General features: G+C 45.1%; 53 protein-coding genes (1 of these 53 running past the window's edge). 32 read left to right on the plus strand and 21 right to left on the minus strand.

What is annotated here, in order from left to right; translation table 11 throughout:
• The first annotated feature begins 1,632 nt into the window (after nt 1-1,632).
• The 5 genes from EGI32_RS18785 (at nt 1,633) to EGI32_RS18805 (ending at nt 6,736) form a co-directional block, all read left to right on the plus strand.
• Nucleotides 1,633-2,463, plus strand: a complete 831-nt coding sequence (locus EGI32_RS18785) for a helical backbone metal receptor (RefSeq protein ID WP_255157130.1) — start codon at nt 1,633-1,635, stop codon at nt 2,461-2,463.
• Between the two features lie 176 nt (nt 2,464-2,639).
• Entirely contained in the window at nt 2,640-3,707 is a 1,068-nt protein-coding gene (gene fbaA, locus EGI32_RS18790; protein WP_255157132.1) for a class II fructose-bisphosphate aldolase, read from the plus strand.
• A 146-nt stretch (nt 3,708-3,853) separates the two neighbouring features.
• Nucleotides 3,854-4,765, plus strand: a complete 912-nt coding sequence (accD, locus tag EGI32_RS18795) for an acetyl-CoA carboxylase, carboxyltransferase subunit beta (RefSeq protein ID WP_255157134.1) — start codon at nt 3,854-3,856, stop codon at nt 4,763-4,765.
• Nucleotides 4,766-4,919: 154 nt separating this feature from the next.
• Nucleotides 4,920-6,095: an acyltransferase gene (locus EGI32_RS18800; RefSeq protein ID WP_255157136.1), complete on the plus strand. Its 1,176-nt coding sequence runs from the start codon at nt 4,920-4,922 to the stop codon at nt 6,093-6,095.
• Nucleotides 6,092-6,736, plus strand: coding sequence for a matrixin family metalloprotease (locus tag EGI32_RS18805; RefSeq protein WP_255157138.1), 645 nt, complete (start codon nt 6,092-6,094; stop codon nt 6,734-6,736). Before EGI32_RS18800 ends, EGI32_RS18805 begins: the two co-directional genes overlap by 4 nt.
• On the opposite strand, the gene EGI32_RS18810 is transcribed toward EGI32_RS18805, so the two are convergent.
• The gene (locus EGI32_RS18810) at nt 6,737-7,666 is read right to left on the minus strand and encodes an AraC family transcriptional regulator (protein ID WP_255157140.1); all 930 of its coding nucleotides are present in this window, start codon (nt 7,664-7,666) and stop codon (nt 6,737-6,739) included.
• 153 nt (nt 7,667-7,819) lie between these two features.
• On the opposite strand from EGI32_RS18810, the gene EGI32_RS18815 reads away from it, so the two are divergent.
• Both EGI32_RS18815 and EGI32_RS18820 read left to right on the plus strand, forming a co-directional pair.
• Nucleotides 7,820-9,352 carry an aldehyde dehydrogenase family protein gene (locus tag EGI32_RS18815; RefSeq protein WP_255157142.1) on the plus strand — a complete coding sequence of 511 codons (1,533 nt, stop codon included), beginning with the start codon at nt 7,820-7,822 and terminating at the stop codon, nt 9,350-9,352.
• A 124-nt stretch (nt 9,353-9,476) separates the two neighbouring features.
• Complete coding sequence (locus EGI32_RS18820) at nt 9,477-9,854, plus strand: DUF779 domain-containing protein (RefSeq protein ID WP_255157144.1); 378 nt, start codon at nt 9,477-9,479, stop codon at nt 9,852-9,854.
• Nucleotides 9,855-10,055: 201 nt separating this feature from the next.
• Here the strand turns inward: EGI32_RS18820 and EGI32_RS18825 are convergent, their stop codons facing one another.
• Nucleotides 10,056-10,271 carry an HTH domain-containing protein gene (locus EGI32_RS18825; protein ID WP_255157146.1) on the minus strand — a complete coding sequence of 72 codons (216 nt, stop codon included), beginning with the start codon at nt 10,269-10,271 and terminating at the stop codon, nt 10,056-10,058.
• A gap of 179 nt (nt 10,272-10,450) precedes the next feature.
• On the opposite strand from EGI32_RS18825, the gene EGI32_RS18830 reads away from it, so the two are divergent.
• The 5 genes from EGI32_RS18830 (at nt 10,451) to EGI32_RS18850 (ending at nt 14,629) form a co-directional block, all read left to right on the plus strand.
• A complete protein-coding gene (locus EGI32_RS18830; RefSeq protein WP_255157148.1) occupies nt 10,451-11,410 on the plus strand; it encodes a YafY family protein in 960 nt (319 codons plus the stop codon).
• Between the two features lie 201 nt (nt 11,411-11,611).
• Nucleotides 11,612-12,109, plus strand: coding sequence for a DinB family protein (locus tag EGI32_RS18835; RefSeq protein ID WP_255157149.1), 498 nt, complete (start codon nt 11,612-11,614; stop codon nt 12,107-12,109).
• A 166-nt stretch (nt 12,110-12,275) separates the two neighbouring features.
• Nucleotides 12,276-13,586: a sensor histidine kinase gene (locus EGI32_RS18840; RefSeq protein ID WP_255157151.1), complete on the plus strand. Its 1,311-nt coding sequence runs from the start codon at nt 12,276-12,278 to the stop codon at nt 13,584-13,586.
• Nucleotides 13,587-13,674: 88 nt separating this feature from the next.
• Entirely contained in the window at nt 13,675-14,112 is a 438-nt protein-coding gene (smpB, locus tag EGI32_RS18845) for an SsrA-binding protein SmpB (RefSeq protein WP_255157154.1), read from the plus strand.
• Nucleotides 14,113-14,260: 148 nt separating this feature from the next.
• Nucleotides 14,261-14,629: a four helix bundle protein gene (locus tag EGI32_RS18850; RefSeq protein ID WP_255157156.1), complete on the plus strand. Its 369-nt coding sequence runs from the start codon at nt 14,261-14,263 to the stop codon at nt 14,627-14,629.
• Nucleotides 14,630-14,655: 26 nt separating this feature from the next.
• On the opposite strand, the gene EGI32_RS18855 is transcribed toward EGI32_RS18850, so the two are convergent.
• The 3 genes from EGI32_RS18855 to EGI32_RS18865 form a co-directional block, all read right to left on the minus strand.
• Nucleotides 14,656-16,083 (minus strand): L-serine ammonia-lyase, encoded by a 1,428-nt coding sequence (locus EGI32_RS18855; RefSeq protein ID WP_255157158.1) that lies wholly within the window; start codon nt 16,081-16,083, stop codon nt 14,656-14,658.
• 69 nt (nt 16,084-16,152) lie between these two features.
• The gene (locus EGI32_RS18860) at nt 16,153-16,653 is read right to left on the minus strand and encodes an FKBP-type peptidyl-prolyl cis-trans isomerase (protein ID WP_255157160.1); all 501 of its coding nucleotides are present in this window, start codon (nt 16,651-16,653) and stop codon (nt 16,153-16,155) included.
• A 33-nt stretch (nt 16,654-16,686) separates the two neighbouring features.
• A complete protein-coding gene (locus EGI32_RS18865; protein WP_255157161.1) occupies nt 16,687-17,028 on the minus strand; it encodes a hypothetical protein in 342 nt (113 codons plus the stop codon).
• Between the two features lie 153 nt (nt 17,029-17,181).
• Between EGI32_RS18865 and EGI32_RS18870 the strand changes: the two genes are divergently transcribed.
• The 9 genes from EGI32_RS18870 (at nt 17,182) to EGI32_RS18910 (ending at nt 27,497) form a co-directional block, all read left to right on the plus strand.
• The gene (locus tag EGI32_RS18870) at nt 17,182-18,102 is read left to right on the plus strand and encodes a hypothetical protein (protein ID WP_255157163.1); all 921 of its coding nucleotides are present in this window, start codon (nt 17,182-17,184) and stop codon (nt 18,100-18,102) included.
• 11 nt (nt 18,103-18,113) lie between these two features.
• Nucleotides 18,114-18,788, plus strand: coding sequence for a lysoplasmalogenase (locus tag EGI32_RS18875; RefSeq protein WP_255157165.1), 675 nt, complete (start codon nt 18,114-18,116; stop codon nt 18,786-18,788).
• Nucleotides 18,789-18,993: 205 nt separating this feature from the next.
• Entirely contained in the window at nt 18,994-19,620 is a 627-nt protein-coding gene (locus EGI32_RS18880) for a TetR/AcrR family transcriptional regulator (RefSeq protein ID WP_255157167.1), read from the plus strand.
• A gap of 19 nt (nt 19,621-19,639) precedes the next feature.
• Complete coding sequence (locus EGI32_RS18885) at nt 19,640-20,929, plus strand: TolC family protein (protein ID WP_255157170.1); 1,290 nt, start codon at nt 19,640-19,642, stop codon at nt 20,927-20,929.
• Between the two features lie 26 nt (nt 20,930-20,955).
• Entirely contained in the window at nt 20,956-22,059 is a 1,104-nt protein-coding gene (locus EGI32_RS18890; RefSeq protein ID WP_255157172.1) for an HlyD family secretion protein, read from the plus strand.
• A 72-nt stretch (nt 22,060-22,131) separates the two neighbouring features.
• A complete protein-coding gene (locus EGI32_RS18895; protein WP_255157174.1) occupies nt 22,132-23,721 on the plus strand; it encodes a DHA2 family efflux MFS transporter permease subunit in 1,590 nt (529 codons plus the stop codon).
• Between the two features lie 105 nt (nt 23,722-23,826).
• Nucleotides 23,827-24,300, plus strand: coding sequence for a hypothetical protein (locus EGI32_RS18900; protein ID WP_255157176.1), 474 nt, complete (start codon nt 23,827-23,829; stop codon nt 24,298-24,300).
• 128 nt (nt 24,301-24,428) lie between these two features.
• Nucleotides 24,429-25,622 carry a hypothetical protein gene (locus EGI32_RS18905; protein ID WP_255157178.1) on the plus strand — a complete coding sequence of 398 codons (1,194 nt, stop codon included), beginning with the start codon at nt 24,429-24,431 and terminating at the stop codon, nt 25,620-25,622.
• A 78-nt stretch (nt 25,623-25,700) separates the two neighbouring features.
• Nucleotides 25,701-27,497, plus strand: a complete 1,797-nt coding sequence (locus tag EGI32_RS18910; RefSeq protein ID WP_255157179.1) for an ABC transporter ATP-binding protein — start codon at nt 25,701-25,703, stop codon at nt 27,495-27,497.
• Nucleotides 27,498-27,634: 137 nt separating this feature from the next.
• Here the strand turns inward: EGI32_RS18910 and EGI32_RS18915 are convergent, their stop codons facing one another.
• The 8 genes from EGI32_RS18915 to groES form a co-directional block, all read right to left on the minus strand.
• Complete coding sequence (locus EGI32_RS18915) at nt 27,635-28,228, minus strand: M23 family metallopeptidase (protein ID WP_255157181.1); 594 nt, start codon at nt 28,226-28,228, stop codon at nt 27,635-27,637.
• A gap of 15 nt (nt 28,229-28,243) precedes the next feature.
• Nucleotides 28,244-29,041, minus strand: a complete 798-nt coding sequence (locus EGI32_RS18920; protein WP_255157183.1) for a bifunctional 2-polyprenyl-6-hydroxyphenol methylase/3-demethylubiquinol 3-O-methyltransferase UbiG — start codon at nt 29,039-29,041, stop codon at nt 28,244-28,246.
• Between the two features lie 175 nt (nt 29,042-29,216).
• The gene (locus EGI32_RS18925) at nt 29,217-29,546 is read right to left on the minus strand and encodes a multidrug efflux SMR transporter (protein WP_255157193.1); all 330 of its coding nucleotides are present in this window, start codon (nt 29,544-29,546) and stop codon (nt 29,217-29,219) included.
• Nucleotides 29,547-29,613: 67 nt separating this feature from the next.
• The gene (locus EGI32_RS18930; protein WP_255157195.1) at nt 29,614-31,812 is read right to left on the minus strand and encodes a TonB-dependent receptor; all 2,199 of its coding nucleotides are present in this window, start codon (nt 31,810-31,812) and stop codon (nt 29,614-29,616) included.
• A gap of 110 nt (nt 31,813-31,922) precedes the next feature.
• Nucleotides 31,923-32,246, minus strand: coding sequence for a DUF6660 family protein (locus EGI32_RS18935; RefSeq protein WP_255157197.1), 324 nt, complete (start codon nt 32,244-32,246; stop codon nt 31,923-31,925).
• A gap of 109 nt (nt 32,247-32,355) precedes the next feature.
• Nucleotides 32,356-32,727, minus strand: a complete 372-nt coding sequence (locus EGI32_RS18940; RefSeq protein WP_255157199.1) for a DUF5684 domain-containing protein — start codon at nt 32,725-32,727, stop codon at nt 32,356-32,358.
• A gap of 237 nt (nt 32,728-32,964) precedes the next feature.
• Nucleotides 32,965-34,599: a chaperonin GroEL gene (gene groL / locus EGI32_RS18945; protein WP_255157201.1), complete on the minus strand. Its 1,635-nt coding sequence runs from the start codon at nt 34,597-34,599 to the stop codon at nt 32,965-32,967.
• 152 nt (nt 34,600-34,751) lie between these two features.
• A complete protein-coding gene (groES, locus tag EGI32_RS18950; protein ID WP_255157203.1) occupies nt 34,752-35,036 on the minus strand; it encodes a co-chaperone GroES in 285 nt (94 codons plus the stop codon).
• A 222-nt stretch (nt 35,037-35,258) separates the two neighbouring features.
• On the opposite strand from groES, the gene nusB reads away from it, so the two are divergent.
• The 4 genes from nusB to coaE all read left to right on the plus strand — a co-directional run bounded on the left by nusB (nt 35,259) and on the right by coaE (nt 37,832).
• Nucleotides 35,259-36,191 carry a transcription antitermination factor NusB gene (nusB, locus tag EGI32_RS18955; protein WP_255157205.1) on the plus strand — a complete coding sequence of 311 codons (933 nt, stop codon included), beginning with the start codon at nt 35,259-35,261 and terminating at the stop codon, nt 36,189-36,191.
• A 17-nt stretch (nt 36,192-36,208) separates the two neighbouring features.
• Entirely contained in the window at nt 36,209-36,661 is a 453-nt protein-coding gene (locus tag EGI32_RS18960; protein ID WP_255157207.1) for a DUF1573 domain-containing protein, read from the plus strand.
• Nucleotides 36,662-36,788: 127 nt separating this feature from the next.
• Entirely contained in the window at nt 36,789-37,118 is a 330-nt protein-coding gene (yajC, locus tag EGI32_RS18965; RefSeq protein WP_255157209.1) for a preprotein translocase subunit YajC, read from the plus strand.
• Between the two features lie 99 nt (nt 37,119-37,217).
• Nucleotides 37,218-37,832 carry a dephospho-CoA kinase gene (coaE, locus tag EGI32_RS18970; RefSeq protein WP_255157211.1) on the plus strand — a complete coding sequence of 205 codons (615 nt, stop codon included), beginning with the start codon at nt 37,218-37,220 and terminating at the stop codon, nt 37,830-37,832.
• A 138-nt stretch (nt 37,833-37,970) separates the two neighbouring features.
• Here coaE and EGI32_RS18975 read toward each other — a convergent pair whose 3' ends face one another.
• Both EGI32_RS18975 and EGI32_RS18980 read right to left on the minus strand, forming a co-directional pair.
• A complete protein-coding gene (locus tag EGI32_RS18975) occupies nt 37,971-39,164 on the minus strand; it encodes a pyridoxal phosphate-dependent aminotransferase (protein WP_255157213.1) in 1,194 nt (397 codons plus the stop codon).
• 213 nt (nt 39,165-39,377) lie between these two features.
• Entirely contained in the window at nt 39,378-40,706 is a 1,329-nt protein-coding gene (locus tag EGI32_RS18980) for a serine hydrolase (RefSeq protein WP_255157215.1), read from the minus strand.
• Between the two features lie 126 nt (nt 40,707-40,832).
• On the opposite strand from EGI32_RS18980, the gene secDF reads away from it, so the two are divergent.
• Nucleotides 40,833-43,805, plus strand: coding sequence for a protein translocase subunit SecDF (secDF, locus tag EGI32_RS18985; protein ID WP_255157217.1), 2,973 nt, complete (start codon nt 40,833-40,835; stop codon nt 43,803-43,805).
• A gap of 190 nt (nt 43,806-43,995) precedes the next feature.
• On the opposite strand, the gene EGI32_RS18990 is transcribed toward secDF, so the two are convergent.
• Nucleotides 43,996-44,376: an iron-sulfur cluster assembly accessory protein gene (locus EGI32_RS18990; protein WP_255157219.1), complete on the minus strand. Its 381-nt coding sequence runs from the start codon at nt 44,374-44,376 to the stop codon at nt 43,996-43,998.
• A gap of 79 nt (nt 44,377-44,455) precedes the next feature.
• Between EGI32_RS18990 and EGI32_RS18995 the strand changes: the two genes are divergently transcribed.
• The 3 genes from EGI32_RS18995 (at nt 44,456) to EGI32_RS19005 (ending at nt 47,951) form a co-directional block, all read left to right on the plus strand.
• Complete coding sequence (locus EGI32_RS18995) at nt 44,456-44,977, plus strand: hypothetical protein (protein WP_255157221.1); 522 nt, start codon at nt 44,456-44,458, stop codon at nt 44,975-44,977.
• Between the two features lie 153 nt (nt 44,978-45,130).
• A complete protein-coding gene (locus EGI32_RS19000) occupies nt 45,131-46,687 on the plus strand; it encodes a methylmalonyl-CoA mutase (protein ID WP_255157222.1) in 1,557 nt (518 codons plus the stop codon).
• A 118-nt stretch (nt 46,688-46,805) separates the two neighbouring features.
• The gene (locus EGI32_RS19005; protein ID WP_255157223.1) at nt 46,806-47,951 is read left to right on the plus strand and encodes a GAF domain-containing sensor histidine kinase; all 1,146 of its coding nucleotides are present in this window, start codon (nt 46,806-46,808) and stop codon (nt 47,949-47,951) included.
• A gap of 60 nt (nt 47,952-48,011) precedes the next feature.
• Here EGI32_RS19005 and EGI32_RS19010 read toward each other — a convergent pair whose 3' ends face one another.
• Together EGI32_RS19010 and EGI32_RS19015 are read right to left on the minus strand one after the other, a co-directional pair.
• Nucleotides 48,012-49,313, minus strand: a complete 1,302-nt coding sequence (locus tag EGI32_RS19010; RefSeq protein ID WP_255157224.1) for a radical SAM protein — start codon at nt 49,311-49,313, stop codon at nt 48,012-48,014.
• A 445-nt stretch (nt 49,314-49,758) separates the two neighbouring features.
• Nucleotides 49,759-50,310 (minus strand): hypothetical protein, encoded by a 552-nt coding sequence (locus tag EGI32_RS19015; RefSeq protein ID WP_255157225.1) that lies wholly within the window; start codon nt 50,308-50,310, stop codon nt 49,759-49,761.
• A gap of 1,239 nt (nt 50,311-51,549) precedes the next feature.
• Here EGI32_RS19015 and EGI32_RS19020 point away from each other — a divergent pair.
• Nucleotides 51,550-51,960 (plus strand): VOC family protein, encoded by a 411-nt coding sequence (locus EGI32_RS19020; protein WP_255157226.1) that lies wholly within the window; start codon nt 51,550-51,552, stop codon nt 51,958-51,960.
• 161 nt (nt 51,961-52,121) lie between these two features.
• Here EGI32_RS19020 and EGI32_RS19025 read toward each other — a convergent pair whose 3' ends face one another.
• From EGI32_RS19025 to EGI32_RS19035, 3 genes are read right to left on the minus strand one after another with little or no spacing between them, the layout of a single operon-like run.
• Complete coding sequence (locus EGI32_RS19025) at nt 52,122-52,886, minus strand: methyltransferase domain-containing protein (RefSeq protein ID WP_255157227.1); 765 nt, start codon at nt 52,884-52,886, stop codon at nt 52,122-52,124.
• Between the two features lie 53 nt (nt 52,887-52,939).
• Complete coding sequence (locus EGI32_RS19030; RefSeq protein ID WP_255157228.1) at nt 52,940-53,509, minus strand: hypothetical protein; 570 nt, start codon at nt 53,507-53,509, stop codon at nt 52,940-52,942.
• Nucleotides 53,502-54,557 (minus strand): agmatinase family protein, encoded by a 1,056-nt coding sequence (locus EGI32_RS19035; RefSeq protein WP_303626676.1) that lies wholly within the window; start codon nt 54,555-54,557, stop codon nt 53,502-53,504. The genes EGI32_RS19030 and EGI32_RS19035 overlap by 8 nt, the downstream gene beginning before the upstream one ends.
• Before the next feature lie 301 nt (nt 54,558-54,858).
• Between EGI32_RS19035 and EGI32_RS19040 the strand changes: the two genes are divergently transcribed.
• The gene (locus tag EGI32_RS19040) at nt 54,859-55,275 is read left to right on the plus strand and encodes a cytochrome c maturation protein CcmE (protein ID WP_255157229.1); all 417 of its coding nucleotides are present in this window, start codon (nt 54,859-54,861) and stop codon (nt 55,273-55,275) included.
• A gap of 26 nt (nt 55,276-55,301) precedes the next feature.
• Nucleotides 55,302-57,671 carry the 5' portion of a cytochrome c biogenesis protein CcsA gene (ccsA, locus tag EGI32_RS19045; protein ID WP_255157230.1) on the plus strand. Its footprint extends 189 nt past the window's final position, so 2,370 of the gene's 2,559 nt are visible here — the first part of the coding sequence; the start codon lies at nt 55,302-55,304; the stop codon falls past the right edge of the window.

Raw genomic sequence — 57,671 nt, forward strand, 5'->3', positions numbered from 1 at the left:
TTCACTATTGACTATTGACTATTCACTCATGCAACATTTTCAGCATATCCGCTGTCATAGCCATATCCCGTTTTTAACCGCCCCTTAAATATGAAATAAAGAAGCAATTGTTTGCCGGCCTTACAAAGGCTGCAACTTAAGCACTGCTCACGCCCGAGGTTTTCATTCGTAATTCGTAATTGCTACGTGTTTTTACGATTTGGTCATACGTACTAACCCCTCAAGAAAGTTGTTCAATTTACGATCGCCACAGTATTTACTTCACCGGTAATAAAGAGCAATTATGCTCTTGTACAGTCGCTTTTTTCGCCGCATCTTTGTACCAGAAGTTGATTGATATCGATTAAATATCAATCATTATCCAAAGATCCAGAACAAACCACGAGTTTTCCAATATCCATCCAAAAAGACCGTAAAATTCAGTATCAGTCAACTTCTATTTTTCTTTTAAAGCATACCAATATCCCACCAAAAGAACCAACAGGCCAATATCCGCTGGCAAAACCAACCATCCAATCCAATTAAAACCGAATGAACCAGATCCTAAGCTGAAGTTCCTAACCAGGGCACGAGCGAAAAACCAGACTGAAAACAGGATACATTATAAATGAGCCCCCTCAGAAGTAATTCCCTGAATGTTGGAAAAAGAATTGACTCCTGGCCCTTGTGGCGGGAGTTTTTATTTGGCCACAGACGACGGACGACAGACCACAGACAACGGACCACAGACGACAGACGACCGCCAGGCTAAAAGAAATTGTCATTCAGTAAACGCTTCGAAGCTTTGACTATTCACCATTCACTATTCACCATTCACCATTCACCATTCACTATTCACTATTCACCATTCACTATTCACTATTCACTATTCACTATCGTAGTTTTACGATTTTTGATCACGTACTATTTACCCCGTTTTTCCCGTCGATTTACTATTGCCGCAGTATTTCCGTCACCTCAAATAAAGAGCGGTTTTGCTCTTGTGCAGGGATATTTTTCGTCGCATCTTTGTATCAGAAGTTGATTGATATCGATTAAATATCAATCATATCCAAATCCAAAGAATAAACCAAGAGCTTTCCAATATCCAATTAAAAAGACCGTAAAATTCAATATCAGTCAACTTCTAATTTTTCTTTTAATAGCACGTTTTAAGATCATTAATATCCAAGAGAAGAACCAAAACAACCAATTATCCTGCTTATGCCCTCAAAAGCGATGATAGCAAAAAGAACCGATTCCAATATCCTGTCTATGCTGTAAAAAGCGATGATGACAACGAAAGACCAGAAGAACCAATATCCAGCCTATGCCGTAAAAAGCGATGATGGCAAAACCAACCAAACCCAATATCCTAAACGCCTATGCTCCTAACCAGGGCGATGATGGCAAGAAAAAGACCGGGTAGACTGAAACCAGGAAACGACTTTTGCTCATAATGGGCCCCCTCAGAAAAAAAAGTATTGTTATCCCTGAATCACCAACAGCATGTTGGTAAAAATTAAACTTCCACAGCCTTTTAGCATAATGCGAAATCCTGTGGAAGTTTTTTTGTTTGGAAGGCAGACCACCGACGACAGACGACAGACCACGGACAAGCGATGATTAGGCCTGTGGGCAAAAGCTGCTTCTTTGGCTCTCTGCGGTGAAAGAAATTTTCCCGTACTTTACAACATGTTCCTGCAATCTCCAAACGACGTGAATACTGCCCCCAAACGCATCATCTCCCTCGTTCCCTCCATCACCGAATTATTACACCATCTCGGCCTCGAAGAAGAGACCGTTGGCATTACGAAATTCTGTATCCACCCGGATGAGTGGTTTCGCAGCAAAGCCCGCATCGGCGGCACCAAGACCATCCACCTGGAGAAAGTAAAAGAACTTCAACCCGATCTTATCATTGCCAGTAAGGAAGAGAACATTAAAGAGCAGGTGGAAGCCCTGGCAAAAGAGCATCCGGTATGGCTCACTGACGTGAATAACCTGGAAGATGCGCTGGAGATGATCATCCATACGGGTAAACTTACCGGCAGATTGCCCGCGGCGGAAAAACTGGTGGAACAGATCAATGAGCAATTCCTGGCCATTCAGCCGCTGGCGGCTAAAAACGGAAAACTACGCACCGCTTATCTCATCTGGAAAGATCCTTATATGGCGGCCGGAACCAATACATATATCAACAGTATGCTCCGGTTCGCCGGCTTCACCAACGCGTTTGCCCACCTTACCCGCTATCCGGAAGTGAGTATCGAAGCAATGAAAGCCTCGGAATGCCAGCTGGTATTACTTTCCTCCGAACCCTATCCTTTCAGTCAAAAACATATAAACGAGCTGCAACTGCAACTGCCCGGGGTGAAGATACTGCTGGTAGATGGGGAAATATTCAGCTGGTATGGGAATCATTTATTGAAAGCGCCTTCCTATTTCGAAAAGCTTTCCGATTCGCTTGTCAATAGTGAATAGTCAATAGTCAAACCTTCGAAGTTTTTAAATTTTTCCAACTTCTTACCAAATAAAGGTGGTGAAACATATAAATTTCGAAGATTTGACTATTCACCATTCACTATTCACTTTTCCTTATTTTTGCATCCGGCATTTCGCCCCTTTAACTCATTACCAATCAAACTAAAACAACAACCATGGCAAAATACAGTGCTGGTGTACTTCACGGAAAGGAACTCGAAGCTTTATACAATGATGCTAAAGACAATCAATTCGCATTGCCCGCGGTAAATACCATCGGGACCAATACGATCAACGCTACGCTTGAAGCGGCAGCAAAAGTGAATTCACCTGTCATTATCCAGTTCAGCAACGGCGGCGCACAGTTCATTGCAGGAAAAGGAATGCCGAATGATAACCTGCAGGCAAATATTGCCGGCGGTATTTCAGGGGCTTTACACATTCACAATGTGGCTAAATATTACGGTGTACCGGTAGTATTGCATACGGATCATGCGGCAAAAAAGTGGTTGCCATGGGTCAGCGGATTGCTGGATGCGGGCGAACAATTCTATAAAGAAAAAGGACAACCTTTGTTCAGCTCACACATGCTGGATCTTTCTGAAGAGCCGATTGAAGAGAATATCGCCACTTCCGTGGAATTTTTCAAACGGATGGCGCCGCTTGGCATGAGCATCGAGATAGAACTGGGCGTTACCGGCGGTGAAGAAGATGGTGTTGACAACAGCGATGTTGAAAATGACAAATTATATACCCAACCTGAGCACGTGGCTTATTCATATACCGAACTGAGCAAAGTAGGCAACATGTTTACCGTTGCGGCTGCATTTGGTAACGTTCACGGTGTATACAAACCAGGGAACGTAGAATTGCGCCCTGAGATCCTGAACAATAGCCAGGTGTACATCGAGCGTGAATTGAAAACCGGGCCTAAGCCTGTTTACTTCGTATTCCACGGTGGCAGCGGCAGTCCGCAGCACCAGATCAGGGAAGCGATCGGTTATGGCGCTATCAAAATGAACATCGATACCGATCTGCAATGGGCTTTCTGGGAAGGTATCCTCGATAATTATAAAAAATATGAAGGTTACCTGCAAGGCCAGCTCGGCAATCCTGAAGGCGCCGACAAACCGAATAAAAAACATTACGACCCAAGGGTCTGGTTGAGAAAAGGCGAAGAATCATTCATTAAAAGGCTGGAAACGGCGTTTGATGATCTGAATTGCATTAACAGAAATAGTTAATAATCGATAATTGATAATGGATAATGTACGCTACCCTGGTAATTTCTGATTTATGCTGAGAATACAGGTTGAAAACATTATCCATTATCCATTAAACCATTATCCATTAACTTTATAGCGTTCAAGGAAAAGTTAACTTAACAAGTATGAAACAAGAAGAAGATTTCGATGCCAACCTTGCCGGCGAAGATGGTGAAGCTGCGGAAACTAAAGTGAGCTGGTTCAAGCGTGCAAAAAGAGGTATCCTCACTTCCACTAAAGATAAAAAAGACGCCCCTGAAGGGCTTTGGGCTAAATGCCCCAATTGTAAGTATACGTGTACGATCTCAGAATTACAGGAAAATAAATTTGTGTGCCCCAAATGCGAATACCATCACCGCATCGGCAGCGACGAATATTTCGACATCCTTTTTGACGAGGGAAAATTCACTGAATTATTCGCCAACATCAAATCAAAGGATTTCCTGCATTTCGTAGACCTGAAACCTTATGACAAAAGGCTCGAAGAAACCTACGCCAAAACGGATATCCACGATTCCATCACCGTAGCGCATGGCAAAGTGAATGGCGAGGATCTGGTTGTGGCCTGCATGGATTTCGAGTTCATCGGCGGAAGCCTTGGCAGCGTAATGGGTGAAAAGATCAGCCGTGCCTGCGATTATTGTATCGGGCATAAAGTGCCTTTCATGATCATCAACAAAAGCGGCGGCGCCAGGATGATGGAGAGTGCTTTTTCCCTGATGCAGCTGGCTAAAACGTCCGGCAAGCTCACACAATTAAGCGAAGCAAAGGTCCCTTATATTTCATTGTGCACCGATCCTACCTTTGGTGGCACCACTGCATCTTTCGCCATGCTGGGCGATGTGATCTGCGGCGAACCAGGCGCCCTCATTGGGTTTGCAGGGCCAAGGGTGATCAAGGAAACCATCAAACGCGATCTGCCGGAAGGTTTCCAACGCAGCGAATTTTTACTGGAACATGGCTTCCTCGATTTTATCATCAACCGAAAAGAACTGAAAGATAAATTGTCGAACCTGCTGGTCCTTTTCAGGTCGTAGGTTTAACAAGAAGATTAAAAGAAAAAATATAAAAGCCGCAGAAGAGTGATCTTTTGCGGCTTTTGTATTCTGTAACTATTCAGACCTAGCACATTTCCGGACAATTCAAAAACTTCGAGGATTTGGCTATTCACTATTGACTATTCACTTATATTTGACACCAACTATCAATTATAAAGCCTCACCTTTGCCCCCTGCAAATCTATCCGCCCCTACCTCCAGGCTACATGGTCTCGATCATCTTCGTGCACTTGCTATCATCATGGTTTTCATGTTTCATTATAATCACGGAGATTTTCCGCTATGGCTTGGGAAGTTTTCACTTTTTGGCTGGACGGGCGTCGATCTTTTTTTTGTGCTCAGCGGTTATCTGATTGCCACTCAGTTGTTCAAAAGTATCAGTAAGGGCCATGGTTTTTCGATCAGGGATTTCTATATTCGCCGCTTTTTCAGGATAGTACCACTGTATACTTTAGCATTGACCATTTATTTCCTTGTACCGGCATTTTCGCAGCGCTATGGACCTTCGCCACTTTGGAAATACCTTACGTTCACGCAAAATTTCGGTCTTCATCCGGATTTGTACCCGTCATTTACACACGCCTGGTCACTGGCAGTCGAAGAACAATTTTACCTGGTTTTCCCATTGATCGTTGCCGGATTATTTTACTTCAAAATATTCAGGAAAGGTATTTGGCTGATCGCAACATTATTCGTGGCTACATTCTTATTTCGTTATATAGCATGGACTCAATATTATTGGCCTCTGGAGAACGCCAATATTGAGAACGATTTCTGGGTAACAAAGATCTATTACACCACCCATACCCGCCTGGATGGCCTGCTGGTTGGAATAGCCATTGCCACTTTATTTGCCTACCGGCAGAATTTCATTACAAGGATAAATAAATATGCCAACCTGATATTTTTCATAGGTCTGATAGCGCTGATGGGATGCTATTATTTATGCCTGGACAGAGTAGGATTTTATGCCAGCGTGTACGGCTTCTCTTCCATTTCACTGGCCTATGGCCTGATAGTAATGGCAGCGATACTACCTTCTTGTTTCCTGTACAAGATAAAATCACGCATCACTTCGGGTATCGCCCTTTTATCTTATGCGATGTACCTCATTCACAAAGGAACTACAGAACTATGCAATAAATTTTTTACAAAACACGATTGGGATAACGACAGTATGTGGATGTTGTTGGCGAGCCTTGGGGTTACCATTTGCTGTGCGCTGGTATTAAGGTATGTAGTGGAAAAGCCGTTCCTGAAACTACGTGACAGGTTGCTGGCAAAACATTCCACACCATCAGCCGAATGAAAAAACAATCTCGTCTTTTTTACCTGTTAGTCATTAATTACCTGTTGTTATTTTGCGGTTGTAAAAATTCACCAAAATTCTTACCCGACAATTCATCAGTCGCTAAAAACCCCATCACCATTGAGATACAGCCATTTGAAGACATTTCAAAAGAAGAAGTAAAACAGGTTTTTGATCGGGTAAAAAAAGTTTACCCGGTCGTTCAGCTGAATAAAAAGATACCCCTGCCTGCTACTGCCTGGTATCCCAAAAGGCAGCGCTACCGGGCAGATTCAATCATACAGTTTCTCAACAGGCGTACGGCTGAAAATCACGTCAGCATTGGCCTTACCACAAAAGACATCAGCACTACAAAAGGCAACATCGAAGACTGGGGTGTAATGGGATTAGGATTTCGTCCGGGCAAAGCCTGCGTGGCATCCACATTCCGAGTATCGAAAACAAAACAGGGCGATCAGTTGTTCAAAGTATCCATTCACGAACTGGGGCATACACAGGGTTTACCGCATTGCCCTGTAAAACATTGTTTCATGCGGAATGCAGAAGGTGGTAATCCAACGGATGAAGAGACAGGTTTTTGTAACGACTGTAAAAATTTCCTGATAAAAAGAGGCTGTACTTTGCAGGAGCCTGTATTATGATTATGCATCCACAATACATCCCCGGTACATTCCCGGGGTAATACCTTCTGTCTTTTTAAATAACCGCACAAAATAATTCACATCCGAAAAGCCGCACTGGGCGCTGACTGCAGCGATACTCGTCCGCTGGTTTTTCAGCAATTGTTTCGCCATCTTGATCCTTTCGCTGTTGATATATTCCAATGGCGTGATACCAAACTGCTCCCTGAACCATTTGAAAAAAACGTTGCGGCTCATGTATGCTTTTTTGCTGAGATCGTTTACCAGTATGCCATCGGTGAGGTGTTTGTTGATATAGTTCAATACAAAATGAAGCCTGCTTTGATTTTGTAAAGTGCTGCTTTCCGTATACACCTGCTCAAGATGCTGGCTCTGGATCAGCCGTATCAGCAATTCTTTCAGGTTCAGATCGGCGAAGATGTTCTTTCCTTTTTCTGATCCGCTGCAGATGCGGATGAGTTTATTGATCAGGTCGGTGATCTCCGTTTCATTGCTGAAATGATATTGATTGAATTGCAGCTGCCAGTCGTGTTGCTCTTCGGAATCGGTGTTGTAAAAATTATTGAGATAATTCAAGGTGTTGCTTACATAATTGTGATCTACTGCTAACGCAATACATTGTGTAGGTACATCAAAAGCCGCCTCGGGAAAATCGATGACCATGGTTTCGTTGGCGGGTAATATCACCGTTTCGCCGGGAAGGTAATCGAAGGATGGTTTGTTGTACAGGTGCATTACTTTCTTTCCACGGATCATGCTGGTGATCACAAAGTCGTTGAAGGTAAGCGGCACCCGGTATGCTTCCTGGTAACTTTCAAAAATATTGAGCTCGCAATTTTCGAGATTGAAGATACGCCTGTTCTCTACCAGCGTTTGCAGGTATTTGGGATGGGTGAGATCGATCTTATTAAGTGTATTCCTGGCAGACATATCGTGCCTTTAAGGTACAACACAAAAAATTCATGAAAATAAAAAAAAGGTGAAAAAGTACAATTGTGCTATTCAAAAGGTACGATATTCCCCTCCCCGCTTTTGATACATCGGTAGCTTCAGGCATTGTTTAACGATTAAATGCCAATTAATATGAGTACACAAACAGCGGCCGCGCCGCAATCCAATGTAGCGGCCCGTCCCCAATTCAAAGCCCGTTACGAACATTTTATCGATGGAAAATGGGAAGCCCCTTCTTCCGGAGAATATTTCGACAATACTTCCCCGATCGACGGAAAAGTATTTACACAGGCTGCCCGGGGCAATGCAGCCGATATTGAAAAAGCAGTTGCTGCCGCCAATAAAGCCTTTACTACCTGGAGCAAATCATCTGCCACTACAAGAAGCAATCTCTTACTTAAGATCGCACAGGTGATAGAAGACAACCTGGAATATTTAGCCGTAGTTGAAACCATCGACAATGGTAAAGCCATCCGCGAAACACGTGCGGCTGATCTTCCGCTCTGCGTGGACCATTTCCGTTATTTCGCCGGCGTGATCCGTGCCGAAGAAGGAAGCGTATCGGAACACGATGAAAATACCGTCTGTATCAACCTGCATGAGCCATTGGGTGTGGTCGGACAGATCATCCCATGGAATTTCCCTTTGCTGATGGCAACCTGGAAGATAGCGCCGGCACTGGCTGCTGGCTGTTGCGTAGTGGTGAAACCTGCGGAACAGACGCCTACATCCATCATGGTGCTGATGGAACTGATAGAAGGAATTTTGCCGGCAGGTGTATTGAACATCGTGACAGGTTTTGGTGTGGAAGCGGGTAAACCCTTGGCTACTTCCAAACATGTAGCTAAAGTTGCCTTCACCGGCGAAACTACCACAGGTCGTTTGATCATGCAATATGCTTCCGAAAATATCATCCCTGTTACGATGGAACTCGGCGGCAAATCACCTAACATCTTCTTCCCATCCGTAGCGGATGCAGACGATGACTTCTTTGATAAAGCTGTGGAAGGTGCGGTATTGTTCGCCCTCAACCAGGGGGAAGTATGTACCTGCCCGAGCAGGATCCTCGTACACGAAAGCATTGCCGATAAATTCCTGGAAAGAGTGATCGCACGTACCAATGCCATCAAAATGGGCAATCCGTTGGCCGCCGATACCATGATGGGTGCGCAGGCTTCGGAAGACCAGTACAATAAGATTTTAAGCTACCTCGATATAGGCAAACAGGAAGGCGCACAGGTGCTGGCAGGTGGTGAAGCGTTCAACCAGAACAGCGGGCTGGAACATGGTTATTACATCAAACCAACGATCTTCAAGGGGCATAACAAGATGCGCATTTTCCAGGAAGAAATATTCGGGCCGGTGGTGGCGGTTACTACGTTCAAAACAACCGAAGAAGCCATCGCGATAGCGAATGACACGTTGTATGGATTGGGAGCCGGTGTGTGGACAAGGGATGCACACGAGCTTTACCAGGTGCCAAGGGCCATACAGGCCGGCCGTGTGTGGGTGAATTGTTACCACGCTTACCCTGCCCACGCTCCTTTTGGTGGTTATAAAAAATCAGGTTTCGGAAGAGAAAACCATAAGATGATGCTCGGGCATTACCGGCAGACGAAGAACATGCTGATTTCTTATGATAAGAAGAAATTAGGATTCTTTTAGAGGAAACCTCCGGGGTTTATAAAGAACCTCCGGGGTTTTCCTCTAACCCCGGAGCGTTTTAGCCTGATTCATCCAAACACCCGGAGGTTGAAAAAAACCTCCGGGGTTTATAAAAAACCTCCCAATGCCTACTCCACGAATCCTTGCTACCGATGCTGCCGTACAACTGATTGAAAAACTTCGTGCCATCCACGGCCCGCTGATGTTCCACCAAAGCGGTGGGTGTTGCGATGGAAGCCAGCCGATGTGTTTTGCCGAAGGCGAATTCCTGATCGGAAGCAGCGATGTATGCCTGGGAGAAATTGACGGCTGTAAATTTTATATGAATGAAGACCAGTTTGAATACTGGAAACACACACAATTGAAACTGGATGTAACACCCGGCCGCGGTAGCAGCTTTTCGTTGGAAATACCGCTGGGAGTGCGGTTTTTCATCCACTCAAAATTATTTACGGACGAAGAGCTGGAAGATCTGGAACCATTGCTCTCAACAACAGATTAGGCAGCAATCCTATTCATTATCCTATGAAAGACTCTTTTAAAATAAGGAATATAAAATAAGAAATAAGGAAGTAAGCGTCGCAAATTGCGAAGTTCTCTCACTTTTGTATTCCTTATTTTCTATTTCTTATTTCTCATTAATAAAAAAACGGAAGCCTTTCAGCTTCCATTTCAATTTGTGTAACACCCCTTGAGAAATATTTTATGCGATGCAATGTTGTCCGCCCATCGTGAATATCCTTGCTTCGCGGCAGTACCTTACAGGCGTGCCGTTCTTTTCCATGAAATCTATCATCAGCAAAACCGTCCTACGCGACACTTTCAGTCTTTTTGCAATGTCCGGTGTAGTATTTGCTCTTTTGCCTTCTATCAGGGCTTTCATGTTCGCAACTTTGGCAAAGTAATTTTGGTGTATCATTCTGCAATGAATTTTGGGTAGGTATGGTTGTTTGTTGTTTCGGGGTGCAACATACCCACGTTTTATAAATCAGCCAATACTATAATGTGAGTAGTCCTTTTCAGTTAACCAACGGTCATTTTTCGGGTAAAAAAATGTTTGCCCCGGTATTTTTTTACATTTGAACAGAAATCAATTAAATGAACCGAATAGACAGGGTGACGGCCATCCTTATACAGTTGCAAAGTAAGCGGGTGGTAAAGGCCCAGGATATCGCCGATCGGTTCGGCATCAGTCTGCGTACAGTTTACCGCGATATAAAAACCCTCGATGAGGCCGGTATCCCTGTCATTGGCGAAGCCGGCGTAGGATACAGCATCATGGATGGTTACAGGCTGCCGCCGGTGATGTTTACCCGCGAGGAAGCCACTGCTTTCCTCACGGCGGAAAAGCTGGTCCAGAAGCTGACCGATCAATCTACCCGCGAAAGCTACCAGGAAGCGATGTACAAGATAAGGTCGGTATTGCGACTGGCGGAAAAAGACCACCTGGAAGAACTGGATGACCACATTGCGGTAGTGGAAAATCAATACCTGCCCAAAAGTGCGGCCAGCGATGAGCGCCACCTGCAGACGATCCTGAAAGGCATCAGCGAAAAAGCCGTGCTGGATATTGGTTACACTGCCCTTGGCGATGAAAACTACAGCAACCGACATGTGGAGCCGGTAGGCATTTTTTACCTGGGCAGGTTTTGGTACCTGATCGCTTATTGCCGCAAGCGCAATGACTACAGGAATTTTCGCACCGACCGGATCACTTATATCACCCCTACTCCGCTTAAGTTCAATAAAACACATCCTTCGCTGCAATCTTTCCTGGATAAAACGGGCAAGGAGCGGGAACTGATCAAGATCGTGGTGCAGGTAGATAAATCTGTACTGAAATATTTTGGCGAACAGAAATATTACAACGGTTTTGTATCGCAACGGGAAACCGGCGATAAAATGGAAATGACGTTTCTCTCGGGCTCGTTGATGGGCTTCGCAAAATTCTTCCTGCTTTTTGGCGAACACGCTGATATCATCACTCCCGCCGAATTGAACCAGGAGGTAAATAAGCTGCTTCAGGATATTTCGAAGAGACTCTCGGGGAATGTATGATGTATGATCTATGATGTATGATCTATGATGTATGATTTCGTCAGTTTTAGAATACCTGGCGACTTTCATAAGACCTTCAACCAGAAAGATATCATACATCATAGATCATACATCATACATTTTTTAGATTTATTTTTTTGCTGTTGACATAGGGCTGTCACTACCCCGTCGTTGCTTTGTATAAACAAAAAACAAATCATCATGACACAGATTCAACTGATCCAACAGGAACTTGAAAACGAATCCCTGACAACCCGTAAAATGCTGTCGATCGTACCAGACGACAAGTACGACTGGAAGCCGCATCCAAAAAGCATGACCATCCGCCAGCTAGCCACGCATATTGCGGAACTGCCAACCTGGATCCCGATGATACTCAACACTTCGGAGTTGGATTTTGCCAACAACCCTTATGCGCCGATGGTAATTAATGATACCAAAGCACTGCTGGAATATTTCGAAAAAAGCCTGCAGGAAGCACGCAATGCACTGGTGGAAGCCAAGGATGCCGACCTGGAAGCAAAATGGGTGCTCCGCAATGGTGATCAGATCTACAGCGATGATCCGAAAAGGGTGATGATCCGCATCACGTCATCACAGATCATTCACCACAGGGCACAACTGGGTGTGTTCCTGAGGTTGCTGGATATTCCTATTCCGGGAAGTTACGGGCCGAGTGCGGATGATGTAAGCTTTTAATTAAGAATGAATAATTAATAATGATAATGATTGCATTTTTGATTATCAGGAAAAAATAAAAATCCCGGTTGTGAAGAATTATTCATTATCCATTATTAATTATTCATTATCCATTAGTTTGACATTTGTCAGGATTTCATATCTTTGGCGAAACCAGTAATTCCACATGAAACCCACCTTTCGTTCTATACGAAGCATGCTTGCGTATACAACCCCGGCAGCATGGCTAACATCTATATACCTAACAATCAGCATTTTATGGATATTATTAAGTGATGGCCTGGCTTACGAGATCTCAAACGGCAATAATGAACTGCTCAGGCAGCTGCAGAGCCAGAAAGGCCTTTTTTTCGTGATACTTACCAGTGCATTGATCTATTATATGAGTAATCGTTTTTACTTAAAGCTCAAAAGATCGTTTCATCGCTACGAGGGACTGGAAGCCAATTATTACGCATTGCATGAAGCTACCCGGGAAGGTATTTTTGATTGCGACCTGGAAACCATGAAAGCTAAATTGAATAAGAAGATGCAGTTTTTCCTGCCGGGAAGCAAGATCGAGATTGAAGATTTTTGGGAAACCTACAAAAAAAGAGTGGCACCGGGTGATATGAAAAGGTTGGTGAAAGAATTTGAAGAAGTGATCGCATCCACCCGTAACAGCTGGCAGACCGAATACCGGTTGCTGGGTGAAGACAATCTTTATTACACCGTCATCAGCGGGATGTATATCATCCGCAACCCAAAAGACAATAAGGCTTTGCGCCTCGTAGGCGCCATACAGGACGTAAGCGACCTGCGCAACCTGCAGGCGGAATATTACAACGAACAGATCAATTACAAACAAAAGATAGCCACATCGATCATTGAAGCACAGGAAACGGAAAAAAACCGTTGGGCCGAAGAGTTGCATGATAATGTGTGCCAGCTTTTGTCGGTAGCCAAGCTCAATCTTTCAGCCATCGATATGATGCCGGCTTCCACCGAAATTCTCACCAATGAAGCCAAAAAACTTGTGATAGAATCCATCAGCGAGATACGCCAGCTTTCGGCGAGCATCAAGCCACCTTCTTTTGAAGATAATCTGCTGGTAGAATCCATCGAAACACTCACAGCCGATATCAGCAGGGTGCAGCAGATCAACTTCCACATTGAAAGCGCCGGGCTCGATGAAAGCAAACTTTCAGATGCACATATGCTGCTCATCTATCGCGTGGTGCAGGAGCAACTCACCAATATCACAAAATATTCTCAGGCCGATGCGGTACGGATCCGCCTTTCAAATAATGGTGACGTGGTAAACATCGAGATCACCGACAACGGCCGCGGCTTCGACGCCGAAAAAGTGAAGAACGGGCTTGGGCTGCGCAATATCCAGAGCAGGCTGCAGGTTTACAAAGGGAAGATGAAGATCAGTTCTGTACCGGGTAATGGATGTAGTTTGAGGGCCGTGTTTAATGTGAGGAATGCGGTGTAAGGATTAGGGTTTAGGGTTCAGGAAGTGCTTTCTAAACCCTAATCCCTAAACTCTAAACCAACTTCTCTACCTTTGCAAAAAAGACTACGTGGAGCTCAGCAATAAGAAAGCATATTTTGAATATTTTTTTGAAACGAAATACATCGCCGGGATCGTGCTGGCGGGTACTGAAATTAAATCGTTGCGCTCAGGCAAAGCCAGCTTCAACGATAGCTATTGTATTTTTCACCGGGGTGAATTATTTGTAAAAAGTCTGCACATCAGCGAATACGCCTTCGGCACTTACACCAACCATGAGCCGATGCAGGAACGCAAACTCCTACTCACAAAAAGGGAATTGAAGAAACTGGAAGCCAAAAGCCGTGAAAAAGGCTACAGCATCATCCCGCTCAGAATTTTCCTCAGCGAAAAAGGCCTCGCCAAAGTAGAGATCGGGCTGGGCAAAGGGAAAAAGAATTATGATAAAAGGGAAACGATCAAACAGCGGGAGAATGACAGGGATGTAAAACGCAAATACGGAGTTTAATTAATTACGAATTTGAAATTACGAATTACGAATGCCCGATTGGCTGATACAAAAGGAGAAAAAAAGCGAACTTACTTGAGGTTTGCACCATTCCTATATTTGATTAATTAAATTATTATTGCATAACATTCATCTGTTATGTAATTAAATGAAAGCAAATATCATCAGGGAAAAATCTTTTGCGTTTTCTGTAAGGATCGTACATGCAAGTAAATACTTACAATGTGAGCTGAAAGAATATATATTATCCAGACAACTACTGCGAAGCGGAACATCCATCGGCGCTAATATCGGAGAAGCAATAGGAGCTCAATCCAAAGCTGATTTTTTACACAAACTCACTATCGCATATAAAGAAGCACGAGAAACATTGTACTGGATACGTTTACTGTTGTCAACATCTTACTTCACAAACAATATCGCCGAAAGTCTTCTGAAAGATGGCGAAGAAATCTGCAAAATAATCGGAGCCATTCAAAAAACAACAAGGGAACACCTAAAATTACCCAATTCGTAATTCGTAATTGTCAATTCGTAATTATATCAGCATTCACTGAGGCTCAACGGTACATTTACCGCCAATCCCCCATCGGCCGTTTCCTTGTATTTACTGTTCATGTCGAGAGCGGTATCCCACATGGTGCGTATCACGCCGTCGAGGCTGACGCGGGCGAAATCGGGTGTGCTTTGCATGGCCAGCTGGCTTGCGGTGATGGCTTTTATGGCCCCCATGGTATTACGTTCTATGCAGGGTATCTGTACCAGTCCGCCTATCGGGTCGCAGGTCATGCCCAGGTGGTGTTCCATGGCGATCTCGGCGGCCATCAGCGCCTGCCGTTGTGTACCGCCCAGGCTTTCGGTGAGTGCGGCAGCGGCCATAGCGCTGCTTACGCCAATCTCTGCCTGGCATCCACCCATCGCCGCGGAAATGGTGGCGCCTTTTTTGAAAATGCTCCCCACTTCGGAAGCGGTCAGCATGAAATCGATGATCTTATTGTCATCATTGCCATTGCAGAACAATACGAAATATTGCAGCACAGCGGGTATCACCCCGGCAGCACCATTGGTGGGGGCAGTCACTACCCTTCCAAAGGAAGCATTTTCTTCATTTACCGCCAGCGCAAAACAGCTTACCCAATCGAGGATGTAGTTGAAATGCAAACCTCCTTCACGGATCGCTTTTATCCAGCTGTTGTAATCTGTGTATTGCTTGCCAATCAATAATTTTTTATTCAACGCCGGGGCCCTGCGTTTTACATTCAATCCGCCCGGCAGGTAACCTTCGGCATGGCTGCCACGGTAAATGCATTCTTTCATCACGCGCCAGATGTTCAGCAAACCGGCCCTGGTTTCAGCTTCACTGCGCCAGGCCTGTTCATTTTCCATCACTACTTCGTGAATACTGAGGCCGGTAGTGCGGCACCAGTGCAATAATTCATCCGATGTGTTGATAGGAAATGGTAAGGTCACGTTTACACAATTGGAAGTATCTTCTCCTTCCTTTACCACAAATCCACCACCGATGGAATAATATGTTTCGGCGATGGATTCGCCACCTTTGAGTTGTACAAGAAATGTAAGTGCGTTGGGATGAAACGGCAGCGATTCCGTAATCAGGAATTCAATATCATCTGTAGGAGTAAAATCGATCTCATGTCTTCCGCCGAGCATCAACTTCCTCATTTCACTGATGTCGCGGATCTTCGAGTCGATCGCGTTCACATCAAAAGTAACCGGGTCGTCGCCGCTGAGGCCGAGTTGTACCGCTACATCCGTACCATGCCCCACGCCGGTTTTGGCAAGCGAGCCATATAACAATACTTCGATGCTCAGCACATCATCCAGCAGTTGCTTTTGCTCCAGTGATGCGGTGAATAATTGCGCAGCCCTCCATGGGCCGAGTGTATGGCTGCTGCTGGGTCCGACACCTATTTTGAACATGTCAAAAACTGAAATAGCTTCGTGTTTCAAGCGGATCGATTTTAAAATAAAATGCCCTGGTAACGGTTTACCCGGGCAAGTTAAAGATATAAAACCAGATTACTGAACAGCAATCAGGTTAACTGTGAATCTTAAGTAAGAATTAGCAGGGATCACCAATACACCCCCCTGGTAAATAGGATTGCTGCCATACCCCAAAGATGGTGGGATATACAAAGTGAGCGTTCCGCCCGGTTTTGCCAATGGAAGCCCTTTTTTCCAGCCTTCGATGGTGCGGCCTAAAGTGAAGGTAGCCTGAGCGGAACCGTTGGTACCATCAAATTGGGCGCCTGAGAAAAGATACCCCTGGTATTGAACGGTCAGATCGGAACATAATTCAGGGGTAGCGCCGCTGCCTGCCGTACCAATGGTGTAAAAGATACCGCTCGGATGCTGAACAGCAGTAGTGATATTTTGCGCAATGAGATATTTCTTGATAGAATCGGTTTCTGCCACCGGAGCCACAACGCTCGTTTCACTATACGGGCATTTGGCGTCCTTTTTACAGGCAATAAAGAAGATAGAAACCAGGGATACTACAACGAGGAAGTTTTTTTTCATAATGAGAGGTAAGTTTATTTTTTAAGAGTCATTTTATAGTTGATTCGCTGCATTCAGCCTTTTTTGCTTGCTCTTTAATTCCTGGTAAGCCTGCTCGTTCATTTCCCATTTGAAATGCATCCTGAAATAGGAAAAGAATAATACTGCAATGAATACAGCCAGGATGATCACATTGAAACTGCCCGCCGTGGAAGCCGATATCTTGAAATACCATTCCGGAAAAAAAAGATACACCACCAGCAACGACAACACGATCGGGGCACCAAAAACCAGCGCCATCGGCAGTCCGCGGGTCAGCTTGCTGATAAAACTTCCCTGCAGGTCCCGGTTCAACTCCCAGTAACGGAGAAATGCTGATTCCTTTTCAGATAACATGGGGCAAAATTAAGAATTAAAAATTAAGAATTAAGAATGTAATAAGGCATCTCCCTGCCGGGGATAAAACCTTCGACAGAGGTACTCATTCCTAATTCTTAATTTTTAATTCTTAATTTTTTAGTTAGGTTTGTTATTCACAACTAATATGCTATGAAGTTAGAGCAGCTGATCGTACAGTATTTATATACCAGCAAAAAAGTGACCATCCAGGATATCGGCAGTTTTACAATTGCTCCGGATGTGGTACTGCCGACAGAAAACGACAAGGACGCCACTTTACCGCCCGGTGCCATCAGCTTCGAATTTGATCTGCGGGCCGCCCATGATGAGGATCTTATCAGCTTTATCACCCAACAGACGCGTAAGATCAGGCCGCTCGCCGCTTCAGATCTTGAATCATACAGCATCCTCAGCAAACAGTTTCTCAACCTCGGCAAACCGCTCACTATTGAAGGATTGGGCACATTGCAAAAAAATCAATCGGGTGTATACGAGTTCACACAGGGACAGTTTGTAAATGCCCGCCTCGAATCCGCTCCCGCAAGAGTGATTGAAAAAGACAGCGAGGAGATCAGTTTCCGTTCGCCTGAAAGAAAATCGGGCAGCAGCGTCAAAAAAGGAGGAATGATCGCTTTATTACTGCTACTGGTACTGGTGGCTGCCGCAGCCATCTTTTACATCCTCTATAAGAAAAAGGAAAAACCTGCGGAAGCTGCATTGCCAGTCACAACTGATACTGTTGCTGTCGCAAAACCAGCACCGGTAAATATGGATACGTCAACGCTGAAAACGACCGCCGATACTACCGCTAAAGTAACCCCGGCAACTCCCGTGGTTCCCAACGAAGCATATGATTTCAAAGTAGTTATCAAGGAATATAGCAGTAAAGAAGCAGCAGACAAAGCTTTTGCAAGGCTGACAAGATATGGCCATAAGCTCATCTTATCGCCGATAGATTCTGTGCGGTACAAAATATCCATGCCATTCAAAACCGGCCTGGCAGATACTACCAGGGCGAAAGATTCGCTGAGGATCTTCTTCCAGTCTAAAACTTACATTGAGTTGAAATAACCCGACAGGCTATGCGGTCATCTGTAAGAATCATTGGTTTCATCATTTTCGGGCTACTCGTGGTGGCCGATCTTTCCGGCATCCTATTGCAGTACGAGCCGCTGCACCGCTACGCAAAGCCGCTGCTGATGCCGGTTTTGTTCTTTACTGCCTTATTTTCCACCGGACCGGGAAAAGGTAAATGGCTTATTCTTACCGGACTGCTTTTTTCATTTGCCGGCGATGTATTCCTGATGTACGACCAGGAGTACCCTATCTTTTTCATCCTCGGGTTGCTATCGTTCCTTATCACACATGTGTTATATATCATTTATTTCCTGCGGATCCCATCGGCAGGAAAACCATCCCTGCTGAAAAAATATCCCGGGTTGTTCCTGCTCATATTGATCTATGTAGGCAGCCTGCTTACGTTGCTTTTCCCTTTTCTCGAAGCCCTGAAGATACCGGTATTGGTGTATGCCCTTATTTTGGGTTCAATGCTGTTGGCAGCTTTACACGCTTTTTCGAGGCTGGAACGAAAAACCGCCCTCTTTTTTGCCATTGGCGCAACCTTCTTTGTATTATCGGATAGCCTGCTGGCCATCGATAAATTCTACGCCTCCTTTGCGCAAGCCGGCTTCCTGATCATGCTTACCTATTGTGTTGCGCAATTCTTTATCGTAAAAGGATTTTTGAAGAAGTTGTGAGTTATGAGATGTTAGTTGTCAGCACAATCGTTTCCATTGAACTGACGGTAACAGTTCTATCATTCTAATATTGACCACCTTCCATTCAAAAACAAACTTCCAAACCAATATCCCTGACAACTGACATCTGGCATCCGGCAACTTTATTAAACAATTGTTTGAAAATATCAAACAATTGTTTAATTTTGCGTTTTATTTGAAAGATATGATCATTACAGAAAAACATCAGCACATTCTTGACAAAGCGGAGGAGCTTTTTGCCGGCAATGGTTTCGAAGGCACTACGGTAAGGGATATCGCCACTGCGGCCGAAGTCAATCTTGCCATGATTTCTTACTACTTCGGTTCCAAGGAAAAATTGATGGAAGCGTTGTTCAAACACCGTATGGATGGCACCAGGATGACCATTGAAGCGGTGGTTGTTAACCAGACGATCACTCCATTTCAGAAACTGGAAATATTGATCGACCAGTACATCAACCGGGTATTCGACAAGCAGGCTTTTTACAAAGTGATGCATACAGAGCAGATGCTCAACAAGAATTCGGTGATCATCAAAGTGATGAAACAGTATAAGATCGGATTCATTAACATGATCGACTCGGTAATAAAGGAAGGCAACAAAACGGCAATTTTCAAAAAAGAAGCCGACACCATGTTGTTGCTCCAAACCATGACTGGTACTGTAATTCAGACGGTGCTCAATAAAGATTATTACAAAGAATTTCATCAGCTGGGTAAAATGAAGGAAAAGGAATTCGATGTATTGTTAAAAGAAAAGCTGAGCACATACATCAAAAATCTATTTAAAGCAACACTAGGATATGAATAACAAAACCTATAGAACGGCAATGATAGCTGTTTTACTGCTGGCGGCATTTTGCAATGTTGCATTTGCGCAGCAGACCAAAAAACTGACGCTGCAGGAAGCTGTGAGCCTGAGCATTCAGAACAGTAAGAACCTGAAAATCTCCCATGCGAAGATCGATGAAGCCAAAGCGATGGTGCAGCAGGCAAATGATGCCAAACTTCCCGATTTCAATGTTAGCGGAAGTTACCTCAGGCTTAGCAGCGCCCATGTAGACCTCAAAACTGGCGGAAGCGGCAGTGGCTCTTCACCAAGCCCCAACCAGGCAATGTACGGCATGGCTACCCTTTCGCTCCCGATATATGCAGGAGGCAGAATAAAATACGGCATCGAGTCTGCGAAATATCTGCAGCGGGCCGCCGAACTGGACGCATCTGATGATAAAGAAGCCGTTGTATTCAACACCACCAAAGCTTATGTAAATCTTTACAAAGCAGCACAGGCCGTTGCTGTGGTAAAAGAAAACCTGAATACATCTAAGTCGCGTGATTCCAATTTCATCAACCTTGAAAAGAACGGCATCATGGCGAGGAACGACCTGTTGAAATCGCAGTTGCAGACTTCCAACATAGAACTGACCTTGCTTGACGCGGAAAACAATTATAAGCTGGCTACGGTGAATATGAACCTTATCCTCGGACTGCCTGAAAATGATGGCATCGAGATCGATTCTTCTTTCATCAATAGTGTAACGGATGAAAAAACATTTTTGGAATACCAGTCACTGGCGTTGCAAAACAGGAAAGATATCCAGGCGTTGGGCTTCAGAAAAAAAGCTGCCATCACCGGGTTGAAATCTGCGAAAGCGGAAACCTATCCCACCATCGGCCTGACCGGCGGTTATATTGCGGCAGATATCCCTCATTTGCTTACCGTCTACAATGCCGTAAACATAGGTGTTGGTGTAAAATATAATATCGCCAGCCTCTGGAAAAAGAATACGAAGCTGATGCAGGCCAAGGCGACAGAAGCGCAGGTGAATGCTACTGAAGAATTGCTGAATGATGAAGTGAGGTTTGGGGTTAACCAGGATTATCAGAATTACCTGTTGTCGAAAAAGAAGATCGATGTTTATCAGAAAGCGATCGAACAGGCTACAGAAAATTTCAGGATCACTAACAACAAATACAACAACAGCCTGGCTACGATCACCGATCTGCTGGAAGCGAACACGGCATTGCTGCAGGCTAAATTGAACATCGAATCCGCGAAAGCCGATGTGGTGCTGGCTTACCAGAAATTATTACAAACAACAGGAACAACTAACTATTAATAAGCTTAAATACACAATACAATAATATGTCAACAAATAATCCCGCAGCCCCTGCGCCGCAAAAGAAAAGTAAAACCTTTATTATCATCCTGGCTGTGCTGGTGATCGGTGGAGTCTGGTTTGGCCTTACGAAATATTTCCACGGCAAAAAACATGAAGAAACAGATGATGCACAGGTAGAAGCCAACATCAGCCCGGTGATATCCAAAATACCAGGATACGTTTCCAGGATATTTGTAAAGGATAACCAGTATGTAAAAAAAGGTGATACGCTTCTTGTGATCGACGACAGGGATCTTAAGATCGTACTGGAACAGGCACAGGCGGCGCTTGGTACGGCCAACAGCAACCTGAATGCTGCAGAAGCCAACAGCAATGCCTCCCGACAGAATATCAATACCACCAACGCGGCTGTCGCAACTGCTAATGCGCAGATCGAAGCAGCGAAAGTGAATGTATGGCGCACCAACGAAGACCTGAAAAGGTATGAGAACCTGGTGAAAGACCATTCTATTACGCAACAGCAATACGAACAGGCACTTGCCGCAAAACAACTAGCAGAGCGCCAGTTGCAGGTTTTGGTAGACCAGAAAAATCAGGCTTCCACGCAAACAGGTGTGGTGACTTCGCAAAGCACGGCCACTTCACAGCAGATCGGTGTAGCAAGTTCTGTGATCAAACAGCGCCAGGTGGATGTCGAAAATGCAAAATTGAATTTGTCTTATACCGTCATTGTTGCACACGAAAGCGGTTTGGTAAGCAAGGTTCCCGTGCAGGAAGGACAATATCTGCAGGCCGGCCAGTCTTTATTCAGCATCGTATTGAACAACGACAAATGGGTAGTTGCCAACTTCAAGGAAACACAATACAACAAGATGGCTGAAGGCCAGAAAGTGACCATACACGCCGACGCATTTCCTGATCATGATTTTGAAGGAGTGGTTGGTTCATTCGCGGCAGCAACCGGTTCAAGGTTCGCTTTATTGCCTCCTGATAACGCCAGCGGCAACTTCGTAAAAGTAGTACAACGCCTTCCGGTAAGGATCGAATTCACCAATAAAAACGATTCGCTGGTACAGCGTTTACGCCCGGGACTGAATGTGTTTGTGGACGTGCATGTAGCTCAATAGGTTTAGAAGGTTAGAGAGTTCATTGAGTAAGAATTTTCCTAATCTCTGAATCAACATTAAAATTTAAAGAACTTGAATAATTTATCACAGGATTCCCTGGTAGAGTATGGCAGCAGGCGGGTTATCATCACGATAACGGCCATCCTGTGCGCTCTACTGGAGATCGTAGATACTACCATCGTCAATGTGGCATTGAGCGACATGCGTGGCAGCCTTGGTGCTACCCTTCCCGAAGTGGGCTGGGTGATCACTGCCTATGCCATCGGTAATGTCATCATCGTGCCGATGACGAGCTGGTTATCCCAGCAATTCGGCCGCAGGAATTATTACGCGGCTTCGGTCATATTGTTTACCATTTGTTCGTTTTTGTGTGGTAATGCCAATGGCATCTGGGAACTGGTGGCATTCCGCTTCCTGCAAGGTGTGGGTGGTGGTGCATTGCTGGTGACTTCGCAGACGATCATCACCGAATCATACCCTGTTGAAAAACGCAGCATGGCGCAAGCCATCTACGGACTTGGGGTGATCATCGGCCCCACACTCGGCCCGCCATTGGGTGGCTATATCGTCACAAACTCAACATGGCCGTACATATTCTACATCAATATTCCGATCGGTGTTGTGGCGGCACTGCTGACATTACAATTTGTCCGCAGCCCGAAATATGCTGAGAAAAAAGCCATGAATGAAATAGATTGGCTGGGTATAGGTTTACTGGCATTGACCGTCGGTTCCCTGCAGTATGTATTGGAACGCGGACAAGAAGACGATTGGTTCAACAGCAGCACCATCTTGATACTGTTCGTACTGGCGATACTCGGCGGGTTCTTTTTTATCTGGCGTGAGCTGACCTACAAAAACCCTATTGTAGACCTTCGGGTATTGAAGAATGGTAACCTGCGCATCGGGACGCTGCTCTCCTTCATACTCGGTTTCGGGCTTTACGGCTCTACATTTATTATCCCGCTTTATACCCAAACCATCCTGGGCTGGACAGCTCTCGAATCGGGCGCTTTGATGATCCCGGCGGCATTGACAACCGCTTTCATGATGCCGGTCATCGGTAAACTTTTGCAACGCGGCATCCCGCAACAATATCTCGTAGCGGGGGGGATGGCCGTCTTCTTCATCTACAGTTTCTGGGGTTATAAAATATTAACTCCCGATACCGGCGCCGATGCATTTTTCTGGATGCTGATAGCCCGTGGTGTGGGGCTTGGGCTGTTGTTCATCCCTATCACAGCATTGTCACTGTCTACATTGAAAGGCCAGGAGATCGGACAGGGTGCGGCTTTCACCGGTATGATGCGGCAATTGGGTGGTTCGTTTGGCGTAGCCATGATCACCACATTTCTTACCCGGCAAAACATGGTGCACCGCAACGACCTCGTAAGCCATCTGGATATCAATAATCCTTTGGTGATGCAGCGCCTGAATATGCTCAAACAAGGGTTCATGGCTAAAGGTAAAGTAGCCGATGAAGCACTTAAAATGGCCTATGCCGCTATGGATGGCTCGGTAACCAAACAGGCAGCTGTACTTTCATACATGGACGTATTCCTATATCTCGGCATCATGTTCCTTATCTGTATACCATTCATGCTGATGGTAAAAGGCAATAAGGGCAAAGCCAAAAAGATCGATATGGGCGACATGCATTAATACGGACGTGATCATTTATATAAAAGGCCCGTCAGCTGCAACGCGACCGGCTTTTGCGTTCCGGCAGTTTGGCGATAACACATATCTTTGTATAAACCTTTTAATATGAAGATCATTCTCCCGATAATAATTTCAGCCACATTGTTTACCGCATGTAATTCATCTGATAGTAAAACGCCTACTCCGGAAACTCCGGCAGATACAGCCACTATTGCCGCTCCGGCAAAAAAAGATTCGGCGGTGGTATCCGGCGAATTGCTGGTAAACGGAGGAAATTATTCTGAAAAAGAAAAAAAGATCCTCGACAGGATCGCCCAACTGCCTGAATTCAAAAAGTCTTACAAATACATCGATTCGCTTACAGACCATAAACATGGCTTGTCTTCCATGATATTCAAACCGCAAAAAGGGGAGAAATTTTATTATGTAAAAGTGGGTTACAGCAGCCCGGAAAGGTTTGAGACCTATTATAATTTTTACGTAGACAGTACCACATTCGCCATTAATGTCGATGATGTGGTGGAAGCGGATATCGTGCCCATTGCTGAATGGAGAAAACGGGAAGCAAAAAGAAAATAATAGTATATTGCTGAAGTTTCCGGCACTGACAATTCTGGAATACGGTAAATAAAATTGTGCAAATATCAACTCATCACATCTGAACAGGATTGTCATGATCATTGATAACCCTTTTTTAAATATGCTGTATGAAAAGAGTTTTGTTAGTTTTTTTATTGTTGTTCTTCATTTCTAAAATTTCGCCGGCACAGGATTGTATCCTTAAAGATACCCTGCTCCGGGTCGATTTCGGAACTGCCGCGATACCTCAAGGTTTCAATCTCAACAAACTTTCTGAATACCGGAAGATCACCGGCAATTGCCCTGATGATGGTATGTATGCTTTCGTAACGTCTACCGCCAATTGTTATTCCGATCACTGGCATACTTTAAGCGAAGACCATACTCCCGGAGATTTTATGGGCAACATGCTCATTGTAAATGCGTCATACAGGCAGAGTTTATTTTTTTATGCAAATCTTGCCGGACTTAAGCCTGGCAAGCGTTACGAGCTCAGTACATGGCTGCTCAATCTCTGCAAACAAAATAATGATTGCACCGCTACCCTTCCTGATATCACGATCGTACTCGAAACGATTGATGGAAAACAGATCGCAAAATTCAATACAGGCAGTATTGATCAAACTTCATCCGGTGTGTGGAGGCGGTTTTTCAGCACATTTTCCACGCCAGCCGATATGGGTATCGCGTCGCTGAAATTTTACACCAATGCACCTGGTGGATGTGGCAATGACTTTGCCATGGATGATATCACGTTCCGTGAATGTTACCTGCCCGAACCAGTAGTGGTTACCCCACCGCCGAAAAAGACCACCCCGTCACCGGTAGTGGTAAGACCTGCGGTGAAAAAGATTCCTGAAGAGAAATCATTGACAAAAAAGACCTCCGTGCCGGTGAAAGTTGTGCCGAAAGATATTCCTGCACAACCGGCACAGATCAAAGCGGCGGCCATCCGTGCAGAGATCCCGGCTGCCATCAGAACGAGGGAAAACCCGGTGATAAAGACCATTGAATCCGTGCCAGGAACGCTTCTTATCGAACTGTACGACAATGGCACCATTGATGGCGATACGGTAAGCATTTACCTCAATAATGTGCTGGTTGTTTCAAGGGCCGGATTGTCGGAAAAACCCATCAGCGTGAAAGTCAATATCAACAAGGATCTTCCCCACCAGGAACTTATCATGGTGGCAGAAAATCTCGGTTCTATCCCACCGAATACATCGCTGATGGTAGTGACATCCAAAGGCAGAAGAGAAGAAGTTTTTATTTCATCTACCAGACAGAAAAATGCAAAGCTGGTGATCGAGCTTAAGGAATGATAATCAGCCTGCTGCCATCCTGACCCAGGATAATGCTGCAGTATTCAACACCAGTTATTTATTGCTTAATTTCATTCCATGAAAATCTTGTGGCAATACCTCAGGCCCTTCAAATGGCTGGTGATACTATCGCTGGCACTGGCAGGCATCACACAATTATTATCGTTGATCGACCCGTTGATCTTTGGAAAGATCATCGACGAATACGCACTCAATCCGCAAAAGAAACCTGAGAGCGAACTCGTGAATGGTGTGTTGTGGTGGCTGGCGATTGCAGTAGGTGTGGCAATGGCAGCCCGGCTGGCTAAAACTTTCCAGGATTATGTATTAAGATTGGTGGTGCAGAAATTCGGGATGCAGATATTCAACGACGGACTGAAACAGACGCTGCGACTGAGTTACCAGGAATTTGAAGAACAACGCAGCGGCGAAACATTATCCATCCTGCAAAAAACAAGACGGGATACGGAGTCGTTCATCACTTCCTTCATCAACATACTTTTTTCTTCACTGGTAGGCATTGGGTTCCTCGTATGGTATGCCATCAACAAACACTGGGCGCTGATCCCGGTTTTTCTTATCGGTGTATTGTTACTTGGTGGGCTCACAGGATTGCTTAGCAAAAAAATAAAAACCGTACAACGTTCCATCTTCCGCGAAAATGCAAAGATGTCGGGCAGCATCACGGAGTCGCTGCGCAATATCGAGCTGGTGAAAAGCCTCGGGCTCACTTATTCCGAAATAAGACGGCTGAAAGGACTCACACAAAAGATATTCGATCTTGAAATGGAAAAAGTAAAGAAGGTACGTACACTTTCTTTTTTGCAGGGCACTACGCTTAACATACTCAAACAATCCATCCTTTTTATTTTGCTCTGGCTGATATTCAGGCATGTACTTTCCCCCGGAGAACTCATTTCCATGCAGTTCATCACCAACACGATCTTCGGCCCCTTGCAGGAATTAGGCAATATCATCCTCTCTTACCGCGAAGCCGAAGCATCGCTTCAAAATTTTGATGCATTGATGAAAAAGCCCGTGGAATACCGTCCTGAAGAACCTATTGATGTAGGCGAGATGCAGAGCCTGCAGTTTGATAAAGTAGTTTTCAGGCACAAAACAGCCGCGGAAAATTCTATCGACCATATCTCATTTTCTGCCAAAGTGGGTGACTCCATTGCATTTGTAGGCCCGTCAGGTTCGGGAAAATCCACACTCGTTAAATTATTGGTGGGGCTTTATGCACCTGTTGAGGGGAATATTTATTTCGACGGCATATCGGTGAAGGATATACGCTACAACCGCATCCGCAAGCAGATCGGTTTCGTAACGCAGGAAACACAATTGTTTGCCGGCACCATCCGCGACAATCTTCAGTTCACCAAGGCCGGCGCCACCGATGAAGAGATGACCACTGCATTGACGAAAGCCTCTGCCGGCAAGCTTTTACAAAAATCCGACAAAGGATTGGACACGATGCTCGGCGAAGGCGGCACTAAATTATCAGGTGGCGAAAAACAACGTTTGTCAATCGCCCGTGCTTTGCTCCGCAATCCACGACTGTTGATATTTGACGAAGCTACTTCGGCACTCGACAGCCTTACGGAGGAAGACATTACAGAAACGATCCGTAATATTGCCGCAGAGCAAAAACAGATCATCATCTCCATCGCACACCGGCTAAGCACTATCATGTATGCCGACAGGATCTATGTGCTCGAGAAAGGCCGTATCGTTGAAACCGGATCTCATCATGAACTGGTAGAAATGAAAGGATTGTATTACGCCATGTGGAGGCAGCAGATCGGTGAAAGAAAAATGATTGTACCGGAAGTGGTTGTAAATACTGAAGAAGACATTGTGGATAATGTATGATGTATGATCTATGATCTATGATGTATGATGTGAGATGAAATGTATGATGGATGATGGATTTTTTTTTAGGTTTGAAAATTCTTTCTGTTTTACAAAATACTACGAATCGGAAGACATCATACATCTCACATCATACATCATACATTTTTATATTTTTTCCAGAAATGCAAATATTTTATTCCTTTTGAAGTTTTAAACCTGGTCGGTATCTGCTGCCAATTTCCCTTACCATTACTTTTCCAAACAAGAAAATGAAGATGAGGAACCGCAGCATACCCGGTTTTACCGCTCAACGAAATCAATTGGCCCTGTTTAACGGTATCGCCTACCTGCACCAATGCGCCGTCTTTTTGCAAATGCCAGTAACCGGCTCTTGTACTATCGCTGTGTTCAATTACGATATTATTTCCATACGGCCGGTACTTCTTATTAAGTCCGCCCCTGTCGCCATCTTCTTTGACGCGAATGACAACACCTCCCCTGGCTGCACAGATCCCGGTTCCTCGTTTCATGTTGAAGTCGAGCGCCGCCCGCTCTTTGTGCGAAAAATGGCTGAAATACCCCTGGATGACACGAAATGATTTCCCTTGCTTGTAAGGCAAAGCGTATACGAAACTTGTATCGTCTTTGACAGTTCCGTTCAGCAGGCCTCTCACTTCTTTACGCTGGGGGTTCTTGCTGACGCCGCATGCAGCCAATACCAGGCATATAAATACAATGAATACCCTCATCAAAAAATCATTAAATTATTTTACGGCGCTCAATGAATACACCATCGGGATAAGATCGTCCAGGGTTTTTATCCTGAACTTTCCTTTTTCAAATTCGTAGGTATTATTGAAACAATCGTAGGGTGAATAATCATATTCTTCAAACGACCTGATCGTAAGCCCTTGCCGCAGAAGGCTACCGAGCACTTCCGCAAGTCCGTGATTCCAGCTGATGGCAGTGGCCTGCATATCGGCAGATTTATCCGCATAGGTACCTTTTTCCATTTCAACGATCGGATCGCTTTTAGAATACCGGTACGTGATCTTGCTAAAATCATTGTCGAACATCCATACTACAGGATGAAATTCTACAAACACAAATTTGCCCCCTGGCTTAAGATAACGGTTAACTATAGACGCCCATTTATCCAGGTCGGGCAGCCAGCCGATGGTGCCATAGCTGGTGAAGACAAGATCAAATTGTTTATCAAGATGTTGCGGAAGATCGTAAATATCACAACAGATGAAATCCGCATCGGCATTGAGTTCTGTGGCTAGCGACTTCGCTGCTCCTATAGCATTATCCGAAAGATCAACACCGGTTACACTTGCTCCCATCCGTGCCAGCGAGATGCTGTCTTGCCCAAAATGGCATTGCAGGTGAAGAATGGATTTGCCACTAACGTCGCCGAGTAAACGCAGTTCTATTTCGTTGAGTGTATTCCTTCCTTCTTTAAATCCTTTCACATCGTAAAATTCCGAAGCGACGTGAAAACCTGTTTTGGCATTCCATAATGCTTTATTGATTGCCACGTAATTATTATGTTCTGACATTATAAGTTATTTATTTGGCTAAAAGTTAAACTGATCATTTCATCACTTCATGTTGTATCACATCATGCCAGCTAAGCCTGTGCAGGTAAGCTTCCTGGCCTAAGTAGTATCAAAAGCGTCATTCTCCGTTAAGGACTTCCCGCAATTTGCGGAAGTTGCTCTGCATGATAAAAGATCAATGCGATGAAACGGCTTTCAATCCGACTATGGATGCGATTAAAGTTACAATAAAAAATACACGCCAGAAGTCCGCAGGTTCTTTAAATACAAAAATCCCGATGAGAACCGTGCCCACTGCTCCCACGCCTGTCCATACCGCATATGCGGTACCTATGGGCAATGTCTGTGTAGCTTTTATCAGCAACAACATACTAACGGTCAGGCATACCAGAAAACCGATAAACCAATATACTGATGTAGTCCCGGTCGTTTCTTTTACTTTACCAAGACAAGTCGCGAACGCCACTTCGAAGAAGCCGGCGATGATAAGGATGATCCAATTCATAGTTTAGAGTTTAGAGATTAGGGTTTAGGGGGGCTAGACACTTACGGCCTAAACCCTGATCCCTAATCTATAATCTTATTTTTATTCCGCCATTAAAAACAAATCCTTCTGTGTGGTTCCATATCTCGTCAAAAGTTGGTGCGGTATGGCTGCCATTCACTACGTTCTTGTATTTCGATTGGCGGGTATCGGTAAAGTTTTCAAAGTTCACATAAACTGAAATTTTCGAAAACACTTTTTCCGCCATGAATCCGAATTCACTGAAAGATGGTGTGCGATAACCGTTGGTCAGGTATTGTCTTCCTGTGAAATAACCTTCCAGTCCCAGTTTGAGGAACCCTTCTTTTTCATAGATCAATGCGGTGTTTAATTTGCCGCGGGGCACCAATGGCAGAAACTGGTTTCCTGCAAGATACTTCGCTTTTGTGTCGGTAAAAGTATACCCGAGGAACAATTTAAAAAACCGTTTGTAAACCAGTTTCGCATTCGTTTCAAAACCCAGGGTATTCACGGGTTTCGAAGCATTCTGGAAAAAATATTGATCGGGCATTCCCGGTGAAGCTGTCAGTACAAGCGGTTTGCGGATATTGGTGTAAAAAAACAGGTGATTGAAACTGAAAGAAAAATCGTCGCCAAATCTTGTCCGATAATCGATATCCGCGGTACCGCCATAACTTTGTTCGGCAATCACATTGTTGAGTTGCTGCACTCCAGAATACTGAATCGTTTCCGTTTGTTCGGTAAACAATGAAGGCGCCTTATACCCCATTCCTCCGCCAATGCGGGAAGAAAGATGATCGTTGTATTTGATCAGCAACGATACCCTGGGCAGCAGGAAAAAAGTGGTCTTTGAATAAATATCATTTTTATAATTTACAAGATCGGCCCTCAGACCGGTTTCCAGCTTTATTTTTTCAGAGGCATCCCAGGTATGCTGCGCATAGGCGCCACCGGTAGTTGTGGTATAATTTCTTTTTTGAAATGAGCTCGTGTCTTCGCGGAATTGATTGTAAAGAAAATTAGCGCCCACTACCAGCGAGTGTTTTTTCGCATTGGCTACATAAGAGACATCTGTAAATGCATTTAATTCGTTGCCTCCAAATTGGTAGCCGGGAACAATTATATCCCTGTCGAAATAACTGATACTTTGTTTTGCCACCAGGCTTTTTCCTTCGGCAAGTTTTTTATCGAGCTGCAACGTGGTGATGTTTCGTAATGTATTGTTCTTTTCAAAATACCGGTGATCCGCACTGGTATTATTTTTAATCGCCTCAACATCTCCTCCCGTGCGTTTGCCTTTTGTAAAACTATTTCCGATCTGGATGGTCGTTTTGTCATTGGGATAAAAAAACAATTTCGGATGTATCGTAAATTCGTCCGACTCAGGCACTTCTGTAAAATCATCTTTGTCAACATCATACAATTTCTGATGATTGTAAAGCGCCAGCAAAGTATAACCGAATTTATTTTTCTTTGCTGAAAGAAATGCGCCAACATTTGCCTGGCCAATGTTGGAATAGTTCAGCAAAAAATTATATTCCGGTTTGTCCTTAGGGGTTTTAGAAACAAAATTGATCACACCGGCAATAGCGCCACCGCCGTACAATGGCGAAGCCGGGCCCTTTATGATCTCCACCTGTTTAAGATCGAGCGGCGGAATTTCCAGCACGCTCAAACCGCTGGAAAAATTGCCGAAATTGGGGAACCCGTCTTTCAGCAATTGCGTATAACGTCCGTCCAGCCCTTGTATGCGCACACTGGCATTCGCTGAAGTGGCGGATGTTTGCTGCATCTGAATCCCGGTACTTTCATGCAGGATCATCGCAACGTTGGCCGGGCGCATATTACTCTTCTCATCAATTTCTTCGAGTGATATAGCTTCCACCCTGGTTGGTACATTGGCTATCGTGCGGCTGGTACGGGTAGACTGCACCACCACTTCTTCCATCTCTTCTTCCTCCGATCCTGTCAGCCTTATTTCGATCGTTCCTTTCTCAAGTTCTTTCAGAGTGATCTTTACATTGACTTCCTCAAATCCAAGTGCGGTGATTTCTGCCGTGAGCTCTGCCGGGATAATATCTTGGAATGTCGCCACTCCATTGCTGTCGGCAACTGCTGACTGTGCGGTGCCTTTCAATTGCACGGTGGCACCCGCCACTCCGGCGCCGCTTTCTTTTGCGGTGATGGTAAATCGTATTGTTTTTTGTGCGCCTGCCATCAGTGTACTGAATAGCAGTATGGCTACAAATGAATATATTTTGTACATGATAAAGATTAGTGATTAGAGATTAGTGTTTACGGAGAAGTTTAGGGTTTAGAATTTAGCGTTTAGGAGAATTTCTTCTCAATTCTAATCTCCAAACCCTAAACTCTAAACTATCTCTGTGGGGGCTGCCAGATAGGATAATGCATATCTGAGATAGATGCATCAAAATGAAAGGTAAAATTTCGCGGTTCGAAGGGTTGTCTGGCAGGCGTTGTATAATTCAGGTATTTCGCCAATGCGTGATTGCAACAGGTACAGCTGCATAGTGGCGGGCAATCGTCTTCGTGATCCTGCTGATCATGCGAATGTTCTTTTTGTTGCGAAGCTATTTCTGTCGGGGAATTTGGCGTATCAGCACAAGCCTGCAATTCGTTGCAGGGCAACAACACCAGGCTGAAAAAATACAGGACAAAAAGTTTAAAAAACAGTTTCACGGAGGCAAAGATAAGGAATGAGTGGATGAGGCAATGGGTGAATAAGTGAACAGGTAAATAAAAAATCCCCGCAAATGCGGGGATGAGGGTGATTTAAATATAAGATAAGTTATTTGGCGCCGATAGCATCGATCTCTGCCTGGAATACATTCTGGCCGTTAGGTCCAATGTATTTGGCATCGCCAAAACCAAGCATAGGAAAGAAGATAAAACCCAGCAAAAACAGGCCAATACCGAAACCTGTATCTTTTCCGAAAGATTTCGCAAGAGCGATATAACTTACGATAGCAATGTAAATATTGGCAAACGGAATGAAGATCAGCCACCAGTTTTTCGTACCTGATATCTTGCACATTACATAGAAATTATAAATCGGCACAATTGCAGCCCAGCCTGGCTCACCGGCTTTTTCGAATGTCTTCCAGATACTGGCAATGATAAACACGATCAACGCCAGGTAAATTACCAAAATGATTCCCATAAAAAGTAGTTTTAGTTTTGAATGATGTGTCAAATAAACATATTTCTTAATTAATATGCAAGCTAAGAAAGGTTGTTTTTTGAAATATTAAAATCACATATTTGGCACGAGTGGAGTTGTTTTTGGTTATCAGGATAACTGCTGATGGGATCGGAGAAATTCTGTCAGGGTAAAAAAAGGCCCTCCTGAAATCAGGAAGGCCTTTTTTTAAATTCTAAATTTTTAATTCTTAATTGTCTAGTAGCCCATTCCACCCATATCCGGTGCGCCATGGCTATGTGGTGCTTCTTCCTTTGGTTTGTCGGCGATCACACATTCGGTGGTCAGCAACATACCCGCGATGCTCGCTGCATTTTCCAATGCTACACGGCTCACTTTGGTAGGATCGATTACCCCTGCTTTGAACAGGTTTTCGTATACTTCAGTCCTTGCATTGAAACCGAAATCTCCTTTACCTTCCTTGATCTTCTGGATAACGATAGATCCATCGATACCGGCATTTGAAGTAAGGGTGCGAACCGGTTCTTCCAGTGCACGGCGAACGATTGCCATACCGGTTTGTTCGTCAGCGATCTGGCCTTTTACTTTTGGCTCAAGCACTGCGATAGCACGGATGTACGCAACACCACCACCTGGTACGATACCTTCTTCAACAGCAGCACGTGTTGCATGCAATGCATCATCTACCCTGTCTTTCTTTTCTTTCATTTCCACTTCGGTAGCAGCACCTACATAAAGAACCGCAACACCACCAGCCAGTTTAGCCAGGCGTTCCTGCAGTTTTTCTTTATCGTAATCGGAAGTCGTATTTTCTACCTGGGATTTGATCTGGTTTACACGTGCAGTGATGTCTTTCTTCTGTCCTTTACCACCAACAACAGTTGTGTTGTCTTTGTCGATAGTTACAGAAGCTGCCTGTCCGAGGTAGGTCAGGTCTACGTTTTCAAGATTGTAACCTTGTTCTTCGCTTACCACGATACCTGCAGTCAGGATCGCGATATCTGTCAGCATTTCTTTCCTGCGATCGCCGAAGCCCGGTGCTTTTACTGCCGCTACCTTGATGGTACCACGCAGTTTATTTACCACCAATGTTGCCAGTGCTTCACCTTCCAGGTCTTCTGAAATGATCAGCAAAGGACGGCCGGTTTTAGCTACCGCTTCCAGGATGTGCAGGATATCTTTCATTGCAGATATCTTCTTATCATAAATAAGAATGTATGGGTTCTGCAATTCAACGCTCATTTTTTCGCTGTTGGTAACGAAGTACGGGCTGATATAACCACGATCGAACTGCATACCTTCTACTATATCAACAGTGGTATCGGTCCCTTTTGCTTCTTCTACAGTGATAACGCCTTCTTTACCTACTTTAGCAAACGCTTCAGCGATCAGTTTACCGATCGTTTCATCGTTGTTGGCAGAGATAGTAGCTACCTGCTGTATTTTTTTGCTGTCGTTGCCAACAGTCTGGCTTTGTTCTTTCAGGTTGGCCACGATCAGGCTTACCGCCTTGTCGATACCACGTTTCAGGTCCATCGGGTTTGCACCGGCTGCTACCATTTTCAGGCCCTCGCTGATGATCGCCTGAGCAAGAACGGTTGCTGTGGTGGTACCATCACCAGCGATATCCGCTGTTTTGGAAGCCACTTCTTTCACCATCTGTGCACCCATGTTTTCGATCGCATCTTCCAGTTCGATCTCTTTTGCAACAGTAACACCATCTTTAGTTACCTGCGGTGCGCCGAATTTCTTTTCGATTACCACGTTACGGCCTTTAGGGCCAAGAGTTACTTTTACCGCGTTGGCTAATGTGTCAACGCCCTTTTTCATTTTATTTCTCGCTTCGATATCGAAGTAGATCATTTTTGACATTAGTAAAAATTTTAATTGTTGTGATTGATTTTTATTGGAGAGTTTTTCTCCGGATGATGCTGAATGCCAGATGCCGGATATACTTGCTACCTGAAATACCTTCCATCCTCACGGACTACCGGTATCCGGCAACCAGCATCTGAGCTATCGCTTTAGACGATAGCCAGTATATCGCTTTCCCTCATGATGAGATAGTCTACCCCATCCACGTTCAGTTCGGTTCCTGCATATTTGCCATATAAAACTTTATCGCCTGCTTTTACAGTGGTTGGTTCTTCTGGTTTGCCCGGGCCTACCGCTACCACTTCTCCACGCTGAGGTTTTTCTTTTGCTGTATCCGGAATGATGATCCCACCCGCAGATTTCTGTTCAGCCGCAGCTGGTTTAATAATTACCCTGTCATGTAAAGGAGTAATTCCAGTTGACTTTTTAGCCATAATTCTATGTTTTGATTAGTTTTAAAATGTAAAAGCCCCTTCGGGCAAGCGAAAGTAGCTAAAAATTGTACCAAAGACGTTTAAATAAAAACTTGTCATATTACTACCCTTTTTGTCAGGGCTTTAAAAGACAATTTTTCATTTAACCCATATTTATACGAAGAAACTATGGGAACAAGTTTTTAAAACCTTAATTTTGCCCTCTCAAATAAAGTTCTTTAGATGATAAGCAGAAGAAATATACGGGTTAAAGTGATGCAGACGCTTTATAGCATCGATAGTGTAAGCGGAGATACCAAACCGGGAGAACCTGTAGCCATCCTCACCAAAAAGATCGAACAAAGCCGCCAGTTATTCTCTTACCTGGTCTATTTTATTACCGAAGTGGCCCGCTACGCGGAAACCGACGCCATTAAAAAAGCCAGCAAACACCTTCCTACCGCCGAAGACCTGGCTATCAATACCCGCCTTGCCGGCAACGAAATATTGTGGAAGATCCTGGATGACACTACGTTCAAATCAACCATAGCGGAATTGAAACTGCAACACATCATTGATACTAACCTACTTAAAAAGATCTACCAGGAACTGGTAATTACCCCCGAATACCAGGAGTATGTGGAACTGGAAGCAAGGGACAAAAAAACTGAGAAGAAGATACTCGAACTGATATTCAACCAGCTGATGCTGCCGAACGAAAACTTCATCAGCCATGTGGAAGAACATTTCATCAACTGGGATGATGATGCGGAAATGATGCAGGCATTGGTACTGAATTACCTGGGCAAACCGGGGGTTCAAAGTTTTCACGACATCCTGAGCAAGGAAAAATGGGATTTTGCCAGAAGCCTGCTGACAACTGTTCTGGATAAATCGGAGCAAACACTCGAGCTCATCAAGCCGAAGCTGAATAACTGGGATGCCGATCGTATCGCCGCACTGGATCTTATCCTTTTGCAGATGGGCGTTTGCGAATTCCTTTATTTTGAAACCATCCCTACAAAAGTTACGATCAACGAATATATCGACCTGGCGAAAGCCTACAGTACGCCTCAAAGCGGACAGTTTGTAAATGGCCTGCTGGATAATATCCATAAAGAACTGACGGCCGAAAACAAGATTGAAAAACGCAGTTTCAAAAACAGCACTTTATAATTAAAAATATCATTACCATGTTGAAGGGTTTATTGATCGCCGGATCTTTTGCAGCATTGTTCAGCAGTTGCGATGTACGCAGAAAAGACGTACAAGCCACGATATCAAAAGAAGACAGTATAGCCAAAGCTCAGGCCATGGCCATTCCTACCACCGTACAGCTGATCGACAGTGCGTATAATTTTGGAAAAGTGACCGAAGGTGAAGTGGTAGAATTCAGCTATCGCTTTAAGAATACGGGCAACAAACCATTGATCGTTTCGTCGGCAACCGCCAGCTGCGGGTGCACCGTTCCGGAAAAACCTGAACAACCGATACTCCCTGGCGAAACCGGCTTTATCAAAGTGAAATTCAACAGCGACCATAGGGTTGGTAATGCACATAAGACCATCACAGTCATTTCCAACGCATCGCCTGCTTTTCCGGAATTGCAGCTGACGGGAGAAGTGCTGGCAAAGCCCAAGGACTAGATAATGGATAACACTTTTCAACCTTGAACTTTGAACCTTGAACTTTGAACCTTGAACCTTGAACCTTGAACCTTGAACCTTGAACCTTGAACTTTGAACCTTGAACTTTTAAATCAAAATAAGCGATATGCATTTACCTAGTATTTTTTTGCAAGCCGGTGCCGGCACGAGCGCCTGGACAACCCCGGTTATGCTCGGTGGTATGATCCTGGTTTTCTATTTTTTCATGATCCGCCCGCAGGCTAAAAAGGCGAAACAACAGAAACAATTCATCAACGACCTGCAGAAAGGCGATAAGATCGTAACGATCGCGGGTATCCATGGCAAGATCAATAAAACCAACGACGATGGTACCATCGAAATGGAAACAAGCCCTGGCAGTTATATCAAAATTGAAAGAAGTGCTATCAGCATGGAGTGGACAGCGAATGTTAACAAGGTTCCTGCTTCAAAATAATTTGAGATTTATACGAATGTATGATGTATGATGTAAGACGTATGATGTAAAGAACGTTCTGATTATCATACATCATACATTTTACATCATACATTTTTTATGTTGCGAATTGGAATAACCGGCGGTATCGGCAGCGGCAAAACAACCGTAGCAAAGATCTTCGAAGTGCTTGGTACGCCCGTTTATTATGCCGATGATGCCGCTAAAAATCTTCTGAATGAAAACGAGCCATTGAAACGGCTCATCATTCAGCATTTTGGCGAAACCACTTATAACAACGGGCAGCTCAACCGTGCCGTTCTCTCCTCCCTGGTTTTTAACGACCCTGAAAAATTAGCCTTACTCAATTCCCTCGTACATCCCGTTACCATTGCCGATGCGGATAAATGGATGCGTGCGCAAACCGCTCCCTACACACTCAAAGAAGCTGCGCTTATATTTGAAACCGATGCCTGGAAACACCTTGATTATGTGATCGGCGTAAAATCCCCGCCGGAGCTGCGTTTAAAACGTACCATGCTTCGCGATGACAGCACTGCAGAAGCTGTTCAAAAACGCATGGACAAACAGATGAACGAGGAAGAAAAAATGGGGCGCTGTAATTTCATTATTGAAAATGACGACCATACCCTGCTCATTCCGCAGGTGGTATCTCTACACGAAAAATTATTGCTATTGGCATCAGAGCCTGCTTCAAATCCTTTCAGGATTTGATAAGTGAATGGTGAATAGTGAAACCTTCGAAGATCATTACTTTCTTAAACTTATATCATCAGAATGTACTGGTGATATTAAAGACGTTGATTCAATTTATAAACTTCGAAGGTTTCACTATTCACTATTGACTATTCACTAAGTAAGAACTTCCAAAGCTTTTTTTATCTTGCCAAATCCTGCATCTATTTTTTCAATACTATTCGCAAATGATATCCTTATACAATTCGGTTCACCAAATGCTCTGCCCGTAACGGTTGAAACATGTGCGGTGTTCAGTAAATACATACACAGGTCATCCGCATTTTCAATCAATTCACCGGCGGGTGTTTTTTTACCAAAATAAGCATGCACATCCGGGAAAACGTAGAATGCCCCGGGAGGTTCGTTGCAGACAACCCCGGGCATTTCTGCCAGTAATTCCATCACCCTCGCCCTGCGCTGTTTGAATTGCGCCACCATTTCATCGGTAGGCTTAAGGTCTCCGGTAAGTGCTGCTATTGCTGCACGCTGCGTGATAGCGGTAGCGCCACTGGTCATCTGCCCCTGTATCTTTTCGCTTGCTTTTGCCACCGCAACAGGTGCTGCTACATAACCAAGCCTCCAGCCGGTCATGGCAAAACCTTTGCTCAATCCATTGATGAGGATGACCCTGTCTTTTACGGATTCAAACTGGGCGATGCTTTCATGTTTGCCCTGGAAATTGATATGCTCATATATTTCATCACTCATGATGAAAACATCGGGATGTTTTTCAAAAACTTTCACCAATCCTGCCAGTTCATCCCTGGTATACAATGCACCGGTAGGGTTGCAGGGTGAAGAAAACATGAAAAGCCTTGTCTTGTCGGTGATGGCTGCTTCAAGTTCTTCTGGTGTTATCTTGTACCCATTGTCGATACTGGTCTTTACCAGCTTCACTACCCCACCCGCCAGGCGTACTATCTCGCTATAGGTAACCCAGTAAGGAGTCGGGATCACTACTTCATCTCCCTGGTCTACGATGCTCAATACGGTATTGGCGATGCTTTGTTTTGCACCGGTGCTCACTACGATCTGCTCCGGCGTGTAGGCTAGGCCGTTATCCCGCATCAATTTGGTACAAACAGCTTCCCTGAGGTCGAGATAACCGGCTACCGGTGTGTAATGACTGTAATTGGCATCTATCGCCCGCTTCGCTGCTTCTTTAATATGATCCGGGGTGTCAAAATCTGGTTCTCCCAGGCTGAGGTCAGTAACATCAATCCCTTGTGCTCTAAGTTCGCGGCCAAGTTTGGCCATTTTTAAAGTTTCCGGCTCATTGAATTTTGTAAGAAGAGAAGAAAGCTGCATGGTGTGGTGGGAAGTTTTTTTAAGTGAGAAAATTTGTTCGGTGTCAATTGTCAATAGTCAATAGTCAAATCTTTGAATTCTTCTTTATTATCAATCTGTACAAAATCACAGTTAAAACTTCTGATAATATAAACTTTGAATTAAGAAAATGAACTTCATACTTTGACTATTGACTATTCACTATTGACTATCTGCGAATTTAAGTCAATTCCTCTATTTATCATAAGTGAAAATGAAAGAACTCAGATCCGGCAGAAAATTTTTCTTTCTTTTCGCCTCACGGTTATAAAGTGCCTTGCCAAGATTTTTCAGGAAAGGATACCCTACCGTATTGTAATCATATTTATCATCGTTGAGCACCCCATCGCTGTTGCAATAGATCGCTGCAGATACCATGAACTCTATCTTTTGCTCCGTATCGATGATATAGGCAACATCTACCAGCTGCCCATATGCAGCGCCGGATTTATCGAACACCCGGATACTTTTCGGCAACGGATTTTTATCATTGCCATACATCAGCGCTTTGGCGTACCCATCGCTGAAACTGCTGTCGTAGTAGGGATACACGGATTCGCGGGGGAACTGCGACATATATTTTAATACAAACATCCTGTCTGCATCGGTGATATTGAAACGCTGCTCCGCTTTTACGCTCTGCGGAAACACCAGCGACTGCAGGATCGTGTGAAGGTCATTGAGGGCAATCCTGTTTTTGCCCGCAAACACCATTGGCTTTTCAATCAGTTTTCCGTTGCTGTAATACGCGTTACCGATCCTTTCGTCGCGGGCAGCATATTTCTTTTTATTGAACAACATCGGCTGATCATACACTTTGCGGTAGCTGCTGTCGTAAAATGCCACCGGATTGGTATGCCTGTTTTCATCGTCCGATAAGAACACATCCAGCCTGTGCAGTATCTGGGCATCGCCATATCCTTTTTTATGCAACGCATCATTGATGTATTCCTGCCCGGTAAATTCGTACAAACGGTTAAAAGCATCGTTGTCGCTTACCAGAAATATTTTCCTGATGTATTGCGCAATCGCGGGGCTGCCGCTTCTTGTATTGGGATCATTGTACACAGCAGTTTGCCCGCTGTAAGCGGCTTCCATCACCATCGGGAGGTTGCGGATATCGATTCCTGTTCGGTTTTGTATGGCTGCCGATTTTTCCAATGCCAGCAACGCTACCGGAAACTTTACGGTAGAAGCCGGGTAAAAATAACGGGCATTGCCCTTGTTGAAATAATGATGGGTAAGCGTGGGCAGTCCGTTGCGGTCGCGGTCTATTTGTGTATAAATAATCTGAACATTCCATTCCTTCCTGTTAGTCAATATATTGTCGAATGCCCCGGGATATTCCCTGAATAGTTCTTCAAAAAAGGCATCTTCGCCGCTAACTGTTTGTTCCTGAACGGGATTTTGAATGACGGGCGCCACTGTCACAGGTGGCGCTTGCTGTACCTTTCTGGGCACTGTACATTGTGCCAGTATTGTTATTGCCAGAATTACAGCTACCGGGAACCTACGTTTTACCATGGTTTTAATTTATGTGCAAAATGACTAAAATTCTTAAATACGACAGCATCCAACTTCAATTGGTTTTTCCCCTATCTTTGCACACATTTAAAAAATTTTAACAAGTAGAACACAAAAGTCATTAACATGAAACTGAAAGGTTTAGTTTGGTTTTTTACCATTGCCTTAACGCTGATATCACTGTGGGAACTTTCCTACACCTGGGTAGTACGCAGTTATGAGGGAAAAATCAGAGAAAAGGCAACGAGCCTTGTAAAGAAGACCGCTCCTGCGAACATTTCCATTGAAGACAGAAATGCCCTGATCGAAGCGAAAACGCAACATATCCTGGATTCTACAAAAGATGAAAAGATATTCCCGATCGTGGGAACCACTTACCAGAAATGTAAGGAGAACGAGCTGAGCCTCGGTTTGGATCTTCAGGGTGGTGTAAGCGTAACGATGGACGTAAGCCTTCAGGACCTGCTGAAATCTCTCAGCAACAATCCGAAAGATTCTGCTTTGATCAAAGCACTTGCGACTGCCAATGCTCAAAGGTCAACCAGCGATGACAACTTCATCAACCTGTTTACCAAAGCCTACATCCAGCAGAATGGTGCAGACAAATTGTCGGGCCTTTTCTCCGGCCCTAAAACTGAATTGAAATTCGGTGATAAGGATGCGGCGGTGATCAGCAAACTGCAGACCATCGGTAAAGGTGCGATCAAACAAACCTACCAGATCCTCACAAAACGTATCGATAAATTCGGGGTAGCTCAGCCAACGATCAACCTTGATGAAAATAAAGGTATCATCAACGTTGAATTGGCAGGAATCAAAAACCCTGAAAGGATCAAGGACTATCTCCAGTCCTCTGCCAACCTGCAGTTCTGGGAAGTGTACAATATCGATGAACTGGGTACACAGCTTCAGGCTGCTGATAAGAACCTGCAGAATTACCTGAACGGTATCAATGCAGCCGATACTATCAAGGATACTTCAAAAGACAAACTGAACGTTCAGCCGTTGATCAGGTTGATGAACCCGATCATGCCACAGCAGGATAAGAACGGTAACCGTTTCTATGCAGCTGCTATCGGCCAGGTATTGTCACAGGATACCAGCCTGTTCAACTCATATATCAACAACCCGATCGTGAAAAGCGCATTGCCGGCCAATGTAAAATTCCTTTACGGTCCGGAAGAAAAAGTGGATAAAGGCGCACGTCTTTTCCCTTTATATGCTATCAGGACGATCCCGGGATCTGACAAAGCTCCTCTGGAAGGTGATGGTGTACAGAACGCCAGCCAGGCTTATGATCAGACAGGCAAACCGTCTATCAGCATGCAGATGAACCCTATCGGTTCCAAAACATGGGCCAGGCTGACAGAAAAGAACGTTAACAAACCGATCGCTATCGCTTTGGATGATGTTGTATACAGCGCTCCAAACGTAAACGGCCCGATCACCGGAGGTAACTCGGAGATCTCAGGTAACTTCACTGTTGAACAGGCGCAGGATCTTTCCGACGTACTGAAAACAGGTAAACTGGATGCTCCGGCCAAGATCGTTGCTTACCAGGAAGTAGGCCCTACCCTCGGTGAAGAATCAGTAGCAGGCGGTATCAAATCATTCTTTATCGCTTTCGCGGTGATATTCATCCTGATGCTGGTGTACTACAACACCGGTGGCTGGGTAGCCAACATCGCCTTGATCCTGAACCTTCTTTTCACCATCGGTGTATTGATCGCGTTTAAAGCAACTCTTACAGCTGCCGGTATCGCGGGCCTTGTACTTACGATCGGTCTTGCGGTAGATACCAACGTAATCATTTTTGAAAGGATAAAAGATGAGCTTACCAAAGGAAAATCCTATGCGCAGGCGGTAAACGACGGTTACAGCCGTTCATTGCCACCGGTACTGGATGCTCACATCACCCAGTTACTTACAGCGCTTATCCTGTTCTACTTTGGTCTTGGACCGGTACTTGGCTTCGCCACTACACAGATCATCGGTATCCTGTTGTCTTTGTTCTGCGGTATCCTTGTTTCAAGGCTGATCACAGAAGTGTGGACGAACAAAAACCGTCACTTCAACTATTTCACTAATTTCTCCAGGAAGATCTTCAAACACGCGAATTACAAATTCGTGGAGTTCAGGAAATATGCTTACATACTTTCTGTAGTGATCCTTATTCTTGGTGTTGCTTCTTTCTTCAACGGTTTCCACCAGGGTGTGGAATTCAAAGGAGGACGTAGCTATACAGTAGAATTCAAACGTGCCATCACCGACCACGAGATCACTGAGATCAGGGATGGTTACCAGGCTGCCAATTCTCTGAACGATAACGTAGTGATCAAAACCATCGGCGACAACAGGCATCTGAACATCACCACTTCTTACCTGATCGACCAGGGAGATGCGGATTCTGCGGTTCAGGTAAAACTGTTTGAAGGCTTGAAGAAAGTATTGCCGGCAGACCTTACCTACCCTTCTTTCGCTAAAAACAATATCGTAAGCAGGCAAACAGTATTGCCAAGCATTTCCGACGATCTGAAACGTGGTGCGGTAAAAGCAACCTTGTTCGCATTGCTGGCTATCTTCCTGTATATCTTCATCCGCTTTAAAGACTGGAGGTATTCAATGGGTACGATCGTTACCTTACTGCATGACGTATTGGTAACATTGATCGTGTTCTCTTTCTTCAAGAACATCGTTCCGTTCCCGCTGGAGATCGATCAGCACTTCATCGCTGCGATACTGACGGTGATCGGGTTCTCGATGAACGATACCGTGATCGTATTCGACAGGGTTCGTGAATACAGCCGCGACATGAAAGGCGCGAGCAAGACGACTATCATCAACAGCGCTATCAACCATACATTGAGCCGTACTATCATGACATCCGTAACGGTGTTCCTGGTATTGCTGATCCTCTTCATCTTCGGTGGTGAAGTAACACGTGGTTTCGCATTCGCGATGTTGATCGGTGTGGTTACAGGTTCTTACTCTTCTATCTTCGTAGGTGCACCTGTACTGCTTGAGTTTGCTAAAGACAAGCCACTGGGAGCCGCTAAGGAAGTGGTGAATGTGAAGAAGGAAAAAGCACCAGCCTTATAATTACGAATTAAAAATTACGAATTACGAATTTAATAGAGTCGTTGATTCAAAAATAATAAGAAGCCCTCCAAAGTTTGGAGGGCTTCTTATTTTACTTACCCAATGGGATGCCCCAGTAGCGCCCTGCAAAAAGTTACCTACATAAAAAAACTTCCTTCCGGAAGCTCATTCGTAATTGTTGATTCGTAATTTAAACCGCAAAGCTGGTCCCGCACCCGCAGGTACTGCTAGCGTTCGGATTATTAAAAGTAAAACCCCTGCTGTTCAATCCACCTTCCCAGTTCACTTCCATGCCCATCAGGTAGATGCCGTGCGATTTATCAATGATAGCTTTGATCCCTTCTATTTGAAACACTTCATCTTTTTCATTTGGTGCATCAAAATCCAGCACATAGGTCATGCCGCTGCAACCGCCGCCTTTTACTCCAACGCGTAACAATTTCGCTGTGTCAAATCCGGGCTCTGCCATCAGGCGCTTTACTTCCGCGATAGCGGAGGGAGTAAAACTAACCGGTGCTTTTGTGATCGTATCCATATCAAATGCTTTTGGCAAAGTTACGCCATATCTCAAAAACCACGTTTTATCCAATTTTCGAAAACAGGAATTTGTTGAGCCTAGTTTAGCTATTTTTGCAACCTAAATAAGGTACATGTATTTTTTAAAGATCGACATTGAAATTACCGTTTTAATCGGATTGGTATTCCTGTTCATATTTGCGCTGATATGGCTGATCACCGAATTTTCCCGTATGCGGGATGAACTCAAGGAACGGGCCGGCATCAGCAACGAAAGCCTCAAACTCAGGCTGCAGGCTTACGAAAGGCTTACTTTGTTTGCAGAAAGAGCTGGTCTGAAGAACCTGGTTTCCCGAACCAGCTACAGCGGCATCGGCGCAGGTACATTACACGCCGAGCTGGTGGATACACTGAAAGCGGAATTCGATTACAACCTCAGCCAACAGATCTACGTGAGTCCCGAAATATGGAACGCCCTCACCAAATTAAAAGACCAGAACATCTATATCATCAACCAGCTTGCCGCTACCCTGCCACATGAAGCCACCGGGCTCGACCTGGCCAAAAGAATACTGGAGTACAGCCTTACCGAACAAGCTGAATTGAACAAGATCGTACTGGATGCCTTACAGTTCGAAGCAAAGCAGGCATTTTAGTGAATAGTCAATGGTGAAAACTTGTAAGTGTTTGCTGAGAATACAAATTCATTAAGATTGTATTAGGGTCGTCGGTAATGCGTTGTCTGTTCCCGGTGGCCGGTAGTCTGTCGTCTGTCGTCCGTTTTAATCGTGTAATAAAAAATTGCTCTCATGCCAGAAAAAATAACTACCGATTCAGGTATAGAAATAAAAGAACTATACACTGCTGCCGATGTTGGCTCCCCGGACAATTCCCTGCCGGGAGAATTTCCCTTCACACGTGGGGTGCAGCCTTCCATGTACCGGGGCAAACTCTGGACCATGCGGCAATACGCGGGTTTCTCCACCGCCGAAGAAAGCAATAAAAGATACCATTACCTGCTGGGCCAGGGCGTAAGCGGATTGAGCGTTGCGTTCGATCTCCCTACGCAGATCGGTTACGACAGCGACCATGACCTTTCCGAAGGGGAAGTAGGAAAAGTAGGCGTTGCCATCGACAGCATCGAAGACATGGAACTTCTTTTTGCAGGAATAAAACTGGAAGATGTATCCACTTCCATGACCATCAACGCCACCGGTTTTATTTTACTGGCCTTATACACCGCTCTTGCAAAAAAACAGGGTGCCGATCTGAAGAAAATTTCCGGCACCATCCAGAATGATATCCTGAAGGAATATGCCGCACGTGGCACTTACATTTATCCGCCCAGGCAAAGCATGCGCATCATCACCGATATCTTTGAATGGTGCAGCACCGACCTGCCAAAATGGAATACCATTTCCATTTCCGGCTATCATATCCGCGAAGCGGGCAGCACGGCCGTACAGGAAGTGGCCTTCACGCTCAGCAACGGTAAAGCATATGTGAAAGCTGCACTGGAAAAGGGGCTCGACATCAATGTGTTTGGCAAAAGGCTTTCATTTTTTTTCAATGCACACAACAATCTTTTTGAAGAAGTAGCCAAATTCAGGGCGGCAAGAAAAATGTGGGCCGTGATCATGAAAGACCTGGGCGCTACCGACGAAAAGGCCATGATGCTCCGCTTTCACACACAAACGGGTGGAAGTACCCTTACCGCACAGCAACCGCTCAATAATATCTGCCGTGTAACCATACAAACCCTTGCCGCCGTGCTCGGCGGTACACAATCTCTGCATACTAACGGTTACGATGAAGCGCTTAGCCTGCCTACCGAAGAAGCGGCTAAGATCGCGTTGCGTACGCAACAGATAGTAGCTTACGAAAGCGGCGTACCCGAAACGGCAGATCCTTTTGCGGGAAGTTATTTTGTGGAAGCACTTACCAGCGAAGTGGAAAAAGCCGCCTGGCAACTGATAGAAAAAATAGACGTCATGGGCGGAAGCGTGATGGCCATTGAAGAAGGCTTCATGCAAGATGAGATAGCGGCGAGTGCCTATAAATATCAACGTGATATCGAAACCGGGGAAAAGATAAGCGTGGGCGTCAATAAGTTCCAGACCGCGGAAACCAACACTACACCGGTTTTCAAAATAGACGACAGCATCCGCCAGCTGCAATCGGATAAGATAAGATCCCTCAAAGAACGCAGGAATAATGTCAAAGCCGCCGAATGCCTGGAAAAACTGGCCGCTGCCGCAAAAGGAACGCAGAATCTGATGCCGGTAGTGATAGAAGCGGTGGAAAATTACTGCACCTTGGGAGAAGTATCTGATGCCCTCAGAAAGGTATTTGGCGAATACAAATAACAGTTTGTTAAAAATGTTTGACTTTTATTACCTGATTATTAAACAATCCTCCTTTATTTTCTCTTAAGTCCTATCTTAGTGCCATCAAGCATCCCTAACAAGCACTTAATACATTTTAATGTTAAAGGCACTTATACCCTCCAATGAAGCACAGCGCCAATTGAACCTGCTGAGCTACGGCATTCTCGACACTTCAGAAGAAGAAGATTACAATATCATGGTGGAACTTGCAGCAAACATCTGCAATTGCCCCATTTCGATGGTTACGTTTATAGATGGCGACCGCCAATGGTTCAAAGCTTCCAAAAATGTTGACAGGAAAGAAAGTCCACGCGAAACTTCCTTTTGCGGGCACGCTATCTTGATGGATGATATTATGGTGATCCATGATGCGGTTAAAGACGAACGTTTTGCAGATAACCCGGATGTTACCGGCGGACTCAAGATCGGGTTTTATGCCGGCGCCCCCATCATCAGTGCCGAAGGATATCATCTTGGTACGGTATGCGTGATCGATAACGACCCAAAAACATTCTTCAGCGATAACCAGAAAAAGTCGCTGAAAGCCTTATCCACACAGGTTACACGCCTGCTGGAACTGCGGCTGAAAAGTAATATCATTATGGATCAGGCAGAGCAATTGCTGCAGAAAGAAAAAAGTATCGCCCGTACCAATATGGTCAATCGCGAAAAGGAAAACGATTACATCGCATGGCAATTGCACGAAAACATTGCACAGATACTGGCCGCTGCCAAAATGAACGTAGAGACCATGGGCATTACCGGGACCTACAATCCGTCGATGATAAGTGACCTGCGCAATTATCTCGTGATGATGATGGATCATGTGAAGACCCTGTCCTACTCCATCACACCCACCACGTTAAAATCGGCGGATTATACAGAATTCATCTTCGAAATGATCGATGCATTCGGGCGCAAGAACGATATGGAGATCAGCCTGCTGAAAGAAAACAGTTCGCTGAAGCTCAATGCCACATTAGGGCTCACCATTTACCGCATCATACAGTATCAACTGGATTATGCAAAGATGGCCGGCGCCAAAAAAGTGGAATTTGAACTTAATACCAATGCCGAGAATTTTCTTGTTTTTAAACATGATGGCAATGGCCACGCAGAGCTTCCTGAAGAAGCGGCCATCTTACTCAACAACATCAGTACCCGTGCGGAGATCATCAACGCGGCATATGCGCATTACCCGGAAAAAAATCTCGTGGAGATATCGTTGATGGAAGGAGATTAGCGTTAAGAGATTAGGGTTTAGAGTAAAACCTCACTAAACTCTGATCTCCAATCCCTAAACTCAATGAGCGAAGTCCACTTCAAAATTCCCCTTTATCCTTTCCATGGATGGATTGAAATATCCGAATTTCAGATCAGGAAATTCTTCGCGTATCAGTTCCATGAATTGTTTTACGCCCATGCACTCGCCTGTTTCGGTAACACCTATCTTTCCCAGGTACCAATCCGGATCGATATTGAAATTGCGCCATTGTATCATGCACAGATCCGTTTCCCTTATCAGTTTACGCAGTGCTTCATACTCTTCAATGCTGTCAGTCATGCCCGGGAATACGAAATAATTGATGCTTGTCCACCCACCATAACTACGCACGATCTTCAGGCTTTCGATCAGGTCGTTGAATACATAATTGTTGGGGCGGTAATAAGGCAGGTAAACACTTTCGCGGGCCGAGTTCATACTCACCCGCATGCTGTTCAACCCCGCTTCGCACAATACTTTGACCGCATCGGGCTTGCTGCCGTTGGTGTTGATATTGATGCTTCCTTTATTGGTATGTTTTCTTATTTCTTTGATGGAATCGCGGATGGTTTCCCACATCAGCAGGGGTTCGCCTTCGCACCCCTGTCCGTAGCTGATCAGCGGAAAAGGTGCTGTCTCAAGGTGCGGCACCGTAAACTCTACGATCTCTTCGGCCGTAGGCTTGAAAGTAAGCCTGTCCTGTGTGCTGATGATCGATTCTTCCTGCGGCTGAAAGCTGATACAGCCGATGCAATTCGCGTTACAAGCCGGCGATACCGGTACCGGGCACTCCCAGCGGCCTAAAGCCAGGTTACGGGCTGCCGGGCAGGTATAGGTCATGCAGCAGTTTTCCATAAGGTGTTTTACCAGGCGGTTGTGCGGGTAGGCTTCCAGCAGATTATTGGTTCCTTCTTCTATCGCCCCGTCATTGTACCCGGCGCTTTCCTGGCGGATATCCTGCTCGATCCTTACCGCAGGCACATAGATCTTATCGTTCTGCCAGCCGGCGGCTGTGTAACAAAACAAGGGTAATGTAGGTGCATCCGGCATGGTTTCGTATGCCGCAATGTACAACCCTGTATGCGCAGGCGGAATGAAGGCGGCCACGGCCCAGCCTTTATCGCAGATACGCATTTCTCCAGTCTCAACGTCCAGCCCGATGCCATGGCGCCCCGGAAGCTCGTAGAGTTGTCCGCCTTCCGGCAATAAGATCCATTCGTCGGTAGGTATGGGAAGTGCGTCCCAGCCGCTGCGGCCGGTAACGTAAAGACTGGTATCCTCGAAAATATTGCCATCCCCGTCGCTGTACAGCAGGAAAGGGCTTTCTGTTAACGCTGTCATAAGTCGGCAAAGGTAAGACAGGATTGCCACGAATTGCATGAATGATACGAATTCTTTCGGGGCTGCTTTTGAGAAGACTACCCGCGGTTGACTACCACGGGTTGACTACCCTGGGTTGACTACCGGGAGTTGACTACCGGGAGTTGACCACCGCGGGTTGACTACCGGGAGTTGACTACCGGGAGTAGACTACCCTGGGTTGACTACCGGGAGTAGACTACCGCGGGTTGACTACCGGGAGTAGACTACCCTCGGTTGACTACCGCGGGTTGACTACCGCGGGTTGACTACCGGGAGTAGACTACCCTGGGTTGACTACCGCGGGTTGACTACCCTGCTTTTTTCGTACCATTGCATCCTGATCCCCTATAAATCACTTGCCGGGAAGACGGGAAGAAAATAATTCACGGTTTTCTTCCCGTCTTCACGGCAACATGCCTGCATGCTACGCCTGTTTACTTACCTCGTTACCCGCCATATCACTCACCGTTACAGTGATCACATTGTCTGCGGCAACCTGATCGCTTTCGGTAACCAGGTATTTCCAGTCGAGGCCATTTCCTGCCGGAGATGCCTCTCCTTCTTCAATCCATTGCCCGGCGCTGTTTTCGATTTTCACTTTCACATTCATTACCCTGAAATCGTCTGTAGCACGCACAATGATATGACTGAAAGGCTTATTATTGTAATTACCGGCATGGATAAACCCGATCACCGGCACAGTCATAAAATCTTTGATTGCACGGTTGAAGGCCGTCTGACGCGGCTTAAGTGATTGCTGGTACAAGGATTTCATCGCCGGGTCGTCCATCTTTCTTTTGGCATAACGCACCGCCTCTTTGAAATTCAGCCGTGTCTGCTTTTGCTCTTCCGTTGCCGGAACTGCAGATCTTGATGGCGCCGAAGCCACATAGGTCATGCCTGCCCATTGCTTGAAGACAAGTTGTAATATCCTGCCCGAAAGCCCTTTGGTCACAATATTCTGAAACGTTTTCATACACCAGGATTTAAGAATGAATGAAGAAGGTACTCACTGGCCATGATGAAGGATGTGCAGCAGATTACACACACACCGGCGTTAAATCTGTTTAACAAAAACGGTGAATCAGCGGACGAGCAGCGGACGAGGTGCGGAGGAAGAGCGGAGGAACTATTATCACTTGACTGACTGTCAGCCTCAGCTTGTCGAAGGCGGAGTTACAACGGATTTGAGGTTGGCACCGTCGATCCTGGGATCAGGCGACGGCACAAAGGAAAGGGAAAACAACATTGTCGAGATCCGGTTATTTCTTAATATTTATCTATTAACTCCAAAAATGAATCGGTCGGTGGAATCCAATTTTAAATTGAGATTCTTTAATTTTTCAGAGCAACCGGGATCATCGGATGAAATGATGATCCTGTTTTTTTGATTCCTGTTATTGTATGAATTATTTTGATTGTAATCTGTTACTTCTACAATAATACACTCTGTGGAATCGCAAGCTTTTGCAGCTATCTCGCCCAATATATTCGGTGCATATTCGGTATAAGCTGTTGACGTAGACATCCAGACAGATTTATCTCTTTGATTTTAGCATTAGCATTATTGTTAATAATTATAGAATCACAAATTGCATTGATCTGACCGGCATTTTTTTAAAATAATTGTCGAAGAGTATCATCAATGCTGGCCCGAGGAATAACTGTTAAATCTGTTTTATCATGATTCTTATTGGGAGGAGATGTACAAGACATTACCAGGAAACTTGAAAAAATAATAATTGCTGCTTTCATTAGAATGATGTCGTACCTGTTTTTACGCACAACTTAGGAAATTTCTGATATTTCCCTTGATCTGATTTGCCGATTTTTTCTTTGCTGCAGGCTTCGATAAACCCAGGTTGCCAATATACATTCAATAATCTTTTCTCTGGCACACGGCGGCCGTGATGGAGGCTTTCCGGGTTCGATGTCTTTTCAACCGCTGAGAACAGGAGGACGCAGAGTTTACGCAGAGGTATATGTTCTTATCTCTGCGTAAACTCTTTTAACTCTTGTTCTCTGCGGTGAAAAAAAACTTCCAGCACCGCAGAGTCCCGGAGCAAGGAGAAATTTCGCAAAGAAAATTTCGCAAACGATTCATCAACCCGTCACCCGCAACCCTCTTTTGTCCCAAATAGCCTTTTCATTGGCTCCTCCACACCCCAATCGCCAGGCCTGCTTTCCCTAGCTTTACCAAACAAAATTTACACTCATGGCACTACTGAATCCTTACGTAAGCTTCGATGGCAATTGCAAAGAAGCGATGAATTTTTACAAAGACGCCCTGGGCGGCGACCTCGTGATCAACCTCGTGAACAGCATGCCCGAAATGGCGGCACAAATGCCCGACAACCTCAAAGACCATGTTCTGCATTCGGTCCTTACCAACGGCGGACTGGTACTGATGGGCACCGATATGTGCCGCGATGACCGCATAGAAGGCACTACTGTACACCTCAATGTGAATTGCGAAAACGATGAGGAAGTGGACGATATCTTCAACAAATTATCTGCCGGGGGCAAAGTGGTGGAATCGCCGAAGGACATGCCCTGGGGCGGAAGGTTTGCGGCTTTTGATGATAAGTTCGGGAAACATTGGATGCTGAATTTTCAGAAGCGGTAAGATCAATGGATAATGGATAATTAATAGTGGATAGGGTTCATTATCCGAAATTACTTTAGTGATTTGAAAGTTTAAAGGGATTGATGCGAAGAGATTGCCCGCGGTGCTTGAAATGACAGCCCCATTGGTAAAGATAATTCCTGCCTACAACCCTCTGTGGTTCAGAAAGTCGCTTTCATCAAAATGCGCCTGAACGCATAAAACACAGGGCTGCCGGTGAAATGCCTTTCGAGCAGCAATTTATAATCCGCGATGAACTGCTGCTGTATTTCACCATGCAGGCGTTCTTTGTAAGGGATCAATGCAGTGCCCGATACCCAGGTAAACAATGCCTCCGGATCGGGTAATACCAGGGGGTACACTTTTTCGAAAACGTTGATGCTGGTACCGCCGTTCTCAAAAAGGATGCGGGCATACTGTTCGATATCCAGCACCGGGGATTTCCTTATCCAGCCGCTGAGGGCGCTCCTGTAAGGCTCCTGCGCAGCCAGCTCGTTCAGCAATTTATTGGAAAGATTGTGCTGCTGTGCCGGCATCTGGATCAGTAGCTGCCCGTTGGGATGCAATTGGCGGATGATCTCCGGCAAGAGATCTTCGTGGCCATCCACCCATTGTATGGCGGCATTGGAAAAAATGATATCCCAATGTTCTCCCCGTTCCGTTATATCCTGTATGTTTTGCTGCTCAAACTTTACAGAATCGCCGGCAAAGGCCGTGGCATCTTCCAGCATCTCGGCGGAAGAGTCGATACCAAGCGCCGTTGAGCCGGGCAATGCATCCGCCAGTTTGCGGGTGAGTTCGCCGGTACCGCACCCGAGGTCCAGTACTTTCTGATCGGGCTTGATATCGAGCAGTGACAGGAGATCGTAGAAGGGAAGAAAACGCTCTTCTTTGAATTGGTTGTAAGTGGAGGGATTCCAGGACATAGCTTTTTATTATTCAAACCCCGGAGGTTTTGAAAACCTCCGGGGTTTCTTACCTATTGACTATTAACTATTGACTTATTCGCCCATTGCCTCATTACCCCGTTAAATTCCTGGGTATTGATGGCGGCCGCTACTTCTTTATCGAGATTAAACTGCATCAGTTTATTGTCTTTCAGATCGATGGTGAGGATGTCGTCTTTGAGCAATACCTGTGTCACATTTTCCCACGGAAATATGCGTGCAGGAAAAGATGGATAGCGGATATTTTCCGCGGTGAAAATGATGAATAATTTTCCGCTGCTGTAGATGCCCATCAGGCCGAAAAAAAGCATCAGGATCGTAAGCAGGAATTTGCCCATCACCGCCCATAATACAGCACTCATCATAAACACGATGCCATGGCTGACATACTTCAGGAATGGAACATATTTTTTTCCATACATAGCCACCAGCGCCAGCAAATTGATGATGGCACCGATCGTACATAATCTTACATTGCGCTGTATCTGCCCGGCATAGGCGAGGTAGCCAAACACGAGTATGTTCATGATCAGCAACAACGTGGTGAACATATGCTGAGTGCTGCTTTTAGTATTGGGTATTTCTATCGAATATTTATCCATTCTTTACAGGGTTACTTGCTACCAATAGATTACAAAGCCTGTACAATACCCTGGCACCAACGTTCTCGTCCCACTCATTGTGGCTCACCCCTACTTCGTTGAGGTCGAAACCCACCAGTTTACGGCCGGAGGCCAGCATTTTCTTGAAAAGATAAAATACCTGTTCTGTTTCGAAACCGCCCTGTACCGGTGTGCCGGTATGCGGACAAAGCTTTGGATCCAGGCCGTCGATATCAAAGCTGATATATACGTTTTGCGGCAACTGATCCACGATGGAATCCACGATGCTTTTCCAGGTATTTCCTTCGTAAAGGCTTTCTTTGATGTCTTTGTCGAAATAAGCCACAACCCTGCCGTTGCTGTTGTTGATGTAATCCAGTTCTTCATCGCAATAATCGCGGATGCCCACCTGCACCAGCTTCTTCACCTGCGGGATCTGCTCCATGCTGTTGTACATGATGGAAGCGTGGGAGTAATTGAACCCTTCGTATGCCTTGCGGAGATCGCAATGTGCATCTATCTGTAATATCCCGAAATCTTCGTATTTGTCGGCGATGGCACGGAAGAATCCAAACGGTGTGCTGTGGTCGCCGCCGAGCAATGCTACCAGCTTGCCCGAATCGAGGAGCTGTTTTGTCTGATCATACACCCAGTCATTGAGGAACATGCTGCCCGCGTTGATCTCTTTGAGGCTTTTGCACATGAATTTATTTTCTCCTACGATCTCGCCCTGCGAAATGTAATTGATGTATAATTCTGCTTCCTTTCGGAGATAATCGCTTTTGATGAGGATCTTCTTATTGGGCTCACGCATGAAATAACCCTGTTTCCAGCCGTCCTGCACTTCAGGATCGAAAAGGTCTACCTGCAGGCTGGCGGTGAAAATATGATCCGGGGCACGCGCCGTTCCGGCCCGGTAGCTCACGGTTACTTCCCATGGAATGGGCAATATGACGAGGCGTGATTCTTCTTCGCTGAACGGGAGGCCGAAAATATTGTTGTTAGGGTTTCCTACTGAGTTAGGATCAAAGGTTGACAGATCAGACATGATGTACTTGGTTGAAATTTTTTGCAAAGATAGTTCTTGTTAATTCTTTTACCATATATGAAAAAACTGATTTCAAAATCTTAACTATTCCTGTTTTGGGTTACCTTTGCGGCGTAAAAGGTTGATTGCACGAATTAAGCGAATTACACGAATTATAACTTTCAAAAGCAACTTTTATTGTTAAATGAAAGATTTGATATGTAATTGTTGCGATCTGTAAAAATTCCAACTCATTTTACAACATACCGATAGAAAGAATTCGTGTAATTCGCCTAATTCGTGTAATAAAAAATTCTTTAGCATGAAAAAAACACACATTGCATTGCTTGTTGGTATCGCCGCGCTGATCGTTGGGATGCTCGCTTTTTCCGCCGATTTCTCCACTTATGATACTGTCAATTCTGCCAGGAACAAACCCGGCAAATTCGTTCACCTGATCGCAAAGCTGGATAAGAGCAAACCGGTGGAATACGACCCCATCAACAACCCGAATTACCTTTCTTTTTATGCGGTAGACAGCCTCGGCGGCCAAACCAAAGTGGTATACCACAACAGCAAACCGGCCGACCTTGAAAAGAGCGAACGCATCGTGATGACCGGCAAGATGAATGCCGATCATTTTGAATGTAAAAATATCCTGCTGAAATGCCCCAGCAAGTACAAGGATGATAAGGAACAACTGCAAAAGACCGTGGTTGACCAGACGACCAGTAATTAATTTTTTGCCACTCTAACTGTGTTATAATGAAATTTGAAGGAGAACATTTATTGCCAGGCCAGCTTGGCCATTTTTTTATCATACTTTCTTTTGTCGCCTCCTTACTAGCTACCATCGCTTATTTTACGGCTTCAGTTCAAAAAGACGCTTTACTGAAAAACAGCTGGCTCAAATTCGCCCGCAAGGCCTTCCTGGTACAGGTTGGCGGGGCCTTCATCATTTTCGCTATCATTTTTTACCTCTGTTCCAATCACCTGTACGAGTACATGTATGCGTACAAACATGCTTCCAAGGAACTGGAATATAAATACCTGCTTGCCTGTATCTGGGAAGGACAGGAAGGTAGTTTCCTGCTGTGGATCATCTGGCACAGCGTACTGGGCACCATCTTCATCCTACGCCGCAAAAGCCCGTCGATAGAGGGTTGGGAAGCGCCGGTGATGACGGTGATCAGTTTTGCACAATTCTTTCTGCTGATGATGATACTGGGCATTTACATCTTTGATGTACGAATCGGCAACAGCCCTTTTACGCTTACACGAAATGAGATCAATGCCCCTATTTTCGGGCAGCCAAATTACCTCACCTTCATCAAAGACGGGATGGGGCTGAATATCCTGCTCCGCAATTACTGGATGGTGATCCATCCGCCAATATTGTTCCTGGGTTTTGCTTCTACCATCATTCCATTTGCATACGCCTACGCAGGCCTGCAGACCAAACGTTTTGGCGACTGGGTAAAACCTGTGCTGCCGTGGGCTTTGTTCAGCGCAGCGATACTGGGTGTAGGCATTATGATGGGAGGAAAATGGGCGTACGAATCGCTGAGCTTCGGTGGTTATTGGGCCTGGGACCCGGTGGAAAATGCTTCGCTGGTGCCATGGCTGATATTGGTGGCAGGATTGCACACCATGGTAGTATATAAAGCAACAGGGCATTCGCTGAGGGCGAGTTACTTGTTTTCGTTTCTCACGCTCGGCTTTGTGCTCTACTCTACTTTTCTTACCCGTACAGGAATACTGGGTGATACTTCGGTGCATTCATTTACCGATGCAGGAAATTCGATCAACAACATGATCAAGACTTTCCTGGCCATTTTCTTCATCGGGCCGCTCATTTATTTTTACAGGAATTACAGCAGGATACCCGCGATACATAAAGAAGAAAATACCAATTCCAGGGAATTCTGGATGTTCATCGGTTCGCTGGTTTTCTTCCTGACGGCTTTGTTCATCATTGCTGTTACATCCATCCCGGTATATAATAAATTGCCGCTGATCGGCAGATGGATCGCTAAATTCCATGGCGGGCCATTGGCAATGCCGGAGAACAGCGAATTCTTTTATAACAAGATCATCGTGATGGTAGCCATCATCATCGGGCTGCTTTCGGGTTTTGCTCAATACCTCAAATACAAGGATACCCAAAAGGCTTATTTCCGGAAAGGCATCGTATTGCCCACGGTGATCAGTGCAGCATTGGCGGCTTTGTTATTCGTTGTTTATCCGTTTACTTACCGCAAAGAAGGCCTGGGTTTCCTCATTACTATCTACACAGCTGCATTTGCCACCATTTATTCGTTGATCACCAATACGATGTATATATGGTCGGTATTGAAAGGAAAAGTGATGAATGCCGGCGGATCGATCGCCCATGCCGGTTTTGCACTGATGATACTCGGTATGATCATTTCCTCGAGCAACAAGGAAGTGATCAGCAACAGCAGGGTGAACGGCCTCACCATCCCTGTGGGCAAGGATCCTATGACCAAACAGGATGATAATCCGCAGGACAACCTTACCCTCATCCGCCAGTTGCCTACGCGTATGGGCGACTACGAAGTGACTTACCAAAAGGATTCTTCGGGGCATGAGAAAGGCCGTAAATTCTTCCAGTTATTGTTTCAGAAGAAAAATGCCGCTACGGGCAAGACATCTGAATCCTTTCATATTTCTCCGGATGTGTACGTGATGAAGGACAATAATATGAGCAGCAATCCTGATACGAAATCGTATCTCTCCAAAGATATTTTCACCTACGTTTCGTATGCGCTGAACGATGCGAATAATATGGATACGGCGCAATTCAAGGAAACCGAAATTGCCGAAGGCGATACCGCTTTTTACAGTAATGGCATCCTGGTACTCAATGGCGTGACGAGGAACCCCAACAACGAGAAATACCATTACTCCCCTTCCGACCTGGCGCTGATGGCGGATATTACCGTGATAGCAAAAGACGGGGCGAAATACAAAGCTACCCCGCTCATAGAAGTAAAGGGCATGGAAGCGACCAATTACGACGATACATTGTATGCGCAAAACCTGTTTGTGCGTTTCGCCGGTGTTTCCGAAGGCAAAAAGATCAAGATCGGCATCAAGGAATCCGACAGGCTG

Source organism: Ferruginibacter sp. HRS2-29, from assembly GCF_024343615.1.
Classification (GTDB): Bacteria; Bacteroidota; Bacteroidia; order Chitinophagales; family Chitinophagaceae; genus Ferruginibacter.

Bases quoted from the DNA above. Each gene is read 5' to 3' on its own strand.
- fbaA (WP_255157132.1), top strand. From the start codon at position 2,640: ATGGCAAAATACAGTGCTGGTGTACTTCACGGAAAGGAACTCGAAGCT.
- accD (WP_255157134.1), top strand. From the start codon at position 3,854: ATGAAACAAGAAGAAGATTTCGATGCCAACCTTGCCGGCGAAGATGGT.
- EGI32_RS18805 (WP_255157138.1), top strand. From the start codon at position 6,092: ATGAAAAAACAATCTCGTCTTTTTTACCTGTTAGTCATTAATTACCTG.
- EGI32_RS18810 (WP_255157140.1), bottom strand. From the start codon at position 7,666: ATGTCTGCCAGGAATACACTTAATAAGATCGATCTCACCCATCCCAAA.
- EGI32_RS18815 (WP_255157142.1), top strand. From the start codon at position 7,820: ATGAGTACACAAACAGCGGCCGCGCCGCAATCCAATGTAGCGGCCCGT.
- EGI32_RS18820 (WP_255157144.1), top strand. From the start codon at position 9,477: ATGCCTACTCCACGAATCCTTGCTACCGATGCTGCCGTACAACTGATT.
- EGI32_RS18825 (WP_255157146.1), bottom strand. From the start codon at position 10,271: ATGATACACCAAAATTACTTTGCCAAAGTTGCGAACATGAAAGCCCTG.
- EGI32_RS18830 (WP_255157148.1), top strand. From the start codon at position 10,451: ATGAACCGAATAGACAGGGTGACGGCCATCCTTATACAGTTGCAAAGT.
- EGI32_RS18835 (WP_255157149.1), top strand. From the start codon at position 11,612: ATGACACAGATTCAACTGATCCAACAGGAACTTGAAAACGAATCCCTG.
- EGI32_RS18840 (WP_255157151.1), top strand. From the start codon at position 12,276: ATGAAACCCACCTTTCGTTCTATACGAAGCATGCTTGCGTATACAACC.
- EGI32_RS18850 (WP_255157156.1), top strand. From the start codon at position 14,261: ATGAAAGCAAATATCATCAGGGAAAAATCTTTTGCGTTTTCTGTAAGG.
- EGI32_RS18860 (WP_255157160.1), bottom strand. From the start codon at position 16,653: ATGAAAAAAAACTTCCTCGTTGTAGTATCCCTGGTTTCTATCTTCTTT.
- EGI32_RS18865 (WP_255157161.1), bottom strand. From the start codon at position 17,028: ATGTTATCTGAAAAGGAATCAGCATTTCTCCGTTACTGGGAGTTGAAC.
- EGI32_RS18870 (WP_255157163.1), top strand. From the start codon at position 17,182: ATGAAGTTAGAGCAGCTGATCGTACAGTATTTATATACCAGCAAAAAA.
- EGI32_RS18875 (WP_255157165.1), top strand. From the start codon at position 18,114: ATGCGGTCATCTGTAAGAATCATTGGTTTCATCATTTTCGGGCTACTC.
- EGI32_RS18880 (WP_255157167.1), top strand. From the start codon at position 18,994: ATGATCATTACAGAAAAACATCAGCACATTCTTGACAAAGCGGAGGAG.
- EGI32_RS18885 (WP_255157170.1), top strand. From the start codon at position 19,640: ATGATAGCTGTTTTACTGCTGGCGGCATTTTGCAATGTTGCATTTGCG.
- EGI32_RS18890 (WP_255157172.1), top strand. From the start codon at position 20,956: ATGTCAACAAATAATCCCGCAGCCCCTGCGCCGCAAAAGAAAAGTAAA.
- EGI32_RS18900 (WP_255157176.1), top strand. From the start codon at position 23,827: ATGAAGATCATTCTCCCGATAATAATTTCAGCCACATTGTTTACCGCA.
- EGI32_RS18905 (WP_255157178.1), top strand. From the start codon at position 24,429: ATGAAAAGAGTTTTGTTAGTTTTTTTATTGTTGTTCTTCATTTCTAAA.
- EGI32_RS18910 (WP_255157179.1), top strand. From the start codon at position 25,701: ATGAAAATCTTGTGGCAATACCTCAGGCCCTTCAAATGGCTGGTGATA.
- EGI32_RS18915 (WP_255157181.1), bottom strand. From the start codon at position 28,228: ATGAGGGTATTCATTGTATTTATATGCCTGGTATTGGCTGCATGCGGC.
- EGI32_RS18920 (WP_255157183.1), bottom strand. From the start codon at position 29,041: ATGTCAGAACATAATAATTACGTGGCAATCAATAAAGCATTATGGAAT.
- EGI32_RS18925 (WP_255157193.1), bottom strand. From the start codon at position 29,546: ATGAATTGGATCATCCTTATCATCGCCGGCTTCTTCGAAGTGGCGTTC.
- EGI32_RS18930 (WP_255157195.1), bottom strand. From the start codon at position 31,812: ATGTACAAAATATATTCATTTGTAGCCATACTGCTATTCAGTACACTG.
- EGI32_RS18940 (WP_255157199.1), bottom strand. From the start codon at position 32,727: ATGGGAATCATTTTGGTAATTTACCTGGCGTTGATCGTGTTTATCATT.
- groL (WP_255157201.1), bottom strand. From the start codon at position 34,599: ATGTCAAAAATGATCTACTTCGATATCGAAGCGAGAAATAAAATGAAA.
- groES (WP_255157203.1), bottom strand. From the start codon at position 35,036: ATGGCTAAAAAGTCAACTGGAATTACTCCTTTACATGACAGGGTAATT.
- nusB (WP_255157205.1), top strand. From the start codon at position 35,259: ATGATAAGCAGAAGAAATATACGGGTTAAAGTGATGCAGACGCTTTAT.
- EGI32_RS18960 (WP_255157207.1), top strand. From the start codon at position 36,209: ATGTTGAAGGGTTTATTGATCGCCGGATCTTTTGCAGCATTGTTCAGC.
- yajC (WP_255157209.1), top strand. From the start codon at position 36,789: ATGCATTTACCTAGTATTTTTTTGCAAGCCGGTGCCGGCACGAGCGCC.
- coaE (WP_255157211.1), top strand. From the start codon at position 37,218: ATGTTGCGAATTGGAATAACCGGCGGTATCGGCAGCGGCAAAACAACC.
- EGI32_RS18975 (WP_255157213.1), bottom strand. From the start codon at position 39,164: ATGCAGCTTTCTTCTCTTCTTACAAAATTCAATGAGCCGGAAACTTTA.
- EGI32_RS18980 (WP_255157215.1), bottom strand. From the start codon at position 40,706: ATGGTAAAACGTAGGTTCCCGGTAGCTGTAATTCTGGCAATAACAATA.
- secDF (WP_255157217.1), top strand. From the start codon at position 40,833: ATGAAACTGAAAGGTTTAGTTTGGTTTTTTACCATTGCCTTAACGCTG.
- EGI32_RS18995 (WP_255157221.1), top strand. From the start codon at position 44,456: ATGTATTTTTTAAAGATCGACATTGAAATTACCGTTTTAATCGGATTG.
- EGI32_RS19000 (WP_255157222.1), top strand. From the start codon at position 45,131: ATGCCAGAAAAAATAACTACCGATTCAGGTATAGAAATAAAAGAACTA.
- EGI32_RS19005 (WP_255157223.1), top strand. From the start codon at position 46,806: ATGTTAAAGGCACTTATACCCTCCAATGAAGCACAGCGCCAATTGAAC.
- EGI32_RS19010 (WP_255157224.1), bottom strand. From the start codon at position 49,313: ATGACAGCGTTAACAGAAAGCCCTTTCCTGCTGTACAGCGACGGGGAT.
- EGI32_RS19015 (WP_255157225.1), bottom strand. From the start codon at position 50,310: ATGAAAACGTTTCAGAATATTGTGACCAAAGGGCTTTCGGGCAGGATA.
- EGI32_RS19020 (WP_255157226.1), top strand. From the start codon at position 51,550: ATGGCACTACTGAATCCTTACGTAAGCTTCGATGGCAATTGCAAAGAA.
- EGI32_RS19025 (WP_255157227.1), bottom strand. From the start codon at position 52,886: ATGTCCTGGAATCCCTCCACTTACAACCAATTCAAAGAAGAGCGTTTT.
- EGI32_RS19030 (WP_255157228.1), bottom strand. From the start codon at position 53,509: ATGGATAAATATTCGATAGAAATACCCAATACTAAAAGCAGCACTCAG.
- EGI32_RS19035 (WP_303626676.1), bottom strand. From the start codon at position 54,557: ATGTCTGATCTGTCAACCTTTGATCCTAACTCAGTAGGAAACCCTAAC.
- EGI32_RS19040 (WP_255157229.1), top strand. From the start codon at position 54,859: ATGAAAAAAACACACATTGCATTGCTTGTTGGTATCGCCGCGCTGATC.